Genomic DNA, 54,272 nt, shown 5'->3' on the forward strand with positions numbered 1-54,272 from the left:
CCGAGCTTTTAGCTCGGTTTTTTTATGAATGGAATGTCAAGATTATTCCCAGCCCCCCCCCTAAACTTCTATAAAGTTCAACTACTGCACTAAATTTATCAAACTTAATTTGTACAACTTCTAGTTGTGTATTTAGTGCATTTTCTTGAGCATTTAAGACTTCAAGATAGTTGGCCAAGCCACTGTTCAGTAATTCTTTAGAATCATCTAAGGCGCTTTGATAGGCTTCATATTCCTTAGATTTTATTTCAATTCTCTCGGTTGCATTTTCAAAATTGAGCATAGCATCAGATACTTCCCTACTGGCAGTGAGTAGTGTTCTTTCAAAGCTCAACAAAGCTTGTTCTTTTTGACTTAGAGCAACCTCATATTCGGTTTTGATTTGTCGTCTATTAAAAATAGGTTGAGTAAGACCTCCAACTAGCGTAAGAAATAAAGAATTGGTAGAGATGAAATCTGAAATATCCAAACTTTGAAAACCTCCAGTGGCTGAAATAGTAATGGAGGGATAGAACTTACTTTTGGCAACATTGGTCAGTTCGAAAGCATTGATCAGTTGGTATTCTGCTGCGATGACATCAGGTCTGTTTTCCAATAAATCTGAAGCTACACCAGTTGTCAATTCTTGATCGATTTCTTGAGTTGAAAACTCACTTCTTTTAAAGTCCTGAGGAGATTGACCTTTTAATATTGACAATGTATTTTCCAAGAGTTTGATTTCGTTTTTCAAATCAAGTAAAAGTGCCTTGGCTGCATAAAATTGAGCTTCAGTTTGCTTTACAGCAACAGAGGTAAGGTTTCCAGCTTTTTTTAAGGCTATAGAGGTTTCTAAACTTCTTTGTCTACTCTGTACTGTTTCCTCTGTAATTTTAACTTGCTCATCCAAAGCTAATATCTGATAATATCCAGAAGCTATTCTAGCAATAAGATCTGTTTTAACAACTTTATGAGCTGCCTGAGATTGCATGTAGCTGGCTTGAGCTGCTCTTTTATTACTGCGTATTTTACCCCAAACATCAGCTTCCCAGGATAAACTAGAGCTTAACTCATATTGATCCAACGAGGAGAAGAAACCCCCAAATTGTGAGTTGGGAGATAACTCTTGATGGGTAAATGATCCATTGATATTTACTGTTGGATAATAACCTGCTTTACCTTGCTTATAGTAAGAATTCGCAGCATTTATTTGTTGTAAGGCAATCCGTATATCTTGGTTATTTTCTAAAGCCTCTTCAATATGATTCTGAAGAACTGTATCTGTAAACATTTCTTTCCAGCTTACTTTAGAAATAGATAGCGTATCACTTTCTAACTGGTCTGTTCTATACTTTATAGGGTCGATCTCTTCTTCTGGTCTTTCGTAATCTTTAGCTACAAAACAGGACTGGACTGTAGCCAAGCAACAAATAACAAGTATGGATTTAATAATATATTTCATAATCTATTTAGAGTCTTTAGAATTAAGTTGATTTTGTTCTGCTCGAGCTCGGCTCGATGGACTTACTTTTTCTTGTAACCATTGGAAAATCACAAAAAGGACAGGGATAACAAATACACCTATCACCGTCCCAACAAGTAATCCGCCCGCTGCTCCAGTTCCAATAGAATTATTTCCTTTGGCTCCAACTCCAGTTGCTAAGACCAAGGGCAATAGCCCGAGAATAAATGCAAAAGAGGTCATTAAAATTGGTCGGAGTCTCACCTTGGCACCATCTAGCGCTGCATCATAAATGCTCATCCCTTCTTTTCGACGTTGAATAGCAAATTCTACTATTAAAATGGCATTTTTTGCCAAGAGGCCTACAAGCATGATGAGGGCAATCTGGAAATAAATATTATTTTCGAGTCCTGATAGGTTAGTCGTCCAGAAGGCTCCAGCTACTCCTACAGGTAGAGACAGAATGACGGCAAAGGGGAGCATATAACTTTCATACTGAGCTGCTAAGAAAAAGTAGACGAAAAGTATACTTAAAGCGAAAATCACAATGGATTGCCCACTTGCAGCAATTTCTTCTCTAGTAATCCCAGAAAAAGCAATATCATAATTGGTCCCCAATTGCTCATCGGCCGTTTTTTGAATGGCCTGGATAGCATCTCCAGAACTAAACCCCGGTGCCGAAGCTCCATTAATGGTTACCGCATTATATAAGTTAAACCTGTTGACGACCTGTGGACCGTAAATTCTCTCTAAGCTTACAAATTCAGAAATGGGTGCTTGTTCACCAGAAGGAAGTCTAACATAAATACTGTTTAAACTCCCTTCATCTTCTCGATCTTCTGGAAGAGATTGTACAAAAACCCGGTACTGTTTTCCGAATCTTGAAAAGTTAGATACATAGAATCCGCCAACAAAAGATTGCATGGTTATAAGGACATCGTTAACACTAAGACCACTTGTTTTTATCTTTGGAACATCGAGTTCTAAATTGTATTGAGGAAATTTTGAGCTAAAAGAACTATTAGCAAAGGCAATGGAGTTCTCTCTAAACAAACCTCCCACAAATTTTTGAGCCGTATTATCTAGGTCGGTGAAAGACCCTGCAGATTTATCTATAAGTTGCATTTCAAATCCGTCTGCAGCACCGTAGCCTGGAACACTTGGCGGGGTAAAGAATTGGATATTTGCATCTGTAATTCCTGAGGTGGCCTGGTTCAATTGACCTATAATGGCATTAATTTGTGTGGCATCTGTTGTTCTCTTTTCCCAATTATCGAGGATAATAAAGCCTTGAGCATAAGAACTTCCAGCTCCTGAGAAAAAGTTTCTTCCTGTAATTAATGAGGCTGTTCTTATACCTTCAATATCCTGTATTTTTTCATATAAGGTTTCAGTAGCTTCAAATGTTCTATCTAAAGATGCACCTACGGGTAATTCCATATTCATAAATACCACACCTCTGTCTTCGGAAGGTACAAATCCTTTAGGAGTAAGAGAATTAGCAAAATAAATGGCAACAACTGCAACAATAAGAATAAGAACAGTAATCCATTTTTGTCTTACTAAAAATTTTAAGGAATGTACATATTTCCCTAAAAGGGCATTAAATCCAGAATTAAATGCATTATAAAATCGTTGAAGCAAACTAGGCTTATCCTTTTGTTCTTTAGGCGGTTTTAAGAAAAGGGCACACAAGGCTGGACTTAGCGTTAATGCATTGACTGCAGAAATCGCAATTGCAACAATAAGGGTGACTCCAAATTGCTCGTAAAATACTCCAGCAGGTCCTTTTATAAAGGTAATTGGAATAAATACCGCAGCCATCACTAGGGTAATTGATATAATGGCTCCGCTTATTTCACTCATGGCTGAAATGGAAGCTTCTTTTGCATCTTTCGCGCCTCCTTCTAGCTTGGCGTGTACTGCCTCAACTACAACAATGGCATCATCTACTACAATACCAATGGCGAGTAAGAGGGCAAATAAAGTAAGCAGATTTATAGAGTACCCAAATAAATTCAGAAAGAAAAATGTACCTATAATAGAAACAGGAACAGCAATCGCGGGGATTAATGTTGATTTGAGGTCTTGAAGAAAAATAAAAACAACCAAGAAAACCAATAAAAAGGCTTCAATTAAAGTTTCCTGAACTTTAGAAATAGAGGCTGTTAAAAATTCATTGGTATCGTAATTGACAAGATATTCCACTCCTTCGGGAAAATTTTGCTCAAGTTCATCCATCTTATCGTAAATATTTTCGATAATTTCTTGGGCATTGGAACCTGGAGTTTGAAAAATTCCAAAATTGACCCCTGGGTATCCTTTACTTCGGGATAATGAATTATAAGAGAACGCATCCAATTCAACTTTGGCCACATCTTTTAATCTTAAAAACTGGTTGTTATCGAAGGTTTTTAAAATGATGTCCCCATATTGGTCAGAGGTTTTAAGTCTCCCCTTATAAGTGATTACATATTGAAAAGCTTTTCCTACATTTTGTGCTATGGAACCAGCTGCTGCTTCTTGACTTTGTTCTCTTATAGCGGTTATAACTTCAGAAGCGTTAAGATTATAATTGGCCATTTTATCTGGATCTAGCCATACTCTCATCGAGTAATTCTTACCTCCAAATACAGAAACGTTAGCAACACCATTTATCCTTTGCAATTCTGGCTTAATATTGATGTTCAAATAATTTTGAACATACGTATCGGAATAGTCTTCATTAGTTGAATACATAGCTGCGTAAAGCAGAGCTGAATTTTGTTGTTTTTCTGTAACTACCCCAGTTCTAATGACTTCATCTGGTAAAATGGCATTTGCACGTGAGACCCTATTTTGAACATTTACAGCAGCTATATCAGCATCATAGCCTTGCTCAAAGAAAACGGTTATAGTTGCACTACCATTATTACTAGCAGAAGAGGTGATATAGGTCATTCCTTCTACACCATTTATTTGTTCCTCAATAGGAATTATAACACTTTCAAGAATTGTTTCTGCATTAGCTCCCGGAAAGCTAGTGGTGACTTGTACCGTTGGCGGGGCAATATCTGGATATTGCGTGACAGGTAACTGTTGTATTCCCAAAATACCTAGCATCACAATAATTAAGGATACTACTGTAGATAAGACGGGTCTTTCTATGAATTTTTTAAGCATAATTTTTATTTAAAAACTTTGTCAAATGAGTTTACAATAGAATCCATCTTTGATGATTCTGGTATTATTTTATCACCGTTTTTTATTTTATTGACACCACTGCCAACAACCATTTGTCCTTTTTCTATACCTGAAGTCACAACGAAATAGGGGTCTGCTCTTACCACATCTAGTGCTTTTTCTATAACCGTAGAGTCGGACTCTTGAAACTTGTATATAAATACTTTTCCTTGACGTGAAAATGTAGATACTCTAGGCACCACTACCGCATCTTTAAGGTAATTTGGAATTATTATCGTACCCGATAATCCATCCTTTAAAATTGATTTTGGATTATCGAATGTAGCTCTAAATCTTACTGTACCGGTTTCTCTATTTACTTGACTTGAGATGCTAGTAATATTTCCTTTAATCTCATATTCTCTTTCATTAGGCAATTTCAAAGTGATTTCTGGAAATGATGATTCTAAATCCTTGTCAGATCCAGGCTCTAAGTCTAGAGTAGATACCATGTTTAAATAATCTTTTTCATTCACAGAGAAATACGCAAAAACTTTGTTGGTCTTTACCACTTTTGTCAAGGGTTGCATGTCACTTGGTTTAATAAGTGCACCATCTCTATAATTTATGGTTCCTACATAACCATCTACAGGACTTTTGATATTAGCATAACTTATGTTTGCTGAAATACTCTGGAGATCGCTTTTTGCTAACTCTAAACCTGCTTTCGCAGTCTCCATTTGTCTTTTACTTACTATTTCTTTTTCTACAAGAGGCTTTAATTTATCAACCTCTATTTGTGCAGCATTTACTCTAGACCTTGCTGCTGAAGCATCGCCACTAAGGCTTCTTGTCTCTAGTTTAAAAAGTATTTGGTCTTTTTTTACAGCAGCTCCTTCTTCTACAAGAACATCTGTAATATAACCAGCCACTTTCGCTCTTATGTCACTACTTATAATTCCTTCTAATTGAGTAGGATACTCTGTGAATGTACTTATATCCTTGGTCTCAACTTCCATAATAGGGAGTTGAGGAGGAGGAGGTGCTTGTTGTTGCCCTTTTTGTTGGCAAGAACTCACTACGATGGCTACTAATATTGAAATGATAGTTAACTTATTCTTCATGTGTCTTAATGTTATTGCTTATTTGTGATAATTTATAGATGGTTTGTTTTAAATTTTCTTTTTCGTTTAATAGATGGCTTTTAAAAATATTGGCGAGTTCTCCATCAAAGCCTTGATCTTTCTTAAAATCGATAATTTTGGATAGTATGTTGGTTTCCTTTTGAATTTTTTGTTGATGTATCTCTAGCGTTTTCTTAAAATAATCTTCTTTAGTCTTAAAATAGCGCTTTCTTTTTTTGTCTTTGTAAATGAACTCAACTCGATCCTCATTTATTAAAAAATTAATTTGATTGGATACTGAGCTTTTGCTGGCTTTAGTAATCGTAAGAATTTCGTCAAATGTCAGGCATTCTGATTCTGAGAGTATTAGAACAGAATAAATCTTACTGGCAAGGGGAGGCATATGGTGTTCCTCTTCAAAATGAGTACTTAATTCTATTGAAAGTTTTCCATTAAACTTATAAATTGAGCTTGAATTTTCAATCATTGCACAAAGCTAAAATTAGTTCGGCTACAAGCGAACAAGCTTAAGATAAATTATTGTTAATTCCCCATTCTTTATAAATTCATTAAGACATTTCAATTGTTTAATCTATTTGCATGACTCAATATAATGCTTTAGCCTTCACAAATAATGCTTAGACTTTTAATCCCATTATTTAATATAAAAACTAAACCATTAAAAAATATTGGTTTTCGTTAAGTGGTCTTATAAAAATAACCATATTATTAATATAGTGTGTCAATGCAAATTGAAAGTGAAAGATGCTCCATAATACTTATAAGTAATTTTCAATTCGTTGATTTATTTTGACAAATTAAATAGGGTGTTATAGTCAATGATATGTTAGCTAATAATGGCTAAATAGAATTAACAAAAAATTATAGTGTGAAGTAGTATTGTTTAAGGTTTTTGAAATATTTTTGAACAAACCAAAACAAAAGAACATGAATAAATTAATTTTAAGTTTAAGTGTAATTGCTATGATTGCATTTACGTCTTGTAAGAACAACGAAACTAAGGATGAAGCAGCAGCAGAGCAAGAAGAAGCTGTGGTTGAAACTGAAACATCTACTGAAAATGCAATGGATGAGCAGCAAACTATTGTAGAAATTGCAGTTGGTAATGAAAACTTTAGTACGTTAGTTGCTGCTTTAAAAGCGGCAGATTTAGTAGAAACTTTAAGTAGTGAAGGACCATTTACCGTTTTTGCACCTACTAACGATGCTTTTGGAAAATTACCAGAAGGAACAGTACCTACTTTAGTTGAGCCAGAGAATAAAGAAATGTTAACTGGAATTTTGACTTATCACGTAGTTTCTGGAGAATTTATGGCGGCTGATGTTGTAAACGCTATTAATGACAATGGTGGAAGTTTTACAATTCCAACAGTACAAGGTGAAGAATTAATTGCAACTCTAGAAGGTGAAAGTTTAATTTTAACAGATGCTAATGGTAATAAATCTACTGTTGTATTAGCTGATGTTGATGCTTCTAATGGTGTGATTCACGCTGTAAGTTCTGTTTTGATGCCTAAGTCATAACACAAAAACATTATTTGTAATTCCAAACCCCTCAGTAATGAGGGGTTTTTTAATGCTAAACGCTAAGATTAAAAGATTTTGGAAACAGTTTTAATGGTTTTGGACAAATAGAAGTCTTATTTTAGTGTTGTCTGAGATCAAACCTTCAAAGGGATGTTATTACTTGGAGCTGATCTCACTCATAAGGTAATTTTATTGAAGTTATGGAATTGTCTAAGTCATTGGACCAAGAGTGCTATCGCCATTCAGACTTAACATTTTAAAGGTAGATTGAATGTATCTTATGTTCATTTTCAACATGAGAACTTAATTCCTTTGCAAGGTTTTCAATAAACTTATAAATTGCACTTGACATCATAATTATGTTGCAATAAAAATCTGTTTGTTTACAAACGAGCGAGTTTTAGATAAACTAATGTCAATTTTATATTATACATATTTCAAAAAGACATGTCCATATCTCAATCTATTTCAGTAACGACAGATGCTGTGCTTTTCACCTTAAGGAAGTCGGAGATTTATGTTTTACTCATTCAAAGAAAAAATTCTCCATTTAAAAATCATTGGGCACTGCCTGGCGGATTTGTAGAGGATAACGAAAGAGTAAAAACTGCATGTCAACGCGAATTGAAAGAAGAAACGGGTTTATCAATACCAATAAGTACTTTTGTATTTATCGATTATTTTGATAATCCTAAAAGAGATCCTAGGGGTAGAACTCTTTCTTTTGTTTTTGGAGTAATTTTAGAAAAACCTTTGAGAGTAAAAGGGAGTGACGATGCCAACAAAGCTGAGTGGATAAATCTCAAAAAAATATCTAATTTAGCTTTCGATCATTTTGAGATTATTCAAAAAGCAAAACACAAACTTTTAGATCATAAAATTTAAGCCTATGCGATTTCATACCAGAAAGTGGATAAAACCTGAAGACCTCAACCCAAATGGAACTCTATTTGGCGGAAAACTTTTAGCCTGGATAGATGAAGAGGCTGCTTTATATTCTATCATTCAATTGGAAAACCAGAATACAGTTACCAAGTACATGAGCGAAATTGATTTTAAAAGCTCTGCGACACAAGGCGATATTGTGGAAATAGGTATTGAAGTGGTGAAATTTGGAAGCGCATCTCTCACTCTTAGATGTGAGGTTAGGAATAAGATGACTAGGCAAACCATTATAAAAATTGATAAAATCGTAATGGTCAGTCTAGATGAGGAGGGAAATACAAAACCCCATGGAAAAACCAAAGTTGAATTTGTAAAAGACAGATTAGGGGATAGTTAGTTTAGGATTTTGGAAGATACTTACGTTCTACAACAAAAGGTCCAAAGGGTAAAATTGAGCTTAGGAATACAATAAAAAGCGTCTTTACAGACCAGTTAAGTTTTTCATACATCCAGTAACCGCCAATTAAATAAAGGATAAATAATAAACCATGAGCCATACCAACTACCCTCACGTATTCTGGCATTTCCCAGATATATTTTAGAGGCATGGCTATGAATAAGAGCACTAAAAAGGAAATGGCTTCTAAGGTGCTTACCCATCTAAAAATTTGAATGCTGTGATCATCTGTGGTCATAACTATTTTTTTTGCAAAAATAATAGTTTCAAAATCCTTAGGCTCGAATTTTTCGTAATTTGCCGTTCAATTTTAATAAAATTAACTAATGAAAATTCTAGTAACTGGTGGATTGGGTTTTATAGGTTCACATACTGTTGTAGCCCTTCAGAAGAAAGGTTACGACGTTATAGTCATAGATAATTTATCCAACTCTTCCTTGAAAGTTATAGAAGGAATTACCAATATCACTTCAGCAACACCAGATTTTCATAAACTGGATCTAAGAGATAAATTAGATGTCAATGAGTTTTTTAAATCTCATCAAGATATTAGTGGTGTTATTCATTTTGCGGCTTCTAAAGCAGTAGGGGAGAGCGTTGAAAATCCTCTTTTATATTATGAAAATAATTTAGCAGCGCTTACGTATTTGTTGCAAAACATTATAAAACTTCCCCAGCAAAATATTATTTTTAGTTCTTCTTGTACCGTTTATGGTGAAGCAGAGCAACTACCAATTTCTGAAGATGCTTCCATTAAACCAGCTATTTCACCTTACGGAAACACTAAACAAATCGGGGAGGAAATTATTTTAGATACGTGTAAAGCCTTTAGTAAACTCAAAGCGATTTCCTTGAGGTATTTTAACCCTATAGGAGCTCATCCTTCAGCAGAAATAGGCGAATTACCTCTGGGAACCCCTCAAAACCTTGTTCCTTACATCACTCAGACAGCTATAGGCAGGCGAGATCATTTATCTGTTTTTGGTGATGACTATCCCACAACTGATGGAACATGCATAAGAGATTATATTCATGTGATGGACCTTGCTGAAGCTCACGTGGTTGCTTTAGAACGATTGATGTCCTCAAAAACCGATACTAATTTTGAAGTCTTTAATCTTGGAACGGGCATAGGCTCCTCTGTGCTTGAAGTCGTTAATGCTTTTGAAAGCGCTTCTGGAGAAAAGTTGAACTATTCCATAGTAGATAGACGCGCTGGAGATGTTGTTGCCGCTTATGCCGATACAGAAAAAGCAAATAAAATACTGGGATGGAAAGCTAAACGATCACTTGAGCAGGCCTTAAAAGATGCTTGGACTTGGGAAAAGAGTCTGACTGAAAAATAAATAGTATTTTTATGATATAAATTAGGCTATGAAGATTTTAGATGCTTCCCAATTGGCAGAACTGGACCAATTTAGTATTGATCGACAAAACATAAGCTCATGGGATTTGATGGAACGTGCTTCAAAATTAGCTTATCTGCGTTTAAAATCAATTTTACCTACATCCCCTTATAAAGTTTATATTCTAGTGGGTCCAGGAAACAATGGTGGTGATGGCCTAGCTATTGCGAATTTTATGACTTTAGAGGGAGTGGATGTTGAAGTTATTTTAGTCAATTATACAGAAACCCGTTCAGAAGATAATCAGAGTAATCTAGATCGATTGAAGGCCGCTAAGGTTAAAATTATAGACTTTAATAAAGCTAGCCAATTATTTAAAATTACTTCCGAAGATGTTGTTATAGATGCGATTTTTGGTGTTGGTTTAAACCGGTCAATGCCCGATTTTGTTCAAGATTTAATTCAGTATATCAATTCAGTGTCGCCCTTGTCTATCTCTATAGATGTTCCTAGTGGGATGTTTTTGGATAGAATTCCCTCAGCAAACGAGCAGGTCTTTCAATCTGACTATACCTATACATTCCAAACCCCAAAATTATCGCTCTTTCTACCTGATTATGCAAATTCGGTAGGGCATCTAGACATAATCGATATTGGCCTTGACAAAGAGTTTTTAAATTCTTTATCCTCCGACCTGACTTATGTAGATTTAGAATCTGCTAAAAAACGCTATCGCTTTAGGTCTAGATTTTCTCATAAAGGAACCTATGGCCACGCCGTTTTGGTAGGAGGGAGCCAACTTATGTTGGGCAGTATTATTTTGGCAGCAAAATCATGTATGCGATCTGGCGTTGGAAAGACAAGTGTTATGATGCCTAATAAGGCTCATTTAACGATGATTCAACATCAACCAGAAGTCATGTTAATTGATAACTCTTCATCACACTTCATTTCTTATCACTCTTTAGAGTTTGAACCTAATTCCGTTGGTATTGGAGTTGGAATAGGAACCTCAACCGAAGCTTTTGATGCTTTAAAAAGTTGGTTGGTAAATTCAAAATCACCTCTGGTTATAGACGCAGATGCCTTAAATTTAATAGCTAAGCATGAAAGCTTGCTGGATTTCATTCCGAAGAAATCTATCCTCACTCCACATCCAGGAGAGTTGAAACGATTGATAGGCGCATGGAAAGATGACTTTGATAAACTTAAAAAAATCAAATCTTTTTCTAAGAAATTAGACGTCATTATATTAGCCAAAGAGGCTTATAGTCTCTGTGTTTATAAAGATCAAATTTATGTAAATTCTACAGGTAATTCTGGGATGGCGACAGCAGGAAGTGGCGATGTTCTCACAGGGTTGATCACAGGACTGTTAGCTCAAAAGTATTCAAGTATGGACCCCGCAATTTTAGGAATGTTCCTCCATGGTCTTGCTGGAGATTTAGCATTGAAATGGATGTCTGAGGAAAGTTTAATAGCTTCAGACTTGATAGACCAACTTGGTCACTCTTTCTTAAAGCTTAAAGACTAAACAAGGCTTAAATTCTAATAAATGTTATCTTTGAAATTAAAGATAATATCATGCGGAATACTCACTATATCGATACTTGCGTTTTAAGTTTTTCTCAAATTGAAACTATTATTCAGAATAAGTACAAATTGGCCTTAAGTGAAGAAGCTGTATCCAAAATTAATAAAGCTCGTCACTATCTCAACACTAAACAAAAAGAAAATAAAGCTCCAATCTATGGAGTAAACACAGGGTTTGGATCGCTTTGCAACATCAAAATAGATGATGATAAGCTAACGTCTTTACAAGAAAATCTGGTCATGTCTCACGCCTGCGGAACTGGTGAAAGAGTAAAGGATGAAATAATACATTTGATGCTGCTTCTTAAGATACAATCTTTGAGTTACGGATATTCGGGTGTAACTATTGACCTTGTTCAGCGGCTTATAGATTTTTTTAATGAAGGTGTTTATCCCCTTATCTATGAGCAAGGATCCCTTGGGGCCTCAGGCGACTTAGCTCCTCTGGCTCATATTTCATTGCCATTGATTGGAAAAGGTGAAGTTTCTATAAATGGTAAAGTCTTGGCTTCTTCTAAACTAGAACACCATTTCGGCTGGAAACCTTTAGTTCTTCAATCTAAAGAGGGTTTGGCTTTGCTTAATGGGACTCAATTTATGAGTGCTCATCTTCTGTATAATATTTTGAAAACGAATAAATTACTCAAGTGGGCAGATACTATTGCTGCAATTTCTATAGATGCCTTCGACTGTAATATGTCACCATATGACGATTTGGTACACCAGTTGAGACCTCATAAAGGACAAATAGAAACGGCGAGTAACATTCGTAGGATTTTAAAGGATAGTGAAATCGCCAAAAATTATAAGCAAAACGTGCAGGATCCGTACTCATTTCGTTGTGTACCACAAGTCCACGGTGCTAGCCGAGATGCGCTTCGCTATGTTGAACGAACTCTTTTAACCGAAATTAATAGTGTAACAGACAATCCTAATGTTTTTGTAGAGGACGATAAAATTATTTCTGGAGGTAATTTTCACGGTCAACCCATGGCAATATCTGCTGATGTTATGGCTATAGCTATGAGTGAAATTGGTAATATTTCAGAAAGGCGTATTTATCAATTGGTTTCTGGTCAAAGAGGCTTACCTACTTTCCTGGTAAACTCTCCTGGGCTCAATAGTGGTTTTATGATTCCACAATATACAGCGGCAAGCATTGCTAGCCAGAACAAGCAATTATGCACACCTGCAAGTGTAGATTCTATTGTTTCATCAAATGGCCAAGAAGATCACGTAAGTATGGGAGCAAATGCTGTGACCAAACTTTCAAGAGTGGTGGATAATGTAGAACGTATTTTGGCGATAGAATTGTTTAATGCTTCACAAGCTATGCATTTTAGGGCACCTTTGCCTAGTTCTCCTTTCGTAATGGAGTTGTTATCAGATTTCAGGGGCAAAGTGCCCATCGTTAAAGAAGATAAAATTATGTCTACCGAAATTCAAGAAGCTATACTTTTTTTAAGAAATCATAAAATATAAGCTAAGCACTAGATAAACCTTAAATTTGCATTGAATTTTAAACTAAATTTTATGCAAAGTAAATTATTACTTTCACTAGCAGCTATTCTTCTACTTGTTGTTTCGTCTTGCGCTACAAAAGTAAATTTTCCAGTTTCAAAAGTTGCACCTGGAGCAGACGTAAGTGCTAAAGTAAAAGGAGATGCTAACGGAAACTTTAAAATCGATCTTAAAGTTGAAAACTTAACCTCACCGGATCGTTTAAATCCTCCAAAGGAAATGTATGTGGTTTGGATTGAAACAGCACGAGGAACTAAGAACTTAGGACAACTCAACATGTCTAGCGGAATGTTCTCAGCAACAAGGAAGGGCTCTTTGAGTACTACCTCAGCTTTTGAACCCAAACGGATATTGATTACAGCCGAAAATGTATCTACTAATAATCAACCGAGTACTCAGGTGATTATTGAGTCCGAAATTTTTAATCAAGATTAAGAAAAAGTGCCAATAAAAAATAGCCACGCTGTTTAGCGTGGCTATTTTACTATATTAGAATTGAAAGTCTTTTACTTTTCTAAAGTAAAGGTTCGAGTAACAGCATTGAATGGACCTGGAATAGGATCTAAGTTTTCATCAATTAATATCAATTGAATTCTATTTTCACCTAAAGGTAAACCTTTAATAACTTGTGGTTTCCATTCTGTAACATAAAATTCTTCTCCGTTAATTATGGCTTTTACCCTGTTACCATCTGGACTTATTTCAGTTCCGACTATAAAGAAGTCTAAAAGTACCTCTTTAGTATCCTCTCCAGAGTAAGTGCCCTTAGGTCTGCTATAAAACATATGTTCAGCAGAAAAATCAATATCCATTTGTTGATCTTCTGAAGGGTTACCAGCTCTTATTTTTTTAACAATAAAAGAGGTTGGATTTTTTACAGCCTCGTGGTAGGATCTTGACAAAAAGGCTAATAATACGTGATCACCTTCTTTTATATCTTTACTGAACTCACTTTCGTAATGGGCAGAATATGGTCCATTATCAAGGATAAAATGAATATGTTGTCCTTTACCAGAATTTGCTAATCCATTTTTGCCTGCATTAGCAGTTTGAGCACCTAACTCGTAATTTTCTACTGCAAAATTAAAATCTACAGATCCTGCAGGTACTTCTATAACATCTCCGCCTGGGTGAGTTAGCGTAGCTTCAGAATACTCTGGAGACCCCATTAAAGGTGTTAAAGTTACAGTTGTATCTGTGACTTCAACAGTTTCCATATCTTCTTTTTTATCGTCTTTGTTCTTAGTTTCGTTACAACCAACAAGCACGAGAAGACTTAGGGTTAATGTTAACAAACTTATCTTTTTCATGATTATTATTTTTAAATTCAGTGTAAATGTACAGTTTAAAGCAAAGCCACTCTAAATTAGGGATTACCTTAACAAAAGTTTTACGATATAAGTTCAGAAGATATTTGAAGGTCAGAGTGTAACGTCTTATGAATTGGGCATTTATCTCCAATTTCAACCAATCGCTTTATCTGGGATTCATCCAAATTTCCAAAAATTTCAATTTTCTTGGTTAAAACATCTTGTTGGATGGTATTTCCGTCTTTCTGCTCTACTTTCTTTTTCTCGTGGTCGACGTGAACTTTAACTTCCTGTAAATCCCATTTTTTATGTTTTGCATAAACATGTAATGTCATTGCAGTACATTCAGCAAGTGCAGCGGTTAAGAAGTCGTAAGGGGAAGGGCCATAGTTATTACCGCCATAGTCAATAGGTTCATCTCCAATGGAACCAAAGTCACCAATTTTTAAATGCGTGGTAAATTTATCTTTCAACTTTAAAGTGGCAGAAGATTGACTGTGAGATTTTAAAGCTGGGTTGTCTTCTTCCTGAAGATTTAAATAGGCTGTCGCCCAACTTCCTATCAAATTACCTATATAACTAGCATCAATACTATCGTTTAAAATAAGATGATCTGCTTGATCAAGACTTATAAAACTTTTAGGATGATATGCCCATTTGTAGAGTTCTTCCGCATTTTTAATGCTTACAATTTTATCTAAGGGAGAATGCATCACCAACAACGGCTTTTTCAAATCGCTTAAGAAATCTTCAGTATCGTTAGCCTTAATGTCTTCTAAAAATTGCTTTTTAATTGTAAAATCTCTACCGCCTATATTCACTAACGCTTCATTGTTCTTTTCAATTTCCTCAACACTGCTTTTAATTAAATTTTCAACGTGAGAGGGTTGTGATGGACTTGCTATAGTGACTATAGCTTTAATATTTTGGAGTTTTTTAGCCGCAAATAGAGCCGCAGTTCCACCTAAAGAGTGACCTATCAAAAGCGAAGGGACAGTATAATTTTCTTCTAGAAATTGAGAAGCTTGGATCAAATCTTCTACGTCGTGAGAAAAATTGGTATTGGCAAAGTCTCCTTCACTCTGTCCTAAGCCAGTGAAGTCGAAGCTTAAAACACCAATCCCCAAATTTGTAAGAGCTAATGAGATTTGTTTTATCACTTTCAGGTTTTTCCCACAGGTAAAACAGTGCGCAAAAATAGCATAAGCCTTAGGATCCTGTGTTTTTGGTAAAATTAAATGGCCTTGGAGCTCTTCTCCTTTATTATTTTTAAAAGTAACTTTCTGAGACTTCATATTATTTATCTTAAAATTAATTTTTGAATAAGTTCTCTCCCTAAACTTTCATTCAACCGTTTAATAATTTTAGCTTTTCCGTAGCTTAATTCTTCTCTTAGGGTAGAAGACGATAAATGAACCGTAAGGATGTTGTTCTTAAAACGAATAGTGTCTGTATAATTTTTTATGGCTGGACCTAGTTCGTTCATCCAAGCTTTTTCAACGTCCACCTTATCCAATCCGGGATTCAATTTGTGTTTTTGTTTAAAAATGTCCATTAAATCTTTCATAGACTGTTCTTCTCTAGCTCTTTTATTCTTCATCATCAAGATTAATTTTTGAATTTTCATGCCGCTTATAGGTATAGATGAAATCCTCATCATTTTTCACTACAAACTTATTTTTTTCAATACTCAATAGTGTCTCAGTCCAGGTGTTGTATTGATTTTCGTAAATCAAGACTAAACTATCACCTGCGTCGTGAATTGTAAAGTTTTCACGATTTTGCGAGGATTGATAATTGCCTAGTAAACTCGGTTGCATTTTTTTTCTAAATCCCAAAGTGTCTTCTACTTGGATGTAATCTACCATTTGATTTATCTTATAAGATTTTGTTTCATAGGGGGTTTCGGCCTTTTCAATTTCCCAAAAACCATTGAGATAATGGACGTCTTCCAAGGAGGGTTTTGTGTTGCAAGATAGGAGACAACAAAAGCATACTATTAATAAACTAAATTTCATATTCAAGATTTATCATTTTATAGTGATTGGTATTCTTTTTTACGACCTCCTCAGTTCTTTCAGGGTGGGTGTCACTTATACACATCTGTCCAAGTTCTGCATCGGTGACCATTTTTACTATTTTAGAAACACGATCTTCATCCAATTTATCGAATATATCATCTAACAGCAAAATCGGTTTTACGCCATAATGAGATTTTAAAAAATCATACTGAGCAAACTTTAAAGCGATAAGATAAGATTTTTGCTGACCTTGAGACCCAAATTTCTTGACAGAATGGGATTTAATTTTAAAAATCAAATCATCTTTATGGGTTCCAAAATTCGAAAATTGCCGTTGTAAATCTATTTTTAACCCAGACTTAAGTACATCTCTAAAAGACTCTCCTTTGTTGAACTGACTCTTATAGGTTAAACTGATGTCTTCTCTAGAATTGCTAATTTCCTGATACCTTTTCTCTAGGATAGGCTTAAATTTATGGATGAATTGTTGTCGTTTTTCGAAAATGATTTCGCCAAATTCAATGATTTGGTCATCGTAAACTTCCAAACTGGTTTCATCAAACGTTCTATTGGCAGCAAAATATTTGAGCAGTGCATTTCTCTGGGATACAATTTTGTTGTACTTCAGTAGAGTGTTTAGGTATAATTTGTCGCCTTGAGCAATGACACCATCCATAAATTTTCTTCGGGTTTCGCTTCCCTCAAGAATAAGATCGCGATCTGTTGGGGATATGATCACCAAAGGAATAGTACCTATATGATCACTTATTTTTTCATATTCCTTTCCATTGCGCTTTATTAATTTCCCCTGGCCTTTTTTGAAAGAAGTGATAATTCTCTCTTCCTTCTCTCCATTCAAAAATTCTCCTTCAAGCATAAAAAACTCTTCTTCATGCTTAATGTTTTGGCTTGTTACTGGGTTGAAGTAACTTTTCCCAAAGGCTAAATGATAAATAGCGTCTAAAACATTTGTTTTGCCAATGCCATTTTTACCGACAAAGCAATTGATTTTAGAATCAAATTCTAATGTCAATTGCTCGAAATTTTTATAGTTGATAAGAGATAATTTTTTGATAATCATAAGATCAAGTCAAGTTCTAACCGCTTTAATTTGTTGTAAATTTCCTTTTGAATTCACTAAATGCCCAGATGTAAAAATATCAAATAAATAGTGTATTCTATATGGATAAAAATTATATTTTTGCCACCTGAACTAAACACAATTATGGCAACTTATAGAAAAAGAGGTTACAAACCAAAGAATAAGGCTGAACGCGAAAATCAGATCGAAAGTGAATCGACAACTGCTGAAGTATTTAATACTTTAGATGAAGGCGCTAGTAGTACTGAAGAGTTTTTATCCAAATACCAAAAACCAATCTTTGGGATAATAATAACTGTAGCTGTAGTGATATTAGCCATTATTGGGTACCAGAAATTTATTCAAGATCCCAATGAAGTAGAAGCTGCAAATGAGATGAATCAAGCTCAGCAATTTTTCGATTCTGCAATTGAAGCTTCAGGAGCAGAACAAGATTCTCTGTTTACTAGATCTTTAAAAGGGGGTAACGGTAAATTTGGATTTGAAGATATTTCTTCTAATTATAGCGGGACTAAAGCCGGAGAGCTATCCAATTACTACGCAGGGATCTCTCATCTTAATATTGGCAATTATCAAGAGGCCATTGAATATCTAGACAAATTTAAGGCTGAAGATGAAATTTTGACGCCTCTTGCTAAGGGCTCTATTGGTGACGCGTTCTTGCAACTAGACCAACCAGAAGAGGCATTAGATTATTTTGTTGCTGCAGCAAACCTTCGCACCAACGACTTCACAACTCCTAAGTTTTTGATGAAAGCTGCGGTCACCGCCATTAGCCTTAAAGATGGTGAAAAAGCAGGAAAATACCTTAACCGTATCAAGGATGAATATCCAAACTCTGTTGAAGCTAAAAATGCTGATATTTATCTAGGACAAGCAGAAGCTCTCTAATATGGCAACTTCAGAAAAAAATCTTTCTGTTTACAATAAGGAATCCTTACCAAACTGCAAGGACATGAAAATTGGCTTTGTGGTATCGGAGTGGAACGAAGATATTACTCAAAATCTTTTTCAAGGGGGATTTGATGCCCTTTTAGATGTTGGAGTTCTCAAAGAAAACATCGTGAGATGGAATGTTCCTGGTAGTTTTGAACTTCCTTATGGTTGTAAAAAAATGCAGGAAAGTTTTGATATGCTCGATGCTATTGTTGCTGTGGGAAACGTAATCCAGGGAGAAACCAAGCACTTTGATTTTGTTTGCCAAGGATTGACCCAAGGGATTATGGATTTGAATCTGAAAAGCGACATTCCCGTCATTTTTTGTGTATTGACAGACAATACGAGAGCTCAATCTGAAGCTCGATCTGGAGGAGTTCATGGCAATAAAGGTGCTGAAGCCGCTATTGCCGCTATCAAAATGGCTCAACTGAGAAAAGATGCTAAATTTTATAAAATTTAGCGGTTTTACTTTTCACTTAAATTAAGTTTTTTAAGTCTTAAGAATTCATTGATTTTCTTTAATTTTGGTGTCTTAGAAAAAAACATGTTTAAACTTAAGTCACTCAAATTAAGAAAAAATTCAAGGTATAATTATACCCCGCGGTATTACAAGGGTAAAGATACGGGTAATCCTTATAAGTTTGATTCAAAGTTTTCCAAATACAAAGAGACCCACAATTCTATAGACTTTGGTTCTCATTGGGCTGAAGCTCGAGAGAACTCGAGGAATAGAGGAAACAGAGGGGTAAATCGAACCGTGATTTTGATAGCCTTAATCCTTACATTCATTTTTTTGTGGATCATAGATTTTGATCTGTCAATTTTTTCTTCCCAGTAATCCATGAGCAATATTATCCAGTTATTACCAGACCATGTTGCGAATCAAATCGCAGCAGGAGAAGTGGTACAACGTCCAGCATCGGTTGTTAAAGAACTTATGGAAAACGCTGTAGATGCTAATGCTACTTCAGTGTCTTTAATCATTAAAGAAGGGGGGAAAACACTCATACAAGTTGTAGACAATGGTTTGGGAATGACAGATACTGATGCCCGGTTATCGTTCGAACGTCACGCCACCTCCAAAATTAAAGCGGCAGAGGATTTATTCCATCTTCATACCAAAGGCTTTAGGGGAGAAGCTTTAGCTTCAATCGCAGCAGTTGCCCATGTGGATATGAAAACCAAAACAGGAGACGAAGAGGTTGGAACGCATCTTATGATTGAAGGTAGCCATATTACTCAGCAGGAACCTTGTGTGACCCCAACAGGAACATCTATTTCCGTCAAAAATCTTTTTTTTAATATTCCTGCGCGACGTAACTTTTTAAAATCTGAAAGCGTAGAACATAAACACGTCATCGACGAATTTCAAAGGGTTGCACTAGTCCATCCTTCCGTTGCTTTTAAATTTATTCATAACGATAGTGAATTATTTAATTTACCGGCAGCAAATTTTAGACAGCGTATCGTTGGAGTGATGGGGTCTAAAATGAATGAAAAATTAGTTCCAGTTAAAGAAGAAACCGATTTAATTCAACTTTCTGGTTTTGTAGGCAAGCCCGAGTTTGCGAAGAAATCGCGTGGAGAACAGTTTTTCTTTGTCAATGATAGATTTATAAAGCATCCTTATTTACACCATGCGGTCTCTAGCGCTTTTGAAGGTTTATTAAAAGATAAGGCTTATCCGTCCTATTTCCTTTATCTGCAGGTAAATCCAGAGTCCATAGATATAAATATTCATCCTACAAAAACAGAAGTCAAATTTGATAATGAGCATGCTATTTATTCAATTTTGAGAAGTAGTGTGAAGCATAGTCTTGGTCAATTCAATGTGTCGCCGGTCTTGGACTTCAATAAGGATGCAAGTATGGAAACAGACTACGATCAACATAAGTCTGGAGCTAAAATTCCTTCGGTGGTGGTCGATCGGAATTTTAATCCTTTTGAAGCTGAACATAAATTTAGCTCAACATTTAAGTCACCATCTTCAAAACACAACACGCCCAATTCTAGTTGGGAAGCACTTTACACCAATCTTGAAGGACAGAATGATGATTTATTAAATATCGAGGTAGAAAGCGAACAAGTTTTCAGCTCATTGTTTCAAGGAGAACACACTCAGCATAAATCGTCTGGGACGTTCCAATTTCAAAGGAAATATATCATTACCTCCACAAAGTCAGAAATGCTTATTATAGATCAACACAGAGCTCATTTCAGAATTTTATACGAAGAGCTTCTTAGAAACATTACAGCTAAGCCTGCCTTAAGTCAGCAGTTGTTATTTCCATTAAAACTTCAACTGGACACCAACGAGATAAGGGTTTTTAAAACCTTAAAAGAGTCCTTGATCAATGCAGGGTTTTCAATTTCGGAACTCGGAGAAGACTTTGTGAAAATCAATGGAATTCCTAATCGTTTACCCGAGAGCGAAACTTCGATTTTACTAGATCAACTCTTGTCCGACTTCGAAAGTGATATTCCAGATTCCGGATTTGATCAAACCGATAGGTTAGCCAAATCCTTGGCGCAAAGCATGGCTATAAAAAATGGAGCGGTCTTGCATAATGAAGAACAAACAGAACTTGTAAATCTGTTATTTTCTTGCAAAGAACCTATGCTAACTCCTTTAAATCGCTTAGTTTTCGTGAAACAATCAGCATCAGACTTCGATAAAAAATTTATGTAAATGGGAAGGATTACCGACACTGTAAAAGTCTTATTAATAGCTAATATTTTATTTTTCTTTGGAGCCAATTATTTAGGTGACTATGCCTATAAAATTTTCGCACTTTGGTTTCCCGAGAATCCAAATTTTGGAATTTGGCAGATCATCACGCATATGTTTATGCATGGCAGTTTTTCTCATATTCTTTTTAATATGTTTGCTCTGTATATGTTCGGAAGTTTATTGGAGGAGTACTTAGGCCAGGGTAAATTTATTTTTATTTATTTTTCAGCAGGACTAGGAGCAGCAGGTCTTCAGATATTATTTAGTTATATTGGATTTAATGAAGCTTACCAAGCCTATATTGAAGCAAATGTAAGTCCAGATGAGATTTCTAAAATGTTTGAAAGCGTGAGGGCGACAGGAGAATATAGAGTATATCCGTCTATACCAAAAGAGGTCAGCAATCAGCTTTTTAGTAATTATCTGACTCCCATGGTTGGTGCTTCCGGAGCTATTTTTGGAATTTTAGCAGCTTTTGCTGTCGTTTATCCTAACTTACCTTTATTTATAATATTTGTCCCTATTCCTATTAAGGCTAAATATTTAATAGGTGGATATTTTTTAATGAATTTGTTTTCTGCTGTTACAGGTGTTACCTTGCTAGGCCCATCCAATACTGCTTATTGGGCACATATTGGAGGTGCGGTTATCGGGTTTATTACCATGTGGTACTGGAAAAAGAATTCATTTAATGCTAATAGATGGAACTAATATGGATTGGAAGCAAAAATTAAAATATAAGTACAATACAGCCGACACATTAGAAAAACTGATTGGATTGAACGTCCTTTTTTTTATTCTCACACTTGTGTTTGCAACTCTGGGGTTTTTGTTTAAAATCCCCACTGGTTTTTTCATAGAATGGCTAGTATTTCCTAAAGATCTTCTAGAATATGCTTACAAGCCCTGGACGATAATAACTTATGCCTTCATGCACTCGGGAATATTTCATATTTTATCTAATATGTTGATTCTGTATTTTTCTGGTAAATTTTTCCTCGCCTATTTTTCAGGTAAGCGAATGCTGAATCTCTATTTCTTAGGAGCAATTTGTGGAGCTCTAGTATACGCCTTAAGTTATAACCTCTTACCAGCCTTTAGCGGTACTGGGCGTTCTTACCTTATCGGTGCTTCTGCATCGGTTATGGCTACGCTTGTAGCAACAGCAACTCAAGCTCCCAACTTACAAGTGCGACTTTTTTTTCTGGGAAATTTGAAATTGTGGTGGATAGCCGCTTTTTTAGTAGTTTTAGACGTAGTTCAGATCCCTTTATCAAACCCAGGAGGGCATCTAGCCCATTTAGGTGGAGCTTTTATTGGATATCTTTATATCGTTCAACTCAAAAAAGGTAATGATATAGGAGCCTGGTTGCAAGGCATAACAGACTGGTTCGCAGAATTGCTTGAGCCCAGATCTAGAAAGAGCAACATGAAAACGGTTCATAAAACATCTGCAAAGAAATCTGATAAAAATTCTTCTAACCGTTCAGAAAAGCAAATTAAAATTGATAAAATTCTTGATAAAATAAGCAAAAGCGGCTACGATAGTCTCTCTAAAGAAGAGAAAGATTTTCTATTTAAAGCTGGTAAAGACATGTAATTGTCATGAAGTCACAACTCAGTTTTTTTCAAAAGGTAGGTTTTGCTTTAAATGTATTTTTTGCAATCTGTCTGCTTGTAGCTTACATTCTCCCTTTTGTACCCCCAAAATTCTCAGCTTTTTTATCCATTTTGAATTTGGGCTTGCCCGTATTTATACTCATCAATATTTGCTTTGCACTATATTGGTTAATAAAACTCAAACTGCACTTTCTTGTTTCGGCCTTACTAGTTTTAGGAGGCTACTCGTATTTCAGTAAAATTATTGTTTTTAATGATAAGCCTCCGGAAGAGATTGCGAATTCTCTGAAAGTTATGAGTTATAATGTCAGGCTTTTTAACTACTACAACTGGATTGAAAATACTGAGGTTGGAAAAAAAATTTCCGATTTTATAAAAGTTGAGACTCCAGATATTGTTGCTTTTCAAGATTATTACAAAGCAAATGATTTAGATATGAGTTCTTATCCTTATGTGTTTGAAAAGTATAAATCCAAGTCTTCAAATGTTGGGATTGCTATTTATAGCAAGTATAAAATCATCCATAAAGGTTCTGTAGATTTCCCAAATACCCACAATAATGCTATTTATGCAGACATTGTTGTGAAAAAGGATACGCTTCGGGTGTATGCTGTTCATTTAGAGTCCTTAAAGATTATTTCCGATGTCCAAGAACTGCGAAAAGAAGACCGCCAGCAATTAATTAATAGAGTAGGGAAGTCCTTTGTGAAGCAACAGGAACAAGTAAATTTGCTATCGAAAAGCTTTTCTTCTACCAGCCTACCAAAAATTGTTTGTATGGATATGAACAACACCCCCTTTTCTTACGTGGCTAGTCAGTTATTGAAACACAATTTAAAAGATGCTTTTGAGGAGTCTGGGTATGGGTTAGGAAAAACTTTCGATTTCGATTTTTTGCCTCTTCGTATAGATGTTATTTTTAATGAGAAGAGTCTGCACACTACTAGCTTTAAAAATTACAGTATAAAGCTTTCAGACCATTATCCAATAATGGCGAGCTTTAAGATTTCTGAATAAGCGTTTGTGAGTCTAGATATCCCAAGGCTGAAGGACCTGTATTGAATAATAAATCCAATATGCTCAAATTTGAGATATAGCCGTATTTAGCTTGAAAAACTTGAATGTACTCTTCAAGATTTACTGCTGATTTTCGCTTTGAGTTGACTAAATGTCTTTTGTCATTATAATCTTCTGGTTTTAGTTTAAATTCTTCAGTAATTTCAAAACTAAAATCCAGCTGTAAGCATTCAAAAATAATTTTTGTTGCCATCAAATTGAAGTCCATTAAGAAGTTAGCCTTTTTTTCAAATAAAGGCGCAAACTCATCTTCATAAAATTCAAAAAAAGGAGAAGTTCTATAGGCTGCTTCCAAAGATTTCCAGTGAAGGCGTTGCCATTTGAAGGCATTTTCTATCCGAATGTCTTTATACTTTTGGTGTTGATCTGTCTTGTTTTCCCTGTGTTTTATGGGGATATTTAACAAGAGTTTCCCATTGGCCCCATAGATGTATTGTCGTGTTCTATAGGTCTGTTTTTGATAATTGTCTTCCTTTTCGAAAACGAATGAGTCTGCTTGCGCAATGCAGGCATACATGTCGATAGGACCAAAGTAGCAAGGATGAAGTAGGATAGGTTTCAACTCTTATTTTTTCTTTTTGATAAAGTAATTATACCCTATTATTAAAACAATACCAATAAGGAAGTACACAAGGTAGGAAGTGGGTTTTCCTTCGCCACCTACAGTTGTAAATAGACGTTCCCATCTTACTTTGTCAACCAAATTACTTGCATTACCGTCTAGACTCATCCAGATAAAAACTGGCTTGCCAACCACATGATTTTGGGGTACATATCCCCAATATCTACTGTCTTCACTATTATGGCGATTATCTCCCATCATCCAATAGTAATCTTGTTTAAAGGTATATTCATCTACAGGATTTCCATTGAGATAAACTTGAGAGCCTCTTACCTCCAATTTCTGATCGATTCCCATTTCTTCTCCTTCATAAACTTCAATGACTCTTCTGTATAAAGAAAAACTTTCTAAATCCAGTTGTACTGTTTGTCCAGATTCAGGAATATAAATGGGGCCAAAGTTGTCTCTATTCCAATCTACTTTTCCGTTGTTTGGAAAAATACCAGCATCAGCTTTTCCTTTCGGGGAAATAATGCGTTGAACCGTTTTTACATTGGGATGATTTTCAAATTTTGCTAAATTATCTTCTGTAATCGCATTAACTTGATACAGATCTCTCTCTCTGTCAATCCATTGCAGCCCATCTGTGATCCCGTATATTTCGACCAGACTTCTCATGTTGAAGCCTTGACCTTTACCTTGTACTAAATATGAATATTGCGGTTTAGCTCTTTCTGAAAGTTGTAAAGGGGTATTATTAACCAAGATTTTACCATCTACAATTTCTAGTGAATCTCCAGCGACACCCACAGCTCTCTTTACGTAGTTGGACTTCTTGTCTATAGGTTTGTCGTAATGTTTACCAGAATTGTCCCTAAACATTCTCACAGTATCTACAGGCCAGTTGAATACTACAATATCGTTGCGCTGAACAGTTTGAAAACCTGGCAATCTCATATATGGTAATTGGGGCTCTTTTGTATATGATTTTACACCAGCCAAAGGTATAGTATCGTGAACCATAGGAAACGAAATCGCTGTCTGTGGAACTCTTGCTCCATAATGGAATTTACTGACAAACAGAAAATCACCAACTAACAAAGTTTTTTCTAAGGAGGAGGTTGGTATCGTGAAGGGTTGCATGATATAGGTATGAACTATAGTTGCAGCCACAATAGCAAAAAGGATTGACCCCACAAAATCACCCGATTTTGACTTCGCCTTTAAACTTCTATCCTCAATGTAGGTATGGGACGTAAAGTAGTTTATATAATAAGTATAAAGTCCCAGAGTTAAGATCTGAAGAATGGTGTCTGTTGTCGTGTTCTTACCAAAGCTCCTAGCTGTTTCTACCCAAATAACTGGAAACATAATTAGGTTAACGATAGGAACAAATAGAAGAAAAACCCACCACCATGGTCTATTGATAATTTTGAAAAGCACAATTGCATTGTAAACTGGAATAGCAGCTTCCCACCAGTGTCTACCAGCACTTTGGTATAATTTCCAGGTGCCAAAAAAGTGTAGGACTTGTATAAATAGAATAAAAAGTAATAAATCGAAAAATGACATAATCAATAGCGTTAGGTTGAAGAGTTGAGTTGAAGGACATCCTTCATAGAATATACTCCGGCGTGTTGTTTAAGTATCCATTCTGCAGCTATTACTGCTCCATGAGCAAAGCCTTCTCTGGATTTTGCATTATGAGAAATGGTTATGGTATCAATAATAGAATTATAAGTCACATCATGAAAACCAAAAACTCCTGCTTTTCTTTCAGCTTCGATAGGGATTGAATTTTCTGAATTTTCTGGTGGATAGGACCAATTTGTATACTCGGTTTCTTTTATAATATGATCAGCAAGACTAATGGCGGTGCCGCTAGGGGCGTCTTTCTTTTCCAAATGGTGAACTTCCTTTAGCTTAACATTATACTCCTTCAACCCAGACATCATTTTAGCGAGTTGAGAATTCAATTCAAAAAAAACATTTACTCCTATACTAAAGTTGGACGCATACAAAAACTTACCAACCTGTGATTCACAAAGTTTAACCGCATCCTCATATCGATTTAGCCAGCCGGTAGTTCCACACACTATGGCTATTTTATTTTCCAAACAAGAAGTTATATTAAAATAAGCGGCTTCAGGAGTACTAAAGTCTATAGCGACTTCTGCTTGTTTTAAGCGGTCTATGTCTAAGTTATCTGAGGTCTTATAAACAATATCGTGACCTCTGGAGGTTGCAATATTCTCTACGGTTTTACCCATTTTACCGTAGCCAAGTATAGCGAGTTTCATTTAATTCAATTTAAAATTCAAAGTTAACCCATAGTCGATGTTTCCACTCATGAAATTAGGCTCAAAATTTGGTCTAAGCGTAAGATCTTTAGAAACATCAAATTGCTTTAAGTGTGCATCTACATTTGCATCTACAATGTTGAGTAAATAAAAAGCTACCGTTGCTAAAATAGCAAATTCTTTGTTCTGTCTAAATTGCTTTTGCGCGTTAATCAAACCCTCATTCTCAAGAATATTTTGAAATTCATCATCTTGAAAACCAGCTAATCTTCGTTTATAAGCGTTTCTGTAGCGTTGATACTCCGTATCATTTTGAAGTACTAAATATAGACTTGTTCCTATGCCAGCATAAACCAAAGGAATTTTCCAATAACTACCATTATAAGCTTGTCCCAATCCCGGTAAAATAGCTGAGTAAAAGGCAGATCTAGCAGGGGCTAAAGGATCGTATAGATCCAATTTGAAAGCGTTTTTGGTAGACGTCATTGTGGATTCAATAGTCAAACTATCTTGTGCTTGACTAAACGAACACGAACACCAACCTAGGATAAATATGGAAGTGAAAAAAAATTTACGAATCACCTTGTATTAATTTTTTGATTCTTTGGAAATCCTCTTCTGAAGAAAATGGAACAATAAGTTTTCCATTTCCTTTTTTGTTGACTTTAAGTTCAACTTTAGCCCCAAAGTAGGAAGCGATTTGTTTTAAGGCTTTTGTCTTTTTTTCATCAACTTTTACCTCTTTAGAGGAAGGCTTAGATGTGCCTTTATTTTGTTGCATGTGTCTCACCAAGTTCTCCGTATCTCTTACAGAGAGCTTATCTTTAAGAATACGCTCATACACTTGAAGCTGAATATCTGTATCGGTGATGTTTATAAGTGCTCTACCATGGCCCATACTCAAAAAACCGTCTCTCATTCCTGTTTGAATGATAGGGTCTAGCTTTAAAAGGCGAAGGTAATTTGCAATTGTAGATCTATTTTTACCCACTCTATCGCTTAATTCTTCCTGAGTTAAATCGATGTCATCCATCAATCTTTGGTAAGACAAGGCGATTTCTATAGGATCGAGGTCTTGGCGTTGTATATTTTCTACCAAAGCCATTTCTAAAGACTCTTGGTCATTCGCAATCCTTATATAAGAGGGAATAGTCTCTAAACCAAGCATTTTGGAAGCTCGGTAACGGCGTTCTCCAGAAACTAGCTGGTACTTGTTAAATTCAAGTTTCCTGACCGTAATAGGCTGGATCACGCCAAGTTCTCTAATAGAAGAGGCCAATTCCTTTAAGGCATCTTCACTAAAACTCGTTCTAGGTTGAAATGGATTTACCTCAATGGCCTCAAGGCTCAATTCTACTATACTACCTACAACCTTATCTGCATTTTTATCTGCTGCAGATTTAATATCATTATCTGGGTCGTTCAATAAAGCCGATAGGCCTCTACCGAGAGCTTTTTTCTTTGTCGTTTTCGCCATTAACTTTTAATTTGACTTCTTAATAATTTCTTCAGCTAAACTTAAATAATTATTGGCTCCTTTACTAGCTGCATCGTATTTTATAATGCTTTCACCATAACTAGGAGCTTCGCTTAAACGCACATTCCTTTGGATGATTGTTTCAAAAACCATATCATTAAAGTGTTTTTTTACTTCTTCCACCACTTGGTTGGATAAACGCAGTCTAGAATCATACATCGTTAGTAACAAGCCTTCAATGCTTAAGTGTTCATTATGAATTTTTTGTACACTTTTAATAGTGTTAAGCAATTTACCTAAACCTTCTAAAGCAAAATATTCACATTGAATAGGAATTAATACCGAATCTGAAGCCGTTAACGCATTTAATGTTAATAAGCCTAAGGAAGGAGCACAGTCGATAAGAATGTAATCAAATTTAGACTTAATAGGTAACAAAGCCTCTTTAAGCATGTATTCTCTTCGCTCCACATCTACAAGTTCAAGTTCAATGGCAACCAAATCAATGTGAGAAGGGATCAACTCCAGATTTGGTGAATCAGTGTCCATAATGGCTTCTTCTGCTTTTTTGGTATGTTCCAAAAGTTGGTAAGTCCCTATTTCTACTGTTTCAATATCAATACCGAGTCCAGATGTAGCGTTGGCTTGAGGATCTGCATCGATCAATAGTACTTTTTTTTCTAAAACACCTAAAGCAGCAGCTAGATTTACAGCCGTTGTAGTCTTACCTACACCGCCCTTTTGGTTTGCAATTGAAATTATCTTACCCATAAAGTTTTTCGAATTTTCTGATGTAAAATTACAATTTATTGTGGCATGTCAGCACTCTCCAATTAATTATAACGATAGAAAGTTAGGAGTTATTTCTTTTTTTGAGAGCGAATCATTTCTTCTAATTGATCCCACATCTCTGGTGTCACCATTTCCAATAGATTAAATTGACCTGCGCCTTTTAGCCATTCACCACCATCAATGGTAATCACCTCTCCATTAAGGTAATGTGCAAAATCCGACACCAAATAAGCGGCGAGATTAGCTAATTCTTGATGATCGCCAACGCGTTTAAGCGGTACTTTTTTAGCAAGATCGAATTTCTCTTTCAGATCTCCTGGTAATAACCTATCCCATGCCCCTTTGGTAGGGAATGGTCCCGGAGCAATCGCGTTAAATCGAATTCCATATTTAGCCCATTCCACAGCCAAGGATCTGGTCATGGCAAGAACACCAGCTTTTGCAGTGGCGCTTGGTACAACATAACCAGAACCCGTCCAAGCGTAGGTGGTAACTATACTAAGTACTGTTTTATTAGTTTGTTTCTTGTCTATCCAATATTTACCTAAAGCAAGTGTACAATTTTTACTGCCCTTCAAAACAATATCGATAATAGTATCAAAGGCGTTTGCAGACAATCGTTCTGTTGGAGAAATGAAATTTCCCGCAGCATTATTTAAAAGCACATCTACTTCACCAAAAGCGGTATGCGCTTGTTCTATCATATGCTCAACTTCATCGTAGTGCCTCACATCACATTGAACCGGTAAACACTTTCCTCCGGTTTCTTCTTCTAGAGTTTTTGCACTAGCCTTAAGCTTTTCCAAGTTTCTGCTGGTGATGACAACATTAGCTCCAAGTTCTAGGAAATAACGGGTCATTGACATACCCAGACCGCTTCCGCCTCCAGTTACTATAATTGTTTTGCCTTCTAAGGCATCATCTCGTAACATTTTCTTTTTAAAATCCATCAAATAATTTTTTATCAATTTACGAATTAAAGCATCAAATTCAAGTTTTCCAATACTGCTTTCGGTTAAAATTCTAAGAATACTATCCAAAATAGAATAAAACCAAGCGCAAAGGTACTTAAAGCAACTTTTTTCAATTCAGGATCTAAGGTTTTAGGATCTGTATAGTGGTATATTTTCCTAAGATGAATTGCTAAAGGAATAAAGGCTAGTAAGGGGAGTAATATCCAATTGTAGCTAGAATAGGTGTCTAGATTAAGGAAAATTACCATACAGATGAAAGCCAAAAGTATCAATGAGAAATGGTAAGGTTTTGCAAACTTTTTCCCGCCTTTAACCACCAAAGTCATTTTTTTTGAGTTGCGGTCACTCAATTCGTCTCGCATATTGTTCAAATTCAAAACTGCGCTACTCAACAACCCTATGCTAATTGCTGGTAAAAATAGCCAAACGTCCAATTGCTTTGTCATCAGAAAATTGGAGCCTAAAACACTCATGATTCCAAAAAAAAGAAAGACAAATATATCTCCCAAACCTTTATACCCATAGGCAGAATCGCCAACTGTATATTTAATAGCGGCAATAATTGCTGACGCTCCTAAGCCAATAAATAGCAAACTCAGAAAAAAATTTTCTTTGCCAAAACTGATATAAATTAAGCTCAAGGCGAGTATGGCTGTTACGATTGATGTTAAGATGATGCCCTTCTTCATCTCCTTACCAGAAATAACCCCGCTTTGTAAAGCTCTCATAGGCCCAATACGCTCATCGTTATCGGTGCCTTTAACCCCATCGCCGTAATCATTCGCGAAATTTGATAAAATTTGTAACCCCAAAGTGGTGGCGATGGCTAACCAGAAAATACTTACATCAAATTGGTTGGACGGCAAAGCAAGAGCAGTTCCCACCAAAATTCCAGATATGGATAGCGGTAAGGTTCGTAATCTAGCTGCTGAAATCCAAGCTGCTGTTTTACTCATATTTAAATTCCTGTATAATTCGAAGGCGTAATAGCTTTAAGTTCAGTTTTGACAGTTTCAGACACTTTAAGTGTATCGATGAAAGTTGAAATGCTTTTTTCGTCAATTTTAGAGTGAGTTCTAGTCAATCCTTTAAGAGCTTCATAAGGGTTTTCGAAACCTTCACGTCTTAAAACTGTTTGTATGGCTTCGGCTACGACAGCCCAGTTAGCATTTAAATCTGCTTGAATCTTTTCTGGATTTAAAACTAATTTATCAAGTCCTTTCCCGGTAGATTGAAGTGCAATAAGCATATGACCTAGAGGTACGCCCAGATTTCTTAAAACTGTACTGTCTGTTAGGTCTCTTTGAAGTCTGCTAATGGGCAATTTTGCAGAGAGATGCTCAAGTAATGCATTGGCAATGCCTAGATTTCCTTCAGAATTCTCAAAATCAATTGGGTTTACTTTGTGGGGCATAGCTGAAGAACCAATTTCACCTTCTTTTATCTTTTGCTTGAAGTAATCCATAGAAACATAGCTCCAAATATCCTTATTCAGATCTAGTAAAATAGTATTAATTCGCTTCATAGCGTCAAAAGTAGAAGCCATGTTATCGTAATGTTCTATTTGAGTTGTTGGAAACGAATGTTTCAACTTAAGTCGTCTTTCTACAAAATCTTTTCCAAAAGCTTTCCAATCAATACTTGGGTAAGCTACTTTGTGCGCATTAAAATTTCCTGTAGCTCCACCAAATTTGGCAGACGACGGAATAGTTTTTAGTTGGTTTAATTGTTCTTGAAGTCTCACTTCAAAAACTTCAAACTCTTTGCCGAGTCGAGTAGGAGAGGCGGGTTGACCATGTGTTCTTGCCAGCATTGGGATATCTTTCCACTCTTTGGCTTTTATTTTAATTTTTTCTAAAACCTTTTCCAATTGTGGAATATATACTTCCTGAACAGCCTCTAGCAAGGTTAAAGGGACTGCAGTATTGTTGATGTCCTGAGAGGTCAATCCAAAATGAATAAATTCTTTGGAGGCCTTTAAGTCTAAATGATCCATTCGATCTTTGATAAAATACTCTACAGCTTTCACGTCATGGTTAGTAATGCTTTCAATGGACTTAATTTTCTGAGCATCTTCTAGGCTGAAGTCCAAATAAATGGCTCTTAATTTTGGGTATAGGGAAGGATCAAAGCTTTCTAGCTGTGGAAGTGGTAGTTCGCATAAGGCTATAAAATACTCTATTTCTACCCTTACTCTATATTTTATTAAAGCATGTTCGCTAAAGTACTTTCGGAGAGATTCAGTTTTGTTGGCATATCGGCCATCTATTGGGGAAATTGCATCAAGCGAATTCATGGAATACTATTTTATTTCGCTAGCAAATATAAGCTTTCGTAAGCATATTTTTATGGAATGTAGCCTTACTTTTTACTCCTTTTCAGGGTATAGAACACGATAGTGTACTGCTTATGCTAAAAGCTTTCGAACCAATTTATCTACTCCTGTGGTTGCTTTTTCAGCATATAGATGTACACCAGTCGAATCTGATATGTTGGGGTTGGGGTCTATAAAATAAATGGGGGTAGAGGAGGGAGCAAAATCGATAAGTCCTGCGGCTGGATAAACCTGCATCGAAGTTCCAATAATGATGAGGACATCAGTTTGTTTTAAGATGTCAATTGCTTTTTCTATCATCGGAACGGCTTCTCCAAACCATACCACATGAGGCCTTAATTGATAATGGTGTTCACAAAAATCACCAAGATTTAAATCATCTTTCCAATCATAAATAAGATCTTGGTCAAAGGTACTTCTTACTTTCATAAGCTCACCATGAAGATGAGTTACACGTGAACTCCCAGCACGTTCATGAAGATCATCTACATTTTGAGTAATGATATCTACGTTAAATTGCGTTTCAAGATCTACTAAACGCTGATGTGCTAAATTGGGTTGAACAGTAAGTAATTGCTGCCTTCTTATATTATAGAAGTCTAGGACAAAACCAGGATTTTTTTCAAAGGCTTGGGGTGTTGCTACTTGCATAACATCATGACCTTCCCAGAGTCCGTCGTGGTCTCTAAAAGTCTTTACACCACTTTCGGCACTTATACCTGCTCCGGTAAGTATGCTGATGTGTTTCAAATTATTATCTATTGATGGCTCTGTATTCTTCGTAACAATTGCTTATCGCGTCGAGCACTTGTAAATCGTTTGCAGTGGTAATAAAGTCTCTAGAATAATTACATTTATCCAAAACTTGATCTATATCGTCTTTACTGATTTGTAAAACTGCGGAAAGAGTTTCTCGATCAAATTTATCTTGAAGGATATCCTTTATACTTTCGTTCATTTTCATTTTTCGTAAACGGCGCATCTGCTTGTCTTTACTACTGAACGTTTTGTAGAGTAAATCTGCAGGATTGGAAATAGATTGAAGAACCTTAGAAATAGCGCTTTTTTGGTAGTTGCCTCCTTCGTATGCATAATCTAAACCCGAAATACTGTATCTGTAATTATCGTAGATAGGAATATTTCTAGCATCGATTTCTAAATAACCAGTCAGTTGGATTTCTTGAAGTTGCACTTCTTGAAGTGCAATTGCAGATTCTGTCATTTTGATTTTTACATCACCAAACTTAACCCAATCTTCAGTAATTTTTACTTGAATAGATCTAAAACCCAAATAGGAGAGATAAAGCGTATCACTGATATGAGCTTTTACATTAAACTGACCATCTATATTGGTAGTAGACCCTTTTACCGTATTGATATTTACGATATTTACGTTTTCCAAGGGTTTATCATTGGAAGCATTCATCACTACACCTGTTATGGTTTGTAGTTCTTTCTCTTGACTACAAACTAAAGAGGAATAGGTGATAATCACCAACAAACTTAAAATGGTTTTGAATTTCATATATGTTGAAAGTAGTCATTTCGAAGCAATTAGATGACTCCGAAATGACTTTTTTAAAACCTTAATTTAGTTCTTCTTCCGTCTTCTTTCAAAAGAACTTTTAACATTGGATCCTCCTGGTTTTTTACCTTTAAAATCAGAAGATTTACTCTTGTCGAATCGTTTTCTAGGTTTACGATCTCGTGACTTATCGCCACCTTTTTTGCCGCCACCACCGCCGCTCTTTTGATCTTTGGTGATCTCAACATTTACGTGTCTACCTTTTAGCATAAAGCTTTCAAAAACAGCCTCTACTTTTTCAACATCATCTGTAGCAACATTGAAGAATGAGAAGGTGTTTTTAACATCGACTTTAGCAACTCCATCACGATCTAGATTCAACTGTTCTTTTAAGAAGTCTTTCATCGACATCCAGTCGAAACCATCTTTTTCACCAATATTTATGAAAAAACGAGTTTCATCTCCATAATCTTTTCCTGAGGAATAAGAATCATCGGCAGAGTGCTGAGCGACTTTTGGAGCATTTTTATAATAGTTATGAAACCTTGAAAATTCAACAGAGAAGAATTTTTTAATAATATCTTCTTTGCTTAGCTCTTCGAATTCTGCTTCTAGACTTGGGATAAAAGGATCTATCGCATGATTGATCTCAGTCTTTTTAATCTCTTCTGCCAAGTGAAACAATTGACGTTTACAAATTTCATCTCCAGAAGGTAATTCCTCTTGAGTGAATTTCTGTCCGATCATTTTTTCGACTTGTCTAATTTTTCTCACTTCACTTTTAGTGACAATGACCAAAGATTTACCTTCTTTACCAGCACGACCAGTCCTTCCACTCCGGTGAGTGTAAATTTCAATTTCGTCTGGGAGTTGGTAATTGATCACGTGAGTAATATCATCTACATCAATTCCACGAGCAGCAACATCGGTTGCTACTAACATTTGGATTTGCTTTCTTCTAAAACTGTTCATCACCATATCCCTTTGAGCTTGGCTCAAATCTCCATGTAAAGCAGAAGCACTATACCCGTCTTCAATGAGTTTTTCAGCTACTTTTTGAGCGTCTCTTTTGGTTCTACAAAAGACGACGGCATAGATGTCTGGATTGGCGTCAACCACACGCTTTACGGCACTATAACGGTCTCTGCCACCCACGATAAAGAACTCATGGCTTACAGATTTTGTAGAGATGTTCTTCTGCCCAACAGTAATCTCCTTTGGATTTTTCATGAATTTTTTAGCAATAATCGATACCTCTTTTGGCATCGTTGCACTAAATAACCATGTGTTTTTTTGATCTGAAGAATGAGCTAAAATTTCTTTTATGTCTTCAAAGAAACCCATGTTCAACATTTCATCCGCTTCATCCAAGATACAAATACTGATATTCGAAATATCAATAATATTTCGCTGGATCATATCTTTCATACGTCCAGGTGTCGCTACAATGATTTGCGCTCCTTTCTTAATTTGTCTGGCTTGGTCAGTAATACTCGCACCTCCATATACTGCAACAGTATTGAGGTTTTGGTAGTATTTTGAATACTGTTTTAGCTCGTTGGTGATTTGCATACACAATTCACGCGTTGGAGATAAAATTAAACCTTGTGTTTTTTTGGAATTGAGGTCAATGTTCTGAATAAGAGGAAAACCGAATGCGGCTGTTTTTCCTGTACCCGTTTGGGCTAGTGCAACCATATCGGTTGCCTCTTCGAGTAAAACAGGAATTGTTTGCTCCTGTACTTCACTCGGGGACTCAAATCCTAAATCTTCGATTGCTCTCAAGATTTCAGGGCTTAAGCCTAATGATTCAAATGTAGTCATATATATTTTAAAAATAAATGCAAATGTAAGTATTCCTGTATTGGTTACATGGGGTTATTGTATTTATTTTATACTTTCAAAAATTCTATGAGCTGTTGAAAGGCTAAACTCCTATGACTTATTTTATTTTTTTGAGCCGATTGCATTTCAGCAAAAGTTTGTGAATGCCCCTTAGGTTTAAAGATAGGATCGTAGCCAAACCCCCCGTTTCCAGACTCTTCTTTTGTGATTTCTCCTTCACAAATCCCTGTAAATTGATATTCTACTCCTTGGTTTTTATAATAAATCACTGTTTTAAATCTTGCCGACCTATCTACATACTGTTCTAGATCCTTAAGGAGTTTTCTTTTATTGGCGTCATCATTTTTATCTTCTCCGGCATAGCGAGCGGATTTTACCCCAGGCTTACCGTCCAAGGCCTTCACTTCCAATCCTGTATCATCGGCAAAGCAAGGTAAGTTGTATTTCTTTACAATGGCCTCAACTTTAATTTTCGCATTAGCTTCTATGGTAGTTCCATATTCCTCAATGTCTTCCTCAAAACCTATATCGTGAAGAGATTTAAGTTGAATGTGCTCGGGTAACAAGGCTTGTATTTCTTTTACCTTGTTTGGATTATGTGTAGCGAAAATAAGTGTCATTTATAAAAGTCCTTTTGCTTTGATTTCTAAATATTTGTTGATAGTGTTTACAGACAGATCTTTAGGTTTGGTCAATAGGGCTTGTATACCATTTCTTTCCAATTCCTTTACCATTAGCTTTTTGTTGTAGACGAATTCTTGAGCAATTGTTTTTTCGTAAATTTCACTCACCTTGCTTGTTTTATGTGAAGCCATATCCTCCAATTCAGTATTTTCAAAGAAAATAATCACTAAAAGGTGTGACTTGGCAATGGCTCTAAGGTAGGGCAACTGTCGTTTTAAACTGGTGATATGCTCAAAGTTTGTGTACAACATCAATAAACTACGCTGCGTAATCGATCGTTTACAATTGGCATAAAGTCGATTAAAGTCAGAAACTGAAAATCCTGTATCGATCCCATATAAGGTTTCCAAAAGCGTATTTAAGTGAGTTTTTTTGGAATTGGCAGGAACATGATTTTGGACGGTTTCTGCAAAAGTAAGCATCCCCACTTTGTCGTTTTTCTTTAGGGCGATATTGCTAAAGGCAAGTGAAGAATTTATCGCATAATCCAGTAAGGATAAACCTTCAAAGGGCATTTTCATCACACGGCCCACGTCAATGATGTTATAAATGGGCTGAGATTTTTCATCTTGATATTGGTTCACCATCAAACTTCTATGTTTGGCAGTGGCCTTCCAATTGATTGTCCGAATATCGTCGCCTATCACATAGGTTTTAATTTGCTCAAACTCCATGGTATGCCCAATCTTTCTGATTTTTTTCATCCCATATTGACTCATTTTCTGGTCGATTGCCATAAAGTCTAAAGCCCTCATCTGCATAAAAGAAGGGTATACTTTTACTAAAGATTCATTTTCAAACCTAAAGCGCCTTTTGACTAACCCTAACTTTGAACTCACATAGCAATTGAGAAAACCAAACCTATATTCACCTCTTTGAACTGGTGTTAAGGTATAAGAGAATTTATCTTTCGAGTTTGCCTGGACAGTCCAAGATTTTAAAAAATCTCTCTTTTGAAATTGTTTCGGAATCTCATCTATAATATCGATGTGGATTGTAAATGGATAAAGATTGGTAAGACCAATACGGACAGGATTTGCATCGCTATTCGAAAATTTAGGCGCGACTTCTCGAGAAGCAAAAAAGCCATCTCTTTGGTAAAGTCTGTAAAGATCTATAGCTAAGACAAGGCTAAATATTATTAAAAGCACAGTGCTAATGCTGAACAGGCTATGAAACCAAAACGAAAGCAAATACAGCCCCGAAAAACCATAAAGGATTTTGAAGAATGTTTGCCCAAAATAAAGAGATGAAAAAAATTGACGCACTATCTAGGGATTTCTATAGTATTTTGGATTAAATCGATGACTTGCTCTGGTGTAGTCCCTTCCATTTCTTTCTCTGGAGACAGAATAATTCTGTGGTTTAATACAGGTTTAAGACTGGACTTTACGTCTTCGGGGGTCACAAAATCTCTACCTTGTATAGCGGCAAATGCCTTTGCTGCTTTCAATATGGATAAAGAAGCTCTAGGAGAACCTCCTAAGATAAGGTGAGGATGAGATCTAGTTTGTAAAACAATTTCTGCCACATAATCGAAGATTTTATCCTCTACAACAATATCGTGTATTTGATCTCTGAATTTTAAGAGTGTTTCAATATCCATGACGGCTTTGACCTCATCCATGGCTGACTTGGACTTGCGCAAATGGTGAGATTTGAGAATTCTTACCTCTTCTTCTAAATTTGGATAATCGATTTTTAATTTGAATAAAAAGCGGTCCAGCTGAGCTTCAGGCAAAGCGTAGGTTCCTTCTTGATCTATAGGATTTTGAGTAGCTATCACCATAAATGGTGGTGGCATTTTGTACTCAACGCCATCCATAGTAATCTGTTTTTCTTCCATCACTTCAAACAAAGCGGCCTGTGTCTTCGCAGGAGCTCGATTGATTTCATCAATCAAGACGATATTAGAAAAAATTGGACCTTTTTTAAACTCAAAATCAGAGTTGTCAGTTTTTAATACCGAAGTTCCTAGAACATCACTAGGCATTAAATCTGGCGTAAATTGAATTCTGCTAAAACCAGTATGTATGGATTTAGCAAACAATTTGGACGTAATAGTTTTGGCAATTCCGGGCACACCTTCAATGAGAACATGTCCATCGGTTAGTAAGCCTACAATGAGCAGTTTTATAAATTCTTCCTGACCTATAATAACTTTAGCCAGTTCACCTTTTATGGCTTCAACCGAAGTTTTTAGCTCTTCTAAAGGTATTCTATTGTTGAATTCTAGTGGGTTTTCTTCTTGCATAATTTAATAGTTAAAACTGGATAATTTATGATCCAAACTTATGAGTTCTTTTTCACTAATGGTTTCTGAGGTATTTATAAATTCAATATATTTAAATAATTCCTCTAAGTCTTCATAATTCTGATTTGTTTTTTGCGACAGCTCTTTTAGAAACTTAGCATCTACCTTTTGAGTCGACAGTCGATAACGATTTCTGATTTTATCTAGAAACGACTGGATTTGTTTTTGGGCGATAGCTTTATGGTCTTTTTTATCTAAATACATACCAGCAATAGTTTGTGCAAATTCTCGAGATTTGTTTTTGACAGAATCTATAATGGGGATAGGTCTTTGTTTTCTTTTACCACCAAATAAAATAAATAAAAGCGAGGATATGATAATTAAATAATAAGCCGTTTTCAAGTAGATATTGGAGAGTAAATAATATAATGGATTTGTTATTTTTTCCTTGCCTGCTTTATAGTAATTGTCCCAAAGAATTGGTTTATTGAAATCAATATAATTTAAAGTTCTTGCTGAATAATCACTATTGGATCCATCTACCATAAAATAGTTGGTAAAGATTTGGGGAGCGAGATGGCATAAAAAATACCCATCACCCCAGCTCACCTTTATAAAATTGATATGAGGACTATTCTCATCCTCATTTCCCTTTAGCGTGGATTGAGCAAATCCTAGAGATTGAGTTTTGGTTGAATCTATTTCAGAAAAGTAAAGATATTCAAAGGCCTTTCTTGACTTTTTGGCTGATTCTAATTGAAGTTTTTCTTCTACAAAATTAAAGCTTGGCTGATATTCTATTTGAGAATTACTTAGGTAAAAACTTATGTTGAGATCTAAGGTATCCAAAAGCGGTTTAGGAATTCCCTGAGAGGCTATAAAAGCGGTATTTCCATGATCTACCCACTCCAAAAGTTCATCGATCTCTTCTTTGGTTAAATTGATATACTCGTTCAAGAAAAAATAAGTACCCTTTTGTTGGAGGCTATCTTGAAAACTCTCAAAGGGGGATTTTTCGACATGTTGAATATCGGTGTCTAAAGAAGATAAGCTTTTGTAAAACACCTCTGTTCCTAATGCTCTATTGTCTGTATGCACGTAACTGGGAAACCAATCTACAGGTTTTTTAGTGGTAGCATCTAGGATAATGATCAAAATGATAACTCCAATTAATCCAATGAGTAAGCCTTTGTTGCGTTTATTCATCGGCTTTTAGATTTTGAATGTTGATGATTAAATTTTCAGATCGGGATTTGACTTTTTTGAAATCAGTCACATTCAATTCAAAGTCGCCATACCAGACAAATTCATATAATCTTGATAGATATGTAAAGTCTGCTTTAATTAAATCTTGAGTGATTTCAGATTTATAGTCAGAATTGGTTTTTTGAAATTGATAGTCAATTAATTTTTTCTCTCTTAAATGTTTCAAGGTATTTAGAAATAAATAGCGAGAGGCTAACCTGTAATTTTCATTATGCTCGGCTTCTTCCACGAGGTTCAGCAGGTCTTTTTGTTTTAAAAGCTGTTCCTCTTCAGATAAGTTGACCAAGTTTTGATGTTGAGCAATTTTTTTTTGTTTAGAACTATAGTATTTGCTAAACAACCAAATGATGAGGACACCAATCCCTACAATAACAAGAATTTTTAAAACTAAAGCCACGTAATTCCAAAGGTTTCCCTCATCAATACCAGATAGCAACCAATTCAAAAATTTATTCCACTGTAAGTTTAGCCAATTTTTAAATTTATCCCATGCTGAAGGTTCAACCAGCGTTTTGAAGTAATTGTAATCTTCATCAGTTTGGTAAGACTCAATAATGGATTTATCAAATTCGATTGGTGAAGTGCTGACTTGAAGGCTATCTTCTTGCACACTAGGTGAAGAATATAGAGTAGGCGATAAGCCTCCTAGCTTTAAAAAGAGGAGCAAAAATAGAAATAGTCTTATGGCTTTTGTTTTAATTTCCAATGCTGTCAATATCTTCTAAAGTACCAGTTTTGTTGTGGATTTCATTCAGATTAAAATAAATTAAGACCAGTGAAATAAGGGTGACTAATCCTAAAATATACTGAGCAATGGAAGCGAAAATATATAAAGTAAGGTATAGCCAATTATTTCCTAAACCTAAAGCTCCACTAGTGCCTGTGCCTTCTTCAAGTGACGTAAATGTCTCCACAGCTGTCAATATAACTACCGGAAGTTGAAATATTCCTCCTATAAGTGATATTAATATACTTATAACTAAAATGGTAGCAAAAGTAATCCACCAGTTTTGTTTTATGAGTTGAAAACATTCAGAAAATGCATCAGAAAAGGATTTCTCTTGAAAGACGATTATCGAAAAAATTAAGGATAAAGGCACCACTAAGTAAACCCCAGGAAGGAAGCATAGTAAAAAACCAATAAAACAAAGGATACCAACGACGAATAAGCTAAGGAGGGTTTGACCAAAGAAACGTCCAATATATAAACTTACCTCCTCATCTTTAATTTCTCCTTTATTATCTACATAACTCTTGATAATACTATTGATCGTAGTTAAGCTCATTGCTGAGTAAGCTATCGAAGTTAAAAAAACGAGAAGTAAGGAAAATCCAGTATTCTGAAATGTATCGAGTAAAAAAGCTTCGGCTCCATCTTCTAAAAGTGAATTGGCAGAGTTCAATGAAGTATACTGGTAATAGGTGCCAGCAGCGACTGCAAGGAGTAAAAGCCAACCCACGTGTTTTAAGTATAAACTAAAAATAGTTTTATATTCTTGTCTTATAAACTTAAAAGTATCTGAGATAATAGCGCCAAGATCTCGTTGTTTTTTAAAGAGGATGTAGTTGTTTTGCATGTTTTTTATATAGTATTTGGGGTAAAAAGACGTAATAATAAAGAATGAGAGCTAAAGACGATACAATAATTAATACAGCCAGCCAGTCTGGCATGCCAGTTAAACGGGTTACAAAACCTTCTAAAAATCCAGCTATGATAAAAAAGGGTATTGTGCTTATAACAATTTTGAGTCCTGCTTTCACTCCTTTTATAAAGGATTGGAGTCTTGTGTAGGTTTTTGGAAACAGGAGACTCTTTCCCATAACAAGGCCAGCGCAGGCGGCAACGATAATAACCGAAATTTCTATAGTGCCGTGAATCCAGATGGTTCTTGCAGATTCCCACAGCAAACCTTGGTCGTAAAAAAAATACTGAAAAGACCCCAGCATTATTGCATTCTGCAAGACAATGTAGACAGTACCTAATCCTGCTAAAATCCCAGCAATAAACGCATAAAGAGCTACTTTTATATTATTTATAGTAATGCCAAGAAACATATCCGTTTCATTGGCTTTTTTGTAAACCGCCATCGGATCTCCATTTTGGATATTATCGATAGTGGAGTTGACATAAGCATCCCCTAAAATTAATCTTACAAAGCTATCGTCCGAAGATGCAGAATAGGCTCCTATAGCAGCAAAACTTACGAAAAGAATAAAAGCAAGTAAAAGCATTGAACGGTGTTTGTAAAAAAACAATGGAAATTCTTTAAAGTAAAATTGAAATATTTTGTTCTTGGATTCTTTTTTGGTTTTATAAATCTTCTGGTGAGCTCCCACAGAAAGCTCATTGAGATAAGCTATAGTTTCACTATTAGCGTAAAAAGTTTGGGCGTAATTTAGATCTTCATTGAGTTCCACGTAGAGTTGAGATAACTCATCTGGTGAAATATGAATATTATTTAGTAGAACTCTTTCGAATTTTAACCATTTGTCTTTATTTTGCTTGACAAAAGCCGCCTCACGCATATTTATTAAATTTATTCAAAGAAACGCAATTCATGAGTCATTTTCAAATAGAAACTGCACAAAATGTGAAGATTCAACAAAATGTAGCTACAGTCTGGGATAGGATTTTAGCTTACATTATAGATTTTATAATTATCATAGCTTATGTATTTGCTACTATCGCTGTAATGAGGGGACTTAATGTTTCTCCTTTTGAAGGTTTTGCTACCTCTCTGGTTATTGGTTTGCCACCGTTTTTATATCATTTGTTGATGGAAACTTTTCTAAATGGACAAAGTGTAGGTAAAGCTTCCATGCGTTTGCGGGTGGTCAACTTAGATGGTTCGAAGCCTCAATTCTCTGGATTTCTGATTCGTTGGTTGTTTAGGATAGTAGATATAAGCTTGGTTAGCGGTTCTGTTGCGGTTTTGGTTATATTGCTAAATGGTAAAGGTCAACGACTTGGCGATCTTGCTGCCAAAACAGCAGTAATTTCTGAACGACGGAAAACAGGCTTTGAAAAGATGCTGAATTTCGAAATTGAAGAGTCTTATAATCCCCGCTATCCACAAGCAGCCACGATGACAGATAAAGATATGAGGCGAATTAAAGCCGTTTTTGATAAAGCCCAAAGAGAATCCGACCACTTCATCATTTTAAAACTAAGTGATAAGGTAGCCTCTCAATTGAACATTCAAGTAGAACAATCTCCGCAAACATTTATACAAACCCTGTTAAAGGATTATCACTTCTATAGTACTCGCTAATGGATTACATTTTAATTTTAGACATCTTAGGAGTTATTGCTTTTTCTATATCGGGTGTATTGTCCTCGTTAAAGAAACGCATGGACGCCTTTGGTATTTTGATTATTGCTTTTGTGACTTCAGTTGGAGGGGGAACTTTAAGGGATGTTTTACTAGGTCTTCCAGTGATGTGGATGCAGGATATGACTTACGTCTATGTGATCTTTGTGACTACAGTTCTGGCTGTGTTTTTTAGAAAAAAGCTATCCTATTTAAGAAAATCACTTTTCCTTTTCGATACTTTGGGAATAGGCTTATACACCGTTGTAGGGGTCGAAAAAGGACTTTCTCAAGAACTGCCAGCAATTATCTGTGTTGCCTTAGGGACGATGAGTGCTTGCTTTGGCGGGGTTATTCGGGATATTTTATGTAACGATATTCCCCAAATTTTCAGAAGGGAAATTTATGCAACTGCTTGTATTTTAGGTGGATTGAGCTATTTCGTTTTTCTAAAACTCAACTTCCCCGACAGTTTGATTTTTTTCTTATCAGGATTGGTCGTTATTATTATTAGACTTTCAGCAGTGATCTTTAAAATATCCCTGCCTTCTGTTTACAAAAAGGATGAGGACATAAAGGATTATTGGTGAATTTAGCGAATCACTTTCATATCTAGGCCTACGTTGGTTAGCGGCCATTCGCTTCCATCGGTTTCCAAATCGTCTATTTGTTCTACGATGTCCATGCCTTTTATAACTCTTCCAAAGACGGTATGATCTTGGTCTAGATGATAAGCACCATCGGGTTTAGTAACAATAAAAAATTCAAAAGGAGACGAAGCATTACTCACATTTTGCTCCGCATATTTTGCAGCAGATAAAGCTCCGTAATCGTGTTTATATCGATTTGTAAATTCATTGGGGATCAAAAAATTCCCTACTGCATTTCTAAAGTCGTAAGTACCCATTCTATCGCTATTTCCACCTTGTACCACAAAATTATCATCGACTCTATGAAAAACAGTCGTATCAAAATATCCAATTTTGGCCAGTCTTATAAAATTGGCTCTGTGTAAAACAGGCTCAGCAAATAGCTCTACAGTAAAAGATCCCTTATCGGTTATCACTTTTACAATAGTTTCAGGATTGTCTTTGGCGTAGGCCTTTAGAAATGGTATTAATTCTTCTTGCGATACTGTTTTTATGATTGATAAATCTCTATCGCTTTCTCCATTGGAGGGGATATTGACTTCAACTTTTTTTTCTGTCATCTTTTTCTCAAGGCTGCTCTGTACAGTTGAATTATCTTTGTCTTTTTTACAGGAAATAAGAACGAATACTATACTTAGAATTAAAAATGGAATTTTCATCATTAGAATATTTAATCACAAAATTAGAGAAAATAGAGCTTCCTGGCGAATCTTTTCATTACCAACTCGCACCTTTGTTTCGTCAAAAAGAATTGGAAACCTTAAATGAACAACGAAAGAACGCGAATTATGCTGGGGTTATTTCGTTGTTATACCCGAAAAATGGGGAAATACATATGGCTTTTATCTTGAGGAAAACTTACAAAGGGGTGCATTCAAATCAGATTGGGTTTCCGGGTGGACGCTATGAAGAACTGGATTTGAATCTTGAACGAACCGCCCTAAGAGAAACGGAAGAAGAAATTGGAGTCAAGGCCAACAAGATCAAATTGATAAAACCACTCACACAACTTTATATACCCCCTTCAAATTTTTTGGTTCATCCATTTTTGGGCTATATTGATTTTGAACCTAGTTTCGTTTTACAGGAAAGTGAAGTGGAACATATTATAGAAATCCCTTTAGCCATTTGTTTAGATAAAAACAATCTGAATACAGAAATCATTCAAGCCTCTTACGCTAAAAATGTAGAAGTACCCGCATTCAATTTTAACGGCAATGTGGTTTGGGGAGCTACTGCTATGATTTTAAGTGAAATACGGGAACTCTTTTCTAGGATAGGATAAGTCTATAAAACCGTATATTTGAGAATTAATTTTTTTGAGATATGGGCTTATTTAAGAAAAATCCTTTTGGACATTATCTATTTTTAAAAAAATGGATAATAAGGACTATGGGGGCGATGACTCATCGACGTTATCGCGGTTTCAATGATCTCCAAATAGAAGGGTCTTCCATTCTAAAGGATTTGCCCGATAGAAATGTTTTGTTTGTATCCAACCATCAAACTTACTTCGCAGATGTGGTCGCCATGTATCATGTTTTCAATGCTTCCTTAAGTGGAAGAGAAGATAGTATTAAAAACGTAGGCTATTTATGGAATCCTAAGCTGAATATCTATTATGTCGCAGCTGCTGAAACAATGAAGAAAGGCTTCTTGCCCAAAGTTCTAGCCTATGCAGGATCTATAAGTATCGATAGAACTTGGAGAGCTGATGGGCAAAATGTAAATCGCCAAGTGAAAATGAGCGATATTTCTGATATAGGAAAAGCTTTAGATGATGGTTGGGTGATCACCTTTCCTCAAGGTACTACGAAACCCTGGAAACCAATAAGAAAAGGAACAGCCTTTATCATAAAAAAATACAAACCTATTGTTATACCTATTGTTATAGATGGCTTTAGGCGCTCTTTCGATAAAAAAGGAATCCGTATCAAAAAGAGAAATATCCTTCAATCTATGGTCATTAAAGAGCCGCTGGATATAGATTATGATAATGAAGAGGTGGAAAGCATTATAGAGAAAATTGAATATGCAATTGAGCAACATCCCTCGTTCCTCAAGGTGATTCCAGAAAGTGAAATTATAGCCCATGAGTCGCTGAACGAGCAGCGTCGTTATAGCGCCAAGACTAATAATGATAAAGATTTGTAGTTAAAACTAGTTTAAACCCAAACCTTGTTGCTGTTTTCAGGATCTATAAAACTATATTTATAAAAATTAATACTTATGAAAACTCTACGATACAATAATGACAACGAGATGGATGCCATTGGTTTAGGAACTTGGAAATCTGAACCTGGCGCTGTCAAAAAAGCTGTAAAACACGCTTTAAAGATTGGTTATAGACATATCGATTGTGCTGCAGTTTACGGAAACGAAAAGGAAGTGGGCGATGCTTTAAAAGAGGTTTTCGATGAAGGGAATATTTCCAGACATGAGGTTTGGATCACTTCAAAATTATGGAATACCAACCACAAAGAAGCAGATGTAAAACCAGCTTTGGAACAGACATTAAAAGATCTTCAACTAGATTATATCGATTTATATTTAATTCATTGGCCAGTAGCTTTTAAACCAGGATTAGAAGGGTTCCCTTCTTCAGATGATGATTTTCTATCTTTAGAGGAAGTTCCTATAAAAGAAACTTGGGAAGCTATGGTTAAACTAAAAAATCAAAGTCTTATAAAACATATTGGTGTATCCAATTTCAGTAAAAAGAAATTAGAAGATTTAATGTCCAAAACAGACGTGATTCCAGAAATGAATCAAATTGAATTACATCCTTATCTACACCAAGAAGATCTTGTAGATTTTTGCCATAAACAGGGTATTAACCTTACGGCATTTTCACCTTTAGGTAGCCAAGATAGAACCGAAGAGATGAAAGCAGACGATGAACCTTCTCTATTGGAAAATGAAGTAGTCACTGCAATCGCCAAAAAGCATGACGCTTCACCTGCTCAAGTACTGATCAAGTTTCACCTTGAAAGAAATGTGGCTACAATCCCTAAATCCACCAATGAAGAGAGGATTCAAGAAAACTTAGACAGTCAAAAGATTGATCTAGATGAAGAGGATATGAAGGATCTAAAATCTATTGACAATCATTACCGATACGTCAATGGGAAATTTTTCGAAACCTCAGATGGAAAGTATTCCAATGTTTACGACGAGTAAATTATAAAAGCAAAACCCTGAAAATACACTTGTACCTTCAGGGTTTTTTATTTCAGCTTAAGCTCTAAACCAAGTCGATTACCAACCGTGAACAGAAGGTCCAGATTGAAATGACTCTAGTATTTTTGCCTCAAAATCAAGTAAGTCCGACCATTTCTGATTCACTTCTGCTTCATCATGGTATTGCCTAGCAAACTTCAAAAACATAGTATAGTGATTCGCTTCACTTATCATTAATTTTCTATAAAAGCGCCTTAACTTTTCATCGCTAAGCTCTTCAGACAAAAGTCGGAAACGTTCGCAGCTTCTAGCTTCAATAAGTGCAGCATAAAGTAAACGATGTGCCAATTGCGTTTGTCGGCTTCCTCCTTTAGGGAAGAAAGTGATAACTTGAGCCACATAAGCATCCTTACGATCACGCCCTAAGGTTACATTTCGTTCTTTCAAAAGATCGTGAACCATTTTAAAATGACTCATTTCCTCCTGGACCAATTCAGTCATCGCTGTAATTAACTCGGTATACTCAGGGAAAGAAACAATCAATGAAATAGCCGTAGAGGCTGCTTTTTGCTCGCAGTAGGCATGGTCAATCAAGATGTCATCAATATTCTTTTCGGCGATATTTGCCCATCTTGGATCTGTAGGTAATTTTAGTCCTAGCATAGTTATTAGATATCTAAATCAAAAGTTTTTCTTAGTAATTCCAAATTTGGATTTTTCTCATTCAATTTTTCAAATTTCTCTCGTGGTGTATACACATATTTCTTTTCAGATTTATGATTTACAGTAATGTCGAGATTAATTTGAGTATTCTTTAGTCTTTCTTTCAAAAAATTCATCAAATCACCTTGGTCTTGGAGCAAATTCAACTTCATAGACTCATTGGGTAACTCTACTTTTATCTGTTTCCCCTCCAATTTGGGCTCGTCTGTAGACATCACCGATGAGACGATTTTACTTCCTTTTTGGTTTAGGATTTCGATATAATCTTTCCAAGCTTCCTTCAAGTCATCCTCAGTAAAATCACCGGTAAGTTCAGCTTCTTTAGGCTTATTTTTTTTAAGCTGTTCCTTTAATTTTTTCTTCTCCTGAATGCTCTTAATAGAAAGCCCATTCACTTTTTTGGGCCTATCCTCAAGTTTAGGAGTGAGCGTTTCTGCCTTTTCCTCAATATCAACCGGCACTTCTTCTTTTTTTTCTTCTGAATTTGCTCCCGTTGATGCCTTGTTCTCGATAGCAGAAATTTCAGCTTCTACTGGCTTGGGTGTAGCGTCTGGGGTTTCTGGTTGCTCTGAATGTAAATCAGCAGATTTGAGATGACGATCGCCTGAAGCATCCTGGACACTCGGCTTATCATGTGTCTCAATTTCAGAAGCTTTGGAGTAGTGGCCGGCTTGCTCTTGAACCTCTTGAGGGCTTAAGATGTGGTGTTTAGTCTTTTTTTTTGAGACGAGTTCGGGTCGGTTAATGAAGCCAGTTTCATCAAACACAATTCCACGTGCAAACGTTGGTTTTGACTCAACTTGTAATTAAAGTCACAGGTATTGGCCAAGTCTATACCTTCCTGTAGAAAGGAGTAAGACGTCGCTTGCGACTGCTCAAAGTATTTTGTTTTTGAACGCTCTCCAACTTCCAGAAGTTCTATGGTTTGAGAATTCTTGGAGACCATTAAATCTCTAAAGTGAGAGGCCAATCCCGCAATAAAATGTTGTCCATCAAAGCCTTTGGAAAGAATATGATTAAAATAGACCAGAACTTCAGGGATATTATTTTCCAAAAGTAAATCTGTTGTTTTAAAGAACGTGTCATAATCTAAAACATTCAAGTTTTCGGTAACAGCTTCAATAGTAAGGTTTTTACCACTAAAACTCACAACTCTGTCGTAAGTCGAAAGGGCATCACGCATGGCTCCATCTGCTTTTTGAGCGATGATGTGAAGCGCATCCTCGTCGGCTATAACACCTTCCTTTTCAGCTATTTTAGTTAAATGTTCTTTGATGTCGCCAACGGTGATCCGTTTAAAGTCAAAAATTTGACAACGCGATAATATGGTAGGAATAATTTTATGCTTCTCTGTTGTTGCTAAAATAAAAATAGCATGCTTTGGAGGCTCTTCCAACGTTTTCAAAAAGGCATTGAAGGCTGCTTGGGAAAGCATGTGTACCTCATCTATAATATAAACTTTATACTTTCCTGTTTGTGGCGGAATTCTAACTTGATCGGTTAGATTTCTAATGTCATCTACAGAATTATTGGAAGCGGCATCCAATTCAAAAATATTGAAGGCAAAGTCTGTAGTTTCGTTATCTGTAGCCTCTTGATTGATTTTTTTGGCCAAAATACGGGCACAAGACGTCTTGCCAACACCCCTCGGGCCAGTAAACAAAAGGGCCTGAGCCAAATGATCGTTATTGATAGCATTGAGAAGTGTGTTGGTGATTGCTTTCTGACCTACAACAGCTTCAAAAGTTTCGGGTCTGTATTTTCTAGCAGAGACAATGAAATGTTCCATGACACAAATATAGTTTTCTGAAATTTATACTGCAAAGCTAGTTTGAATTTAATTTGAAATAGAAACTTCTGGCTTTTGAAAAGCCTTCTCAATTTTATCATCGGCCACTTCTTTTTCTTCAGAGCTAGATTCATGACCTTCTTGTTGAGTTTCAGCTTTTGTATTGAGTTCCAGTTTAGCGTAAATGGGAAAATGATCGGACCCTATTTCAGGTAAGACTTGAATTTTATTGAGGCTAAAATCTTCGCTATGGAAAAGGTGATCCAGCGGCCATCTTAAAAGTTTATGCTGCGCATGAAAAGTACTGAAGCGTCCCCGTCCTATCCTTGGGTCCAATAATCCACTTATTTTTCTAAATAATAATGTACTTTTAGACCAAGCGACATCGTTTAAATCCCCAAAAACAAGAACCGGCTCATTTAATTCTTTGACGCGTTTTGCAACCAAAAGCAATTCTGCATCTCGGTTGGTCGACGTTTTGGCTTCTGTAGGACTGGGCGGTTTGGGATGTAATGCAAAAATTTTGATTTTATGCTGTTTATCTATGCGGAGATAAGCCTCAATGGAAGGAATATGTTCTTTAACGAAATGATGGATTTGTACATCTTCCAATTCTAGTTTAGAATAGAGATGCATTCCATATAAATTGTCTTGTGGAAGCTTTACAGTATAGGGATACTTTTCTTCTATTGGCTTTAATTTTTCTTCCCATTTTGTATCACTTTCCAAAGTAAGTAATACATCAGGTTGATAGGTATCTATCCGACTCAGCAGTTTTTCGTAGTCTTGATTAGGCATCAAAACATTACTTGTTAAAAGACTTAAACATATGGAGGAGTCAGTGGGAACAGTTCTGATGACCTCTTTTTTGAAAAATACAGTGTAGGGAATTATTTTTATACAATGAAAGATAATAGCTAGCGATACCATTACCGTACCTACCCACTGCATTGTAGAATCAAAACTAAAGAAAAAAAGTCCGAAAAATAAGCCAAATAGGCTCAGCGCTAAAAGCTGAACTTTAGGAAAGTCGAATAATCGTACCACCCAATGATCTATCTTCAATAGGGTTATAAATGCGAACAAGCACATCAGGATTTGGTAAATAATAATGGTAATAACCATAATTGCTATTTATCGTTTTTAGCAATAATCCATATAGCGTGAACTATGCCTGGGACAAAGCCTAAAAGTGTTAATAAAATATTGAGCCAAAAGGCTCCTCGAATGCCAACGGTTAAAAATACACCTAGTGGAGGCAAAATGATCGCAAATATGATTCTAAGGATACTCATGGATTTAGGTTTTAAATTTTATTTAGTTTTTGTTAAAGCACAATATAGGAATTTATTTAACTCTAATAATTATTTATTGATTCTTCTTAAATCATAACTAGTTATTTGAAATACTCTCTTTTTGTTTAACTTTCTAGCCAATTATAAAATCATTTTAACTTATGAAGAAGATATACGTGTTTCTACTATTTGCATTTTTTGCAGTGAGTACTTTTGCTCAAGGGACAATGCTTCTCCGACAGCCTACGTTATCGAGTGAAAGTATTGTTTTTGTTTATGCCAACGATTTATGGAAAGTTCCGCTTTCTGGTGGTAATGCCAAACGATTAACAACTTACGAAGGCTACGAATCTTCGCCTCACTTTTCAGATGATGGTAACTGGATTGCGTTTAGCGCAGAATACGATGGGAATACAGATGTTTATATTATTTCTTCTGAAGGCGGAACACCTAAACGATTGACGTATCATCCTGGAGCTGATATTGTTCAAGGTTGGACTCCTTCTGGTGAAATACTATTTCGAACTGGAAGAAAATCGCATCCAACCAAAACCTCTCAATTGTATTCAATTTCAACTGAAGGAAGTTTTCCAAAACCTTTAGTTGATATAAGGGCCGCTTACGGAGACGTTTCTTCCGATGGCAAGTATTTGGCTTATACTCCCATAACATCTTGGGATCCAGAGTGGCGGAATTATAGAGGAGGACAAGCCATGCCTATATGGATTTTAAATTTGAAAAATCAAGATTTAACAAGGACACCTCAACTTGATAAAGAAAGACATCTAGATCCGGTTTGGGTTGGAGAAAAAGTGTATTACTTATCAGAAAGAGATTTTGTGAGTAACATTTGGAGTTATGATTTAAAATCCGAGCAAGAAAAGCAAATCACTTTTTACAAAAAATTCGATATTAAAAGTTTAGATGCCTTCGAAGATCAGATTGTTTTTGAGCAAGGGGGTTACTTACATACCTTAGATACTAAGAATAATTCAGCCCATCAATTAGAGATCAATGTTGTTGGAGATTTAAATTTTAGCAGGGAAAGATGGGAAGATGTTAGTTCGAAGAATGTCAACAGCCCTAACCTTTCCCCTAATGGAAAACGAGCTGTATTTGAGCATAGAGGAGATATTTTTACCTTTCCAAAAGAGGAAGGGAGCTGGAGGAATATCACCCAAAGTAGTGGAGTAGCTGATAGATTTCCCGTTTGGTCGCCTCAAGGTGATAAATTAGCTTGGTTTTCTGATGCTAGCGGCGAATATCAGTTGGTTATTGCAAATCAATTTGGTGAAAATCAAAAATCTTATGCGTTAGATAATCCAACGTTTTATTTCACTCCAGATTGGTCTCCAGATGGCAAATTGATAAGTTATACAGACACAGATTACAATTTATGGTATATCAATTTGGAAAATGGAAACGTAAAAAAAGTAGACATGGATGGGTTTGCACACCCCAATAGAACAATGAATCCAAATTGGTCACCGGATAGTCGCTATCTGACTTATGAAAAACAGCAGAATAGTCATTTCAAAGCTATTTTTATTTTCGATATTCAATCAGGGAAAACATATCAGGTATCAGATTCCTTGGCGGATTCAACATCACCCCAATGGGACCAATCTGGAGAATATTTGTATTTCTTAGCGAGTACCGACTATGGCTTGAACACTGGGTGGTTGGATATGAGTTCTTATGATCCATCGGTTTCTAGAAGTCTCTACGCCGTAGTACTAAGTGCTGAAGGACAAGCTCCTAATTTGCCGAAAAGCGATGAAGAAGAAATTAAGAAAAACGAAGAAGAAAATGAAAAGGATAAAAAAGATGAAAAGGATAAAAAAGAAGAAGTTATTACAGTAAAAATCGATTTCGATAACATCCAAGATAGAGTAGTTTCCTTAAAATTACCATCACGAAATTATCAATTTATAAGAAGCTCTAAGGCTCATAAACTATTCATAGCTGAGTCAATACAGAATCAAGATGACTTAAAAGTTCATAGCTATGATGTAAAAAAAGAAAAAGCTGAAGATTTCGAAGATGAAGTTAGTCAAATGGTACTTTCTAAAAATGGTGATTTTACTCTTTTTCAAAAAAAGGCTAATTACCATATAACCGATACTGAAGGCTCACCAAAGCCCGAAGATAAGATTTCAGTTTCTGCCAAAATGAAAGTGGTTCCAGAAAAGGAATATGCTCAAATCTTTAAAGAGGGGTGGAGATTCATGCGTGATTTTCTTTATGTAGATAATGTTCATGGTGCACCATGGGATAAAGTCTATAATTGGTACCAACCGTGGGTTAAACATGTAAATCACAGAACAGATTTGAACTATTTGGTTGATATTTTAAGTGGGGAAGTAGCTATTGGTCATTCTTATGTTTCTGGTGGCGATATGCCAGATGTAGATAGAGTGCCAGTGGGACTGTTGGGAGCCGATTTTGAAATTAAAAATGGATACTATAGAATCACAAAGATTTACGATGGAGAACGTTGGAATCCAGATATAGAGGCGCCTTTGGGCTTGACCGGTCAAAAAATTGAAGAAGGGGACTATATTCTAGAAGTTAATGGAAGAGGTATTACTGCCAAGGATAATATTTATGAACATTTCGCTCAAACTGCAGGAAGAACAGTTTCAGTATTAGTTAATAATAAAGCTACCCCATCTGGCGCAGAGAGAGTGTATGTGAAGCCTGTGAGAAGTGAAAATGGACTCAGGTATATAGATTGGGTTGAAAGCAATAGAAGAAAAGTTGACGACATGTCTAATGGTAAATTAGCATACGTTTATATCCCTAACACAAGTCAGCCAGGTTTTACTAGTTTCAATCGCTATTATTTCTCACAGCAGGATAAAAAGGGAGTCATCTTGGATGAAAGAAATAATGGAGGAGGTTCTGCTGCGGATTATATGATTGACATTATGACTCGTGAACCCATTGGTTATTTCAATAGTAAAGCAGGAGATAATCGCCCATGGACATCACCTATAGCTGGTATTTGGGGCCCAAAGGTTATGATCATCAACGAAAGAGCAGGTTCTGGTGGTGATTTATTACCATACATGTTCAAGAAAAAAGATATTGGTCCCTTAGTTGGAACGCGAACTTGGGGCGGTCTTGTAGGAACATGGGATACGCCAAGATTTATTGACGGAGGTAGAATGGTTGCTCCAAGAGGTGGTTTTTATGATACTGAAGGGGAATGGGCTGTAGAAGGTGAAGGCGTTGCTCCAGATATTGAAGTTATAGATGAACCTAAAATAGCAGTAAAAGGCAGAGATGCTCAATTGGAAAAAGCTGTGGAAGAGGCTTTGAAACTTTTAAATACCAAGGAATTTGAGATGAAACCTGAGCCAGAAGCCCCTGTGAGATGGAAGCGACCAAAAGGCTATGATAAGAATTAATCGCAACTAAAATAAGACTAACC

The 54,272-nt window shown here is 35.9% G+C and carries 53 protein-coding genes and 1 pseudogene; 20 read left to right on the top strand and 34 right to left on the bottom strand.

Annotation, left to right across the window (positions count from 1 at the left end; translation table 11 throughout):
- Positions 1–22: 22 nt before the first annotated feature.
- From PGOND44_RS12220 to PGOND44_RS12235, 4 genes are read right to left on the bottom strand one after another with little or no spacing between them, the layout of a single operon-like run.
- Positions 23–1,438, bottom strand: a complete 1,416-nt coding sequence (locus tag PGOND44_RS12220) for an efflux transporter outer membrane subunit (RefSeq protein WP_003442794.1) — start codon at positions 1,436–1,438, stop codon at positions 23–25.
- Positions 1,439–1,441: 3 nt separating this feature from the next.
- Complete coding sequence (locus PGOND44_RS12225) at positions 1,442–4,600, bottom strand: efflux RND transporter permease subunit (protein ID WP_003442795.1); 3,159 nt, start codon at positions 4,598–4,600, stop codon at positions 1,442–1,444.
- A gap of 5 nt (positions 4,601–4,605) precedes the next feature.
- Complete coding sequence (locus PGOND44_RS12230; RefSeq protein WP_003442796.1) at positions 4,606–5,724, bottom strand: efflux RND transporter periplasmic adaptor subunit; 1,119 nt, start codon at positions 5,722–5,724, stop codon at positions 4,606–4,608.
- A complete protein-coding gene (locus PGOND44_RS12235; protein WP_003442798.1) occupies positions 5,714–6,211 on the bottom strand; it encodes a GbsR/MarR family transcriptional regulator in 498 nt (165 codons plus the stop codon). The genes PGOND44_RS12230 and PGOND44_RS12235 overlap by 11 nt, the downstream gene beginning before the upstream one ends.
- Positions 6,212–6,672: 461 nt before the next feature.
- On the opposite strand from PGOND44_RS12235, the gene PGOND44_RS12240 reads away from it, so the two are divergent.
- From PGOND44_RS12240 to PGOND44_RS12250, 3 genes are all read left to right on the top strand, one after another.
- On the top strand, positions 6,673–7,269 hold the full coding sequence (locus PGOND44_RS12240) for a fasciclin domain-containing protein (RefSeq protein ID WP_003442801.1): 597 nt from the start codon (positions 6,673–6,675) through the stop codon (positions 7,267–7,269).
- A 450-nt stretch (positions 7,270–7,719) separates the two neighbouring features.
- Entirely contained in the window at positions 7,720–8,157 is a 438-nt protein-coding gene (locus tag PGOND44_RS12245) for an NUDIX domain-containing protein (protein ID WP_003442804.1), read from the top strand.
- A gap of 4 nt (positions 8,158–8,161) precedes the next feature.
- Positions 8,162–8,554 carry an acyl-CoA thioesterase gene (locus PGOND44_RS12250; protein WP_003442807.1) on the top strand — a complete coding sequence of 131 codons (393 nt, stop codon included), beginning with the start codon at positions 8,162–8,164 and terminating at the stop codon, positions 8,552–8,554.
- A gap of 1 nt (position 8,555) precedes the next feature.
- On the opposite strand, the gene PGOND44_RS12255 is transcribed toward PGOND44_RS12250, so the two are convergent.
- Entirely contained in the window at positions 8,556–8,852 is a 297-nt protein-coding gene (locus PGOND44_RS12255; protein WP_003442810.1) for a DUF3817 domain-containing protein, read from the bottom strand.
- An 88-nt stretch (positions 8,853–8,940) separates the two neighbouring features.
- Between PGOND44_RS12255 and galE the strand changes: the two genes are divergently transcribed.
- From galE to PGOND44_RS12275, 4 genes are read left to right on the top strand one after another with little or no spacing between them, the layout of a single operon-like run.
- Complete coding sequence (galE, locus tag PGOND44_RS12260) at positions 8,941–9,960, top strand: UDP-glucose 4-epimerase GalE (protein WP_003442813.1); 1,020 nt, start codon at positions 8,941–8,943, stop codon at positions 9,958–9,960.
- A 28-nt stretch (positions 9,961–9,988) separates the two neighbouring features.
- Complete coding sequence (locus PGOND44_RS12265) at positions 9,989–11,494, top strand: NAD(P)H-hydrate dehydratase (RefSeq protein ID WP_003442816.1); 1,506 nt, start codon at positions 9,989–9,991, stop codon at positions 11,492–11,494.
- Positions 11,495–11,544: 50 nt separating this feature from the next.
- Positions 11,545–13,035, top strand: coding sequence for a histidine ammonia-lyase (gene hutH, locus PGOND44_RS12270; RefSeq protein ID WP_003442819.1), 1,491 nt, complete (start codon positions 11,545–11,547; stop codon positions 13,033–13,035).
- Positions 13,036–13,086: 51 nt separating this feature from the next.
- The gene (locus tag PGOND44_RS12275) at positions 13,087–13,509 is read left to right on the top strand and encodes a hypothetical protein (protein WP_003442822.1); all 423 of its coding nucleotides are present in this window, start codon (positions 13,087–13,089) and stop codon (positions 13,507–13,509) included.
- A gap of 71 nt (positions 13,510–13,580) precedes the next feature.
- Here the strand turns inward: PGOND44_RS12275 and PGOND44_RS12280 are convergent, their stop codons facing one another.
- The 5 genes from PGOND44_RS12280 to recF all read right to left on the bottom strand — a co-directional run bounded on the left by PGOND44_RS12280 (position 13,581) and on the right by recF (position 17,486).
- On the bottom strand, positions 13,581–14,384 hold the full coding sequence (locus tag PGOND44_RS12280; protein ID WP_003442825.1) for a hypothetical protein: 804 nt from the start codon (positions 14,382–14,384) through the stop codon (positions 13,581–13,583).
- Positions 14,385–14,464: 80 nt separating this feature from the next.
- Entirely contained in the window at positions 14,465–15,679 is a 1,215-nt protein-coding gene (locus PGOND44_RS12285; RefSeq protein ID WP_003442828.1) for a bifunctional alpha/beta hydrolase/OsmC family protein, read from the bottom strand.
- A 5-nt stretch (positions 15,680–15,684) separates the two neighbouring features.
- Positions 15,685–15,984 carry a DUF721 domain-containing protein gene (locus tag PGOND44_RS12290; RefSeq protein WP_190311258.1) on the bottom strand — a complete coding sequence of 100 codons (300 nt, stop codon included), beginning with the start codon at positions 15,982–15,984 and terminating at the stop codon, positions 15,685–15,687.
- The gene (locus tag PGOND44_RS12295) at positions 15,974–16,339 is read right to left on the bottom strand and encodes a hypothetical protein (RefSeq protein WP_003442834.1); all 366 of its coding nucleotides are present in this window, start codon (positions 16,337–16,339) and stop codon (positions 15,974–15,976) included. The genes PGOND44_RS12290 and PGOND44_RS12295 overlap by 11 nt, the downstream gene beginning before the upstream one ends.
- Before the next feature lie 52 nt (positions 16,340–16,391).
- Positions 16,392–17,486 (bottom strand): DNA replication/repair protein RecF, encoded by a 1,095-nt coding sequence (recF, locus tag PGOND44_RS12300; RefSeq protein ID WP_003442837.1) that lies wholly within the window; start codon positions 17,484–17,486, stop codon positions 16,392–16,394.
- Positions 17,487–17,630: 144 nt separating this feature from the next.
- Here recF and PGOND44_RS12305 point away from each other — a divergent pair, with 144 nt between their 5' ends.
- The 7 genes from PGOND44_RS12305 (at position 17,631) to PGOND44_RS12335 (ending at position 23,814) form a co-directional block, all read left to right on the top strand.
- Complete coding sequence (locus PGOND44_RS12305) at positions 17,631–18,398, top strand: tetratricopeptide repeat protein (RefSeq protein WP_003442840.1); 768 nt, start codon at positions 17,631–17,633, stop codon at positions 18,396–18,398.
- Between the two features lies 1 nt (position 18,399).
- Positions 18,400–18,906 (top strand): 6,7-dimethyl-8-ribityllumazine synthase, encoded by a 507-nt coding sequence (gene ribH / locus PGOND44_RS12310; RefSeq protein ID WP_003442851.1) that lies wholly within the window; start codon positions 18,400–18,402, stop codon positions 18,904–18,906.
- 84 nt (positions 18,907–18,990) lie between these two features.
- Positions 18,991–19,284, top strand: a complete 294-nt coding sequence (locus PGOND44_RS15915; protein ID WP_003442857.1) for a hypothetical protein — start codon at positions 18,991–18,993, stop codon at positions 19,282–19,284.
- Positions 19,285–19,287: 3 nt separating this feature from the next.
- Positions 19,288–21,135, top strand: a complete 1,848-nt coding sequence (gene mutL, locus PGOND44_RS12320) for a DNA mismatch repair endonuclease MutL (protein ID WP_003442860.1) — start codon at positions 19,288–19,290, stop codon at positions 21,133–21,135.
- Positions 21,136–21,888, top strand: a complete 753-nt coding sequence (locus tag PGOND44_RS12325) for a rhomboid family intramembrane serine protease (RefSeq protein ID WP_003442861.1) — start codon at positions 21,136–21,138, stop codon at positions 21,886–21,888. It abuts the gene before it with no gap.
- Position 21,889: 1 nt separating this feature from the next.
- Positions 21,890–22,777 (top strand): rhomboid family intramembrane serine protease, encoded by an 888-nt coding sequence (locus tag PGOND44_RS12330; RefSeq protein WP_040556146.1) that lies wholly within the window; start codon positions 21,890–21,892, stop codon positions 22,775–22,777.
- 5 nt (positions 22,778–22,782) lie between these two features.
- On the top strand, positions 22,783–23,814 hold the full coding sequence (locus PGOND44_RS12335; protein ID WP_003442866.1) for an endonuclease/exonuclease/phosphatase family protein: 1,032 nt from the start codon (positions 22,783–22,785) through the stop codon (positions 23,812–23,814).
- Here PGOND44_RS12335 and PGOND44_RS12340 read toward each other — a convergent pair.
- The 19 genes from PGOND44_RS12340 to PGOND44_RS12430 form a co-directional block, all read right to left on the bottom strand.
- A complete protein-coding gene (locus PGOND44_RS12340; RefSeq protein ID WP_003442867.1) occupies positions 23,798–24,436 on the bottom strand; it encodes a WbqC family protein in 639 nt (212 codons plus the stop codon). The genes PGOND44_RS12335 and PGOND44_RS12340 overlap by 17 nt on opposite strands.
- 3 nt (positions 24,437–24,439) lie before the next feature.
- Positions 24,440–26,008 carry a signal peptidase I gene (lepB, locus tag PGOND44_RS12345; protein ID WP_003442868.1) on the bottom strand — a complete coding sequence of 523 codons (1,569 nt, stop codon included), beginning with the start codon at positions 26,006–26,008 and terminating at the stop codon, positions 24,440–24,442.
- 11 nt (positions 26,009–26,019) lie between these two features.
- Entirely contained in the window at positions 26,020–26,736 is a 717-nt protein-coding gene (gene dapB / locus PGOND44_RS12350; RefSeq protein ID WP_003442870.1) for a 4-hydroxy-tetrahydrodipicolinate reductase, read from the bottom strand.
- Positions 26,737–27,318 (bottom strand): DUF5683 domain-containing protein, encoded by a 582-nt coding sequence (locus PGOND44_RS12355; RefSeq protein ID WP_003442871.1) that lies wholly within the window; start codon positions 27,316–27,318, stop codon positions 26,737–26,739.
- Positions 27,308–28,213: a ParB/RepB/Spo0J family partition protein gene (locus PGOND44_RS12360; protein WP_003442873.1), complete on the bottom strand. Its 906-nt coding sequence runs from the start codon at positions 28,211–28,213 to the stop codon at positions 27,308–27,310. Before PGOND44_RS12360 ends, PGOND44_RS12355 begins: the two co-directional genes overlap by 11 nt.
- A gap of 6 nt (positions 28,214–28,219) precedes the next feature.
- Entirely contained in the window at positions 28,220–28,984 is a 765-nt protein-coding gene (locus PGOND44_RS12365) for a ParA family protein (RefSeq protein WP_003442874.1), read from the bottom strand.
- An 89-nt stretch (positions 28,985–29,073) separates the two neighbouring features.
- The gene (locus PGOND44_RS12370; protein ID WP_003442876.1) at positions 29,074–29,955 is read right to left on the bottom strand and encodes an SDR family oxidoreductase; all 882 of its coding nucleotides are present in this window, start codon (positions 29,953–29,955) and stop codon (positions 29,074–29,076) included.
- A gap of 65 nt (positions 29,956–30,020) precedes the next feature.
- Entirely contained in the window at positions 30,021–30,935 is a 915-nt protein-coding gene (gene menA, locus PGOND44_RS12375) for a 1,4-dihydroxy-2-naphthoate octaprenyltransferase (protein WP_003442879.1), read from the bottom strand.
- Positions 30,936–30,937: 2 nt separating this feature from the next.
- Entirely contained in the window at positions 30,938–32,275 is a 1,338-nt protein-coding gene (gene purB, locus PGOND44_RS12380; protein WP_003442881.1) for an adenylosuccinate lyase, read from the bottom strand.
- A 111-nt stretch (positions 32,276–32,386) separates the two neighbouring features.
- Positions 32,387–33,064: an SIR2 family NAD-dependent protein deacylase gene (locus PGOND44_RS12385; RefSeq protein ID WP_003442883.1), complete on the bottom strand. Its 678-nt coding sequence runs from the start codon at positions 33,062–33,064 to the stop codon at positions 32,387–32,389.
- 4 nt (positions 33,065–33,068) lie between these two features.
- A complete protein-coding gene (locus PGOND44_RS12390) occupies positions 33,069–33,839 on the bottom strand; it encodes a carboxypeptidase-like regulatory domain-containing protein (protein ID WP_003442885.1) in 771 nt (256 codons plus the stop codon).
- Between the two features lie 66 nt (positions 33,840–33,905).
- Positions 33,906–35,663: a DEAD/DEAH box helicase gene (locus PGOND44_RS12395; protein WP_003442888.1), complete on the bottom strand. Its 1,758-nt coding sequence runs from the start codon at positions 35,661–35,663 to the stop codon at positions 33,906–33,908.
- A 68-nt stretch (positions 35,664–35,731) separates the two neighbouring features.
- Positions 35,732–36,304 carry an RdgB/HAM1 family non-canonical purine NTP pyrophosphatase gene (gene rdgB / locus PGOND44_RS12400; RefSeq protein ID WP_003442891.1) on the bottom strand — a complete coding sequence of 191 codons (573 nt, stop codon included), beginning with the start codon at positions 36,302–36,304 and terminating at the stop codon, positions 35,732–35,734.
- Positions 36,305–37,636, bottom strand: coding sequence for a DUF58 domain-containing protein (locus PGOND44_RS12405; RefSeq protein ID WP_003442893.1), 1,332 nt, complete (start codon positions 37,634–37,636; stop codon positions 36,305–36,307).
- Entirely contained in the window at positions 37,636–38,622 is a 987-nt protein-coding gene (locus tag PGOND44_RS12410; protein WP_003442895.1) for an AAA family ATPase, read from the bottom strand. Before PGOND44_RS12410 ends, PGOND44_RS12405 begins: the two co-directional genes overlap by 1 nt.
- Before the next feature lie 3 nt (positions 38,623–38,625).
- Complete coding sequence (locus tag PGOND44_RS12415; RefSeq protein ID WP_003442897.1) at positions 38,626–39,828, bottom strand: DUF4350 domain-containing protein; 1,203 nt, start codon at positions 39,826–39,828, stop codon at positions 38,626–38,628.
- Positions 39,821–40,594, bottom strand: a complete 774-nt coding sequence (locus tag PGOND44_RS12420; protein ID WP_051044086.1) for a hypothetical protein — start codon at positions 40,592–40,594, stop codon at positions 39,821–39,823. Before PGOND44_RS12420 ends, PGOND44_RS12415 begins: the two co-directional genes overlap by 8 nt.
- Positions 40,584–41,465, bottom strand: coding sequence for a hypothetical protein (locus PGOND44_RS12425; protein WP_003442900.1), 882 nt, complete (start codon positions 41,463–41,465; stop codon positions 40,584–40,586). Before PGOND44_RS12425 ends, PGOND44_RS12420 begins: the two co-directional genes overlap by 11 nt.
- Positions 41,440–42,414: a stage II sporulation protein M gene (locus tag PGOND44_RS12430; protein ID WP_003442901.1), complete on the bottom strand. Its 975-nt coding sequence runs from the start codon at positions 42,412–42,414 to the stop codon at positions 41,440–41,442. Before PGOND44_RS12430 ends, PGOND44_RS12425 begins: the two co-directional genes overlap by 26 nt.
- A 32-nt stretch (positions 42,415–42,446) precedes the next feature.
- Between PGOND44_RS12430 and PGOND44_RS12435 the strand changes: the two genes are divergently transcribed.
- Complete coding sequence (locus PGOND44_RS12435; RefSeq protein ID WP_003442902.1) at positions 42,447–43,160, top strand: RDD family protein; 714 nt, start codon at positions 42,447–42,449, stop codon at positions 43,158–43,160.
- Positions 43,160–43,789 carry a trimeric intracellular cation channel family protein gene (locus PGOND44_RS12440; protein WP_003442903.1) on the top strand — a complete coding sequence of 210 codons (630 nt, stop codon included), beginning with the start codon at positions 43,160–43,162 and terminating at the stop codon, positions 43,787–43,789. The genes PGOND44_RS12435 and PGOND44_RS12440 overlap by 1 nt, the downstream gene beginning before the upstream one ends.
- A gap of 2 nt (positions 43,790–43,791) precedes the next feature.
- On the opposite strand, the gene PGOND44_RS12445 is transcribed toward PGOND44_RS12440, so the two are convergent.
- Positions 43,792–44,409 (bottom strand): peptidylprolyl isomerase, encoded by a 618-nt coding sequence (locus tag PGOND44_RS12445; RefSeq protein ID WP_003442904.1) that lies wholly within the window; start codon positions 44,407–44,409, stop codon positions 43,792–43,794.
- 86 nt (positions 44,410–44,495) lie between these two features.
- On the opposite strand from PGOND44_RS12445, the gene PGOND44_RS12450 reads away from it, so the two are divergent.
- The 3 genes from PGOND44_RS12450 (at position 44,496) to PGOND44_RS12460 (ending at position 47,029) form a co-directional block, all read left to right on the top strand.
- Positions 44,496–45,134 carry an NUDIX hydrolase gene (locus PGOND44_RS12450; protein WP_003442905.1) on the top strand — a complete coding sequence of 213 codons (639 nt, stop codon included), beginning with the start codon at positions 44,496–44,498 and terminating at the stop codon, positions 45,132–45,134.
- 41 nt (positions 45,135–45,175) lie between these two features.
- Complete coding sequence (locus PGOND44_RS12455; RefSeq protein WP_040556140.1) at positions 45,176–46,003, top strand: lysophospholipid acyltransferase family protein; 828 nt, start codon at positions 45,176–45,178, stop codon at positions 46,001–46,003.
- A gap of 75 nt (positions 46,004–46,078) precedes the next feature.
- Positions 46,079–47,029 carry an aldo/keto reductase gene (locus PGOND44_RS12460; protein WP_003442907.1) on the top strand — a complete coding sequence of 317 codons (951 nt, stop codon included), beginning with the start codon at positions 46,079–46,081 and terminating at the stop codon, positions 47,027–47,029.
- A 78-nt stretch (positions 47,030–47,107) separates the two neighbouring features.
- On the opposite strand, the gene miaE is transcribed toward PGOND44_RS12460, so the two are convergent.
- The 4 genes and pseudogenes from miaE to PGOND44_RS15380 form a co-directional block, all read right to left on the bottom strand.
- Positions 47,108–47,692, bottom strand: coding sequence for a tRNA-(ms[2]io[6]A)-hydroxylase (gene miaE, locus PGOND44_RS12465; RefSeq protein ID WP_003442908.1), 585 nt, complete (start codon positions 47,690–47,692; stop codon positions 47,108–47,110).
- A 5-nt stretch (positions 47,693–47,697) separates the two neighbouring features.
- A pseudogene (locus tag PGOND44_RS15920) lies at positions 47,698–49,541 on the bottom strand (DNA polymerase III subunit gamma/tau).
- 48 nt (positions 49,542–49,589) lie between these two features.
- Positions 49,590–50,666, bottom strand: coding sequence for an endonuclease/exonuclease/phosphatase family protein (locus PGOND44_RS12480; RefSeq protein ID WP_003442910.1), 1,077 nt, complete (start codon positions 50,664–50,666; stop codon positions 49,590–49,592).
- 5 nt (positions 50,667–50,671) lie between these two features.
- Positions 50,672–50,836, bottom strand: a complete 165-nt coding sequence (locus PGOND44_RS15380) for a YqaE/Pmp3 family membrane protein (RefSeq protein ID WP_003442929.1) — start codon at positions 50,834–50,836, stop codon at positions 50,672–50,674.
- A gap of 161 nt (positions 50,837–50,997) precedes the next feature.
- Here PGOND44_RS15380 and PGOND44_RS12490 point away from each other — a divergent pair, with 161 nt between their 5' ends.
- Complete coding sequence (locus PGOND44_RS12490; RefSeq protein WP_003442930.1) at positions 50,998–54,249, top strand: S41 family peptidase; 3,252 nt, start codon at positions 50,998–51,000, stop codon at positions 54,247–54,249.
- The last annotated feature ends 23 nt before the right edge of the window (positions 54,250–54,272 follow it).

The organism is Psychroflexus gondwanensis ACAM 44, assembly GCF_000355905.1.
Taxonomy (GTDB): Bacteria; Bacteroidota; Bacteroidia; order Flavobacteriales; family Flavobacteriaceae; genus Psychroflexus; species Psychroflexus gondwanensis.

Coding starts and splice junctions, on each gene's coding strand:
- PGOND44_RS12220 (WP_003442794.1), bottom strand. CDS start 1,438: ATGAAATATATTATTAAATCCATACTTGTTATTTGTTGCTTGGCTACA.
- PGOND44_RS12225 (WP_003442795.1), bottom strand. CDS start 4,600: ATGCTTAAAAAATTCATAGAAAGACCCGTCTTATCTACAGTAGTATCC.
- PGOND44_RS12230 (WP_003442796.1), bottom strand. CDS start 5,724: ATGAAGAATAAGTTAACTATCATTTCAATATTAGTAGCCATCGTAGTG.
- PGOND44_RS12235 (WP_003442798.1), bottom strand. CDS start 6,211: ATGATTGAAAATTCAAGCTCAATTTATAAGTTTAATGGAAAACTTTCA.
- PGOND44_RS12240 (WP_003442801.1), top strand. CDS start 6,673: ATGAATAAATTAATTTTAAGTTTAAGTGTAATTGCTATGATTGCATTT.
- PGOND44_RS12245 (WP_003442804.1), top strand. CDS start 7,720: ATGTCCATATCTCAATCTATTTCAGTAACGACAGATGCTGTGCTTTTC.
- PGOND44_RS12250 (WP_003442807.1), top strand. CDS start 8,162: ATGCGATTTCATACCAGAAAGTGGATAAAACCTGAAGACCTCAACCCA.
- PGOND44_RS12255 (WP_003442810.1), bottom strand. CDS start 8,852: ATGACCACAGATGATCACAGCATTCAAATTTTTAGATGGGTAAGCACC.
- galE (WP_003442813.1), top strand. CDS start 8,941: ATGAAAATTCTAGTAACTGGTGGATTGGGTTTTATAGGTTCACATACT.
- PGOND44_RS12265 (WP_003442816.1), top strand. CDS start 9,989: ATGAAGATTTTAGATGCTTCCCAATTGGCAGAACTGGACCAATTTAGT.
- hutH (WP_003442819.1), top strand. CDS start 11,545: ATGCGGAATACTCACTATATCGATACTTGCGTTTTAAGTTTTTCTCAA.
- PGOND44_RS12275 (WP_003442822.1), top strand. CDS start 13,087: ATGCAAAGTAAATTATTACTTTCACTAGCAGCTATTCTTCTACTTGTT.
- PGOND44_RS12280 (WP_003442825.1), bottom strand. CDS start 14,384: ATGAAAAAGATAAGTTTGTTAACATTAACCCTAAGTCTTCTCGTGCTT.
- PGOND44_RS12285 (WP_003442828.1), bottom strand. CDS start 15,679: ATGAAGTCTCAGAAAGTTACTTTTAAAAATAATAAAGGAGAAGAGCTC.
- PGOND44_RS12290 (WP_190311258.1), bottom strand. CDS start 15,984: ATGAAGAATAAAAGAGCTAGAGAAGAACAGTCTATGAAAGATTTAATG.
- recF (WP_003442837.1), bottom strand. CDS start 17,486: ATGATTATCAAAAAATTATCTCTTATCAACTATAAAAATTTCGAGCAA.
- PGOND44_RS12305 (WP_003442840.1), top strand. CDS start 17,631: ATGGCAACTTATAGAAAAAGAGGTTACAAACCAAAGAATAAGGCTGAA.
- ribH (WP_003442851.1), top strand. CDS start 18,400: ATGGCAACTTCAGAAAAAAATCTTTCTGTTTACAATAAGGAATCCTTA.
- PGOND44_RS15915 (WP_003442857.1), top strand. CDS start 18,991: ATGTTTAAACTTAAGTCACTCAAATTAAGAAAAAATTCAAGGTATAAT.
- mutL (WP_003442860.1), top strand. CDS start 19,288: ATGAGCAATATTATCCAGTTATTACCAGACCATGTTGCGAATCAAATC.
- PGOND44_RS12325 (WP_003442861.1), top strand. CDS start 21,136: ATGGGAAGGATTACCGACACTGTAAAAGTCTTATTAATAGCTAATATT.
- PGOND44_RS12330 (WP_040556146.1), top strand. CDS start 21,890: ATGGATTGGAAGCAAAAATTAAAATATAAGTACAATACAGCCGACACA.
- PGOND44_RS12335 (WP_003442866.1), top strand. CDS start 22,783: ATGAAGTCACAACTCAGTTTTTTTCAAAAGGTAGGTTTTGCTTTAAAT.
- lepB (WP_003442868.1), bottom strand. CDS start 26,008: ATGTCATTTTTCGATTTATTACTTTTTATTCTATTTATACAAGTCCTA.
- dapB (WP_003442870.1), bottom strand. CDS start 26,736: ATGAAACTCGCTATACTTGGCTACGGTAAAATGGGTAAAACCGTAGAG.
- PGOND44_RS12360 (WP_003442873.1), bottom strand. CDS start 28,213: ATGGCGAAAACGACAAAGAAAAAAGCTCTCGGTAGAGGCCTATCGGCT.
- PGOND44_RS12365 (WP_003442874.1), bottom strand. CDS start 28,984: ATGGGTAAGATAATTTCAATTGCAAACCAAAAGGGCGGTGTAGGTAAG.
- PGOND44_RS12370 (WP_003442876.1), bottom strand. CDS start 29,955: ATGGATTTTAAAAAGAAAATGTTACGAGATGATGCCTTAGAAGGCAAA.
- menA (WP_003442879.1), bottom strand. CDS start 30,935: ATGAGTAAAACAGCAGCTTGGATTTCAGCAGCTAGATTACGAACCTTA.
- purB (WP_003442881.1), bottom strand. CDS start 32,275: ATGAATTCGCTTGATGCAATTTCCCCAATAGATGGCCGATATGCCAAC.
- PGOND44_RS12390 (WP_003442885.1), bottom strand. CDS start 33,839: ATGAAATTCAAAACCATTTTAAGTTTGTTGGTGATTATCACCTATTCC.
- PGOND44_RS12395 (WP_003442888.1), bottom strand. CDS start 35,663: ATGACTACATTTGAATCATTAGGCTTAAGCCCTGAAATCTTGAGAGCA.
- rdgB (WP_003442891.1), bottom strand. CDS start 36,304: ATGACACTTATTTTCGCTACACATAATCCAAACAAGGTAAAAGAAATA.
- PGOND44_RS12410 (WP_003442895.1), bottom strand. CDS start 38,622: ATGCAAGAAGAAAACCCACTAGAATTCAACAATAGAATACCTTTAGAA.
- PGOND44_RS12415 (WP_003442897.1), bottom strand. CDS start 39,828: ATGAATAAACGCAACAAAGGCTTACTCATTGGATTAATTGGAGTTATC.
- PGOND44_RS12425 (WP_003442900.1), bottom strand. CDS start 41,465: ATGCAAAACAACTACATCCTCTTTAAAAAACAACGAGATCTTGGCGCT.
- PGOND44_RS12430 (WP_003442901.1), bottom strand. CDS start 42,414: ATGCGTGAGGCGGCTTTTGTCAAGCAAAATAAAGACAAATGGTTAAAA.
- PGOND44_RS12435 (WP_003442902.1), top strand. CDS start 42,447: ATGAGTCATTTTCAAATAGAAACTGCACAAAATGTGAAGATTCAACAA.
- PGOND44_RS12440 (WP_003442903.1), top strand. CDS start 43,160: ATGGATTACATTTTAATTTTAGACATCTTAGGAGTTATTGCTTTTTCT.
- PGOND44_RS12445 (WP_003442904.1), bottom strand. CDS start 44,409: ATGACAGAAAAAAAAGTTGAAGTCAATATCCCCTCCAATGGAGAAAGC.
- PGOND44_RS12450 (WP_003442905.1), top strand. CDS start 44,496: ATGGAATTTTCATCATTAGAATATTTAATCACAAAATTAGAGAAAATA.
- PGOND44_RS12455 (WP_040556140.1), top strand. CDS start 45,176: ATGGGCTTATTTAAGAAAAATCCTTTTGGACATTATCTATTTTTAAAA.
- PGOND44_RS12460 (WP_003442907.1), top strand. CDS start 46,079: ATGAAAACTCTACGATACAATAATGACAACGAGATGGATGCCATTGGT.
- miaE (WP_003442908.1), bottom strand. CDS start 47,692: ATGCTAGGACTAAAATTACCTACAGATCCAAGATGGGCAAATATCGCC.
- PGOND44_RS12480 (WP_003442910.1), bottom strand. CDS start 50,666: ATGGTTATTACCATTATTATTTACCAAATCCTGATGTGCTTGTTCGCA.
- PGOND44_RS15380 (WP_003442929.1), bottom strand. CDS start 50,836: ATGAGTATCCTTAGAATCATATTTGCGATCATTTTGCCTCCACTAGGT.
- PGOND44_RS12490 (WP_003442930.1), top strand. CDS start 50,998: ATGAAGAAGATATACGTGTTTCTACTATTTGCATTTTTTGCAGTGAGT.